We start from the raw sequence: 50,816 nt of genomic DNA, 5'->3' as shown, positions 1-50,816 counted from the left end.
AGGCGGGCGATCCTCCGCCTTGCGATGCACGGCACCAGACGCCGCGAGCCGCGCCCTTCGGGCGCCCGGCGCTACTTTCGAAACACGCCCTAGAACCGCCCCGGGGGGCGCCCGAAGGGGTCTTCGGCGGACCGGCGCGATCCGACGGAGACGGCCTAGAGTGCCGCCCATGGGGTGGAGAAAGATCTTGCGCGGGTGGGAACCCGGGCCGGGGCGGCTCGCGACGACGGCGGACCTGCGGTACAGGCGGATGGGGAAGGTCGCCGTGGTCCTGGCGCAGCGGCGCCGGCCGCCGCAGGAGCTGTGGGACCGGGTCGTCCTCTCGTTGGAGGACCAGGTCATGGTCGCCTGCGCGGCCGGGCACCTGCTCGCGCAGTGCGGGCCGAGCGTGCTGGACGGGCACGCCGACCGGCTCGCGGCCTTCCTGCGTCACCACCGGTCGACCGACGCCTACTCGTTCGAACTCGTCGACCACGTCCTGGCCGCCCTGGCCGGGCTCGACGACCGGCGCGCCCTCCCGCTGCTGACGGCGCGCGTCGCCGACCCCTCCCGCTCCCTGCTCCGCCCGGCGTACGCCCCGACGCTGGCCCGGCTGCCGGAGCTGCTGCCCTCGGTCCTGACCCGCATGCGCGCCGCCCCCGGCGACCACTACATCGAGAGCTCCCTCGCCCTGCTGGGCCAGTGGGGCGCCCGGGCCGGAGCCGCCGTGCCGCTGCTGGCGCCGCTGCTCGGGGGCCCGTACGCGCGCGTCGCCTGCGAGGTCCTCGGCCGGATCGGGCCCGCCGGGGCGGCCACCGCGGACGTCCTGGCCGACCTCGCCCGGGCCCGTACGCGCCCCGCGCGGCAGGGCTGGCCCGACACCGCGAACCCCTGGCACGGCCGGCAGAGCGCGGCCTGGGCCCACTGGCGGGTCACCGGGGACCCCGGGACGGCCCTGGAGGTGTGCGGGAGCTTCGCCCGCGCGGGGCTCGGCGGGCCCGTCCTGCGGTACCTCGGCGACCTCGGCCCGGCCGCCGCCGCGCACGTGGACGACGTACGGACGCTGCTCGACGCGCCCGGTGCGTGGACCCGGGTGGAGGCGGCGAGCGCGTTCTGGCGGATCACCGGTGACCCGGAACCGGCGGTGGCGGTCCTGCGGCGGGAGCTGGCCCCGCTGCGGGACGCCCGCCTGACGGAGGCGGCCGGGGCCGCCGTGCGACACCTGGGCGCGATCGGCGCTCCGGCCGCAGCCGCCGCGGCGCTCCTGCGGGAGGCCCTCGCCGACGACCGTCGCGTCGACCAGGGGATGCTCGCCGACGAACGGCTCTGCCGGTCCCTGGAGACGGCACTGGACGCCATCGAGGGGAACATCTGATCCATCGGACAGTCGACCGGGTGGTGCGCCGGAGGCTGTTTCCGGCCACCCGGGACGCACCGTCACCCTGCGGCACCGGCGAAACGATCCTGTCGGTCCCGCCACCAGGAAGTCCGGCGTCCGAGGCCACCGGAAGGCTCCTTCGAGCGCACGCGCGGTAGCGGAACCCGCCACGCGCCCGGCCGGAAATCGATCGTTGCGACCCCCGCCGCACGCTCCCTACAGTCCCCTCTGCATTCATCTCATCACACAGGGTCACTTCCCATGGGGGCAGCAGTGTCACGCTCACGCACCATCACACGCCGCGTCGGCCGGGTCCTGGCGGGCTCGGCCCTCGGCGCACTCGTGGCACTGGGCCTGGCGCTGGGACCGGGCGCGGCCACCGCGACCGCCGCCGCCACCGCCGCCACCGGCGACTGCGGCGCCTCGAACCGGCTGCCGCGCCCGCAGGACCAGCGGTTCTACGTGCAGTGCGCGAACGGCGTCGCCACCGTGCTGCCCTGCCCCGGCGGCCAGGTCTTCGACCTCGGGCAGCAGGCGTGCGACCTGCCCGAGCGGGTCCGCCCGGCCGTGGCCACCGAGACCACCGCCGGGCCCGCGAAGCTGAACGGGCTGCTCTTCGGCGTGCGCAACCTCAGCACCACCATCCGCATGGCCGACGGCCCCGCCGGGCTGGACGGGGTCCCGGTCACCTTCACCACCGCGGGCGGCAGGACCCTCTGCACGGCCGTCACCGACCAGTACGGCGCGGCCCGCTGCGACTCACCGGCCCGACTGAACGTCCCGCTCGACGAGATCCTGCGCGGCTACCGGGCGACCTACGGCGGGATCGACGGCATCTACCGGCCCTCCACGGCGACCGGAACCGTCTCCCTCCTCTGACCGGCGGGAGCCGGGCCGCACCGGACCGGCGGGCGCGGGGTCAGGCCCCGGTGGCGCGCACCGCCGCGTACAGCTCGGCGGCCACGTCCGCCAGTTCGGCCGCGTCCCGCACGCTCGCCTGGAGGTCCAGGAGCACGTCGGTCAGCGGTACGGCCGCCGCGTGCGCGGCGACGTCCTCGGCGATCTGCTCGACGCTCCCCTGGAAGGGCCGCCGGTCCGCCCCTTCGAAGGGCTGCTGCGTGTAGAGCGCGTTCGCCCGCGCGCACACCTCGATCGGCCGGGTCCGTCCGCGCTCGGCGGCCAGGTCCGTCAGCCGCTCCCAGGCTCCGGCCAGCACCTGCGGACCGGTGGCCACCGGCATCCAGCCGTCCGCCCGGTCCACCAGGCGGCGGGCGGCGCGCGGGCTCGTGGCGGGCAGGTGGACGGGGATCGGACGGGCGGGCTTGGGGCCGATCCCGGCGGGCGCGATGACCGTCGACCCGCCCTTGTAGGCGACCGGGTCGGGACCCCAGACCGCCGCGCACACGTCGAGCAGCTCGTCCAGCACCGCGCCGCGCCGCTCGAAGGGCGCCACGCCCGCGGCCGCGAACTCGTCGCGCGACCAGCCGGTGCCCAGGCCCGCCAGCACCCGGCCGCCGCTCGCCGCGTCCAGGGAGGCGAGGGACCGGGCCAGTTGGACGGGTATGTGCAGAGGGGCGACGAGCACGCTGGTCCCCAGCAGGGTCCGCCCGGTCGCGGCGGCCGCGAGGGTCAGCGTGATCAACGGGTCGGCGACCGCGCGGTACTTCTCCATCCAGGGCAGGCCCGGGATCCCGTACATCCCCTCCAGCGGCTGCTCGGGGAAGAGGATCCGCTCGAAGACCCACAGGCTCCCGTACCCGGCCTCCTCCGCCGCGCGCGCCACCGCCGGGACGTCCCGGCCGATGTCGAAGTGCTTCATCTGGGGCAGGCCGAGGCCGAGCCGGATCGCCACGGTTCTTCTCCTTCGCCGGAGGGACGCGCGGCGCCTGCCGGTGAGGCGCCGTCAGTGCGTCAAACGGTCGTCTCCAGCGAAAGGTGCCAACGCCCCGCGGATCCGGCGAGGGTGAGCGTGGACAGCGGCCGGACGTCCACGTTCCAGTACGTCTGCGGCGGCGCCCGGAGCGCGAAGACCAGGGCGGCGCGCACCACGGACGGTTCGGCGACCGCCACGATCGCTCCCCCGTCGTCGGCGGGCCGGGTGTCCAGCCAGGCCCCGATCCGCGCGATGAAGGCGAGCAGCGACTCCCCGCCGTGCGGGGCCGCGCCCGGGTCGGACAGCCAGAGGTCCACCGCACCCGGCTCGCGCGCGGCCACCTCGGCCAGGGTGAGCCCCCGCCAACGGCCCATGTCGCAGTCGCGCAGGGCCGGCTGGGCGAGCGGTGCGTAGCCCAGGGCCCGACCGGTGGCGCGGCTGCGCGGCGTGGGCGAGCAGTAGCGCAGCTCGGCCGCGCCCAGGGGCACGAGTCCGTGTGCGGCCGTCTCCACCGCCCGCCAGCCGACGGTGTCGAGCGGGCGGTCGTCGTCGAAGCGCTCGGCGAGCAGCGAGGAACTACGGGCTGCGGTGACGAGCGAGACCCGAACATGCATAGCGGCGATGGTGCGGCGAGCCCCGCCCGAGGTCAAGCCTGCGTACCGACCCCGCAGCGCAGCTTGCCGACGGCCGCCGCCAGTTCCCCGGCGGACGCGACCCCGGCGAGGCTCATGCGGACGTACGGACCCGGCGGTTCCGCGCAGAAGTACGGGCGGCCCGGGGTGACGGCCACCCCGGCGCGCAGTGCGCCCGACACGAAGGCGGACTCGTCCGCGCCGTCGGGCAGTCGCACCCACAACTGGTATCCGCCGACGGGCAGGTGGGGCAGCGTCAGGCCGGGCAGCTCGCGCCGCAGGGCGCCGACGAGCACCTCCCGCCGGTGGCGCAGCTCGGCGCCGACGGCCCGCAGGTGACGCGGCCAGGCGGGGGCGCCGACCAGCTCCAGCGTGGCCTCCTGGAACGGCCGGGGCACGAAGAAGCTGTCCACGACCTGGATGGCGCGCAGCCGCTCCAGGACCGGCCCGCGGGCCGCGAGCGCGCCGACCCGCAGGCTGGGCGAGGCCACCTTGGTGAGGGAGCGCACGTGCACCACCACCCCGTCGGGGTCCTCGGCGGCCAGCGGCGGAGGCAGCGGTCCGGCGTCCTCGTGGGCGAGCGAGCGCGCGTAGTCGTCCTCGACGACGAAGGCCCCGGCGGCCCGCGCGATCCGGCGCACCTCGGCCCGCCGCGCGTCGGCCAGCACCGATCCGCTCGGGTTCTGGAAGAGCGGCTGGCATACGAACACCCGCGCGCCGGTGGCTTCGAAGGCCGCGGCGAGCAGGTCCGTACGCACCCCGTCCGCATCGCAGGGCACCGGCACCGGCCGGCACCCGGCGGCGCGGGCGATCGCCAACAGGCCGGGGTAGGTCGGGGACTCGACCAGGATGGGCGCGCCCGGCGGGGCCAGCGCCCGCAGGGCGGTGGTGAGCGCGCTCTGGCCGCCCGCGGTGACCAGCACGTCGGCGGCGGTGAGCGGGCCGCCGATCTCCCGGGCGAACCAGTCGCGCAGCTCGGTCAGCCCCTCGACGGGCGGCCGGGACCAGGCCCCGGGCCGCCGGCCGGCACGGGCCAGGGCCGCGGCGAGGGCCCGTTCGGGCTGGAGGGAGGAGTGCAGGTAGCCGCCGTTCAGCTCGATCACCCCGGGCGGCGGGGCCGCGAGGGAGACCAGCACGCCGGAGGCGTCCACCGAGCGCGGCACGATCTCCCCGCCCTCCTCCGCGCTGAGGGCCACCTCCTGCCAGGAGGTGTCCGTGGCGGCCGGGGCCGCCTCGCGCGGCGCGCAGCGGAACGCCCCGGCACCGGGCCTGGTCACCACGAGTCCTTCGGCAGCGAGCTGGGCCAGGGCCCGGGACACCGTCACCGGACTCACCCGGAACCGCTCGACCAAGGAGCGGCTCGACGGCAGCTTTCCACCCACCGAGTAGCGGTTCAACTCGGATCTGAGGGATTCCGCCAGTTCAGCCACACTGCTACGCTCGTACATGAGAGCCAAGAATAGCGCTACCCGCCCTGCCACGATAGCGGTTGAGCGCGAGACGGACTCGGGAACCGGTCCGGGCACCCCGGCCGGCGCCACCTCCGCCACCACTTCCGGCGCCACCTCCGGCACGCTGCTCGCCGCCCTCGGCGTCGTCACCTTCTCGCTCACCTTCCCGGCCACCGTCTGGGGCATGGAGAGCTTCGGCCCCTGGTCCTTCGTCGCGCTGCGCAGCGTCCTCGCCGCCGCGATCGCGGGCGTCTTCCTCCTCGCCCTGCGCGTCCCGCTGCCCGGCCGCGCGCACTGGGCGGGTCTCGCCGTGGTCGCCGCCGGGGTGGTCGTCGGCTTCCCGATGCTGACCACGCTGGCCCTGCGCACCTCCACCACCTCGCACTCCGCCGTGGTGGTCGGCCTGTTGCCGCTGACCACCGCCGTGCTCGCCGCGCTGCGCACCGGCGTCCGGCCCTCGCGCACCTTCTGGGCCGCCGCCGTCGCGGGGGCCGCGGTGGTGCTCGGCTTCACCCTCGCGCAGAGCGGCGGCGCCCTCTCCGCGGGCGACGCCTACCTCTTCGCCTCCCTGCTGGTGTGCGCGGCCGGGTACACCGAAGGCGCCCGGCTGGCCAAGGCGATGCCCGGCTGGCAGGTCATCGGCTGGGCGCTGGTCCTGTGCCTGCCGCTGACCGTGACCGGGTCGGTGCTGGGCCTGGCCGCCGAGCCCGTGCACCTGACCGGGCACGGGATCGCCGGGCTGGTGTGGGCGGCGGCCGGCTCCAGCTTCCTCGGGCTGTACGTCTGGTACCGCGGGATGGCCGAGATCGGACCCGCCCGCGCCAGCCAGCTCCAGCTCGCCCAGCCGCTGCTCACGCTGGTGTGGGCGGTGGCCCTGCTGGGCGAGCGCCTGACCCCGGCCGCGCCGGTGGCGGCGGCCGCGGTGCTCGTCTGCATCGCCCTGACCCAACGGGTCAAATAGGTCTGGAACGCCGTAAACTGCTGTCACCGACCGGACCGGCCCGAGGGAGGTCAGCATGCACGCGACCGAGGGTGACCAGCTGGTGCAGCACGGCAGGATCGTCGGCCAGAACGACAAGGTCGGCGAGATCCTCCAGGTCCTGGGGGACAACGGAACCCCGCCCTACCGGGTGCGGTTCCAGGACGGCCACGAGGCGCTGATGGCCCCCGGGCCGGACTGCGTCGTACGGCACCCGGACACGCACCACCAGTGAACCCGGCGAACCCGACAACGACGGCAGCGCCGACAGCGACAACGGCGACGGCGGGCGGTCAGCGCGGCGGCACCCGCGTCGGATAGTGGTCCGCGACCACCCGCGCCATCGCTCCGCTCCGGTCCGCGACCACCTGCTTCGCGGAGAAGTAGAGGTGGCCGCGGACCTGCGGGTGGCGGGCGGCGACCGTCAGGTGCCGGGACAGCTCGGCCGGGTCCCGCCAGGCGGGCGTGGGGCTGTCGGGATCGCAGCGGTAGAGCGCCTCGCCGATCAGCAGCTCCACCGAGGTCCCCCGGACCGTCCGCGACCACCAGTCGACGAGCGTCTCGTAGTCGCACTGCGGGTGCCCGATCTGCCAGTAGAGCTGCGGCGCGATGTAGTCGAGCCAGCCCTCCCGCACCCAGCGGCGGGTGTCGGCGTAGAGGTCGTCGTAGGTGCCCAGGCCCGCCCGGGTCGCCGAGCCGAGCGGGTCGACGTCGTCGCCCCGCCAGACGGCGAAGGGGCTGACGCCGAAGCGGACGCCCGGCCGCGTCGCCTTGATCGCGGCGGCCATCTCCCGCACCAGGGCGTCGATGTTGTGCCGCCGCCAGTCGGCGCGCGCGTCGAAGTCGGCGCCGTGCGCTTCGAAGGCCTCGTCGTCGTCGAAGTACTGCCCCTCCACGGGATAGGGGTAGAAGTAGTCGTCCCAGTGCACCGCGTCCAGGGGGTAGCGCCGGACCGCGTCGAGCATCGCCTCCTGCACGAACGCCCGGACCTCCGGCAGCCCGGGGTTGTAGTAGAGCTTGCCGCCGTAGGGGACCACCCAGTCGGGATGCAGGAGCGCCGGGTGCTCGGGGACCAGCAGGGACGCGTTCGTGTGGGTGGCCACCCGGTAGGGGTTGAACCAGGCGTGCAGCTCCAGCCCGCGCTCGTGCGCCCGGGCCACGGCCGTGCCCAGCGGGTCCCAGCCCGGGTCCCCGCCCTGGCGCCCGGTCAACCACTGCGACCAGGGCTCCAGCGCCGAGGGCCACATCGCGTCGGCGGTCGGCCGCACCTGGAGGACCACCGCGTTCAACCGCCGCCGGACCGCGGTGTCGAGCAGGGCCACCAGTTCCGCCTCCTGCTCCGCGGCGCTCAGCCCCACCGCCGAGGGCCAGTCGACGTTCGCCACCGAGGCCACCCACATGCCGCGCAGGGCGGAGCCGGGGGCGGGCGCGCCCCCGGCCCCGGGCGCGGGGCCCGCGGCCGCTGCCGCCGCCGGGCCCGCCGCGGCCGTCGTCACCGTCCCGGCGGCCAGTGCCCCGGCCACCCCCGCCAGCAGTCCCCGTCGGCCGATGTGCGCCATGTGTCCGCTCCGTTCCGCACAGTGATATTGATCTCGGTGCGCCCAGCATGCCCGCCCCGGGCCGTCATCGGGCCCCAGGTCGGGAGTAACGTCGGGGGGCGTGGCGGGCGCCGGAATGCAGTTACCACTGTCAACGACGGGGGACCCGCGATGGATGAGCAGCGAAAGGCACGATGTGACGGACCTCTCTACCCTCCCGACCGACATCGCACGGGTCGGCGTAGTGGGCTGTGGCCAGATGGGCGCGGGCATCGCGGAGGTGTGCGCGCGCAGCGGTCTCGAGGTGAAGGTTGCCGAGACCACCGGCGAGGCCCTGGAGATCGGCCGTACCCGGCTGCACAACTCCCTGATGAAGGCCGCCGAACGCGGCAAGATCACGGAGGAGGAGCGGGACGCCACCCTGGCCCGACTGACCTTCACCACTGACCTCGGCGAGTTCGCCGACCGTGACCTGGTCATCGAGGCCGTCGTCGAGAACGAGCAGGTCAAGACCGAGATCTTCCAGGTGCTCGACCAGGTGGTGACCCGCCCGGACGCGATCCTCGCCTCGAACACCTCCTCCATTCCGCTGGTGAAGCTGGCCGTCGCCACCTCGCGACCGGACCAGGTCATCGGCATCCACTTCTTCAACCCCGCCCCGGTGCAGCAGCTCGTCGAGCTGATCCCGGCGCTGACCACGGGCGAAGAGACGGTCAAGCGGGCCGAGGCCCTGGTCCGGGACGTGCTCGGCAAGCACGCGATCCGCGCCCAGGACCGCTCGGGCTTCGTGGTCAACGCGCTGCTGATCCCGTACCTGCTGTCCGCGATCCGGATGTTCGAGTCGGGCATCGCGAGCCGCGAGGACATCGACAACGGCATGGAGCTGGGCTGCGCCCACCCGATGGGCCCGCTGAAGCTGGCGGACCTGATCGGCCTGGACACCGTGGCCTCGGTGGCGGACTCGATGTACTACGAGTTCAAGGAGCCCCTGTACGCCGCTCCCCCGCTGCTCCAGCGCATGGTGGACGCGGGCCGCCTGGGCCGCAAGACGGGCTCGGGCTTCTACCCGTACGGCTAGCCCAGGCGCAGGTGGTGCAGCAGCAGGAGCCCGGCCGCCATGTTGGCGGCCGGGACCTCGCCGCGCGCGATCATGTCCGGGACCAGCTTGAGCGGCACCCACGCGCGGTGCGAGGACTCGAAGTCGTCCTCGGGATGGCCGGTGTACGTCGCCCCCTCGGCCCAGTAGAGGTGGTGGCGGGCGTCGGTCAGCCCGTTGGAGGGCTCGACGGTCATCAGGTGGTGGAGGGGGCCCGGGCGCCAGCCCGACTCCTCCTCCATCTCGCGGGCCGCCGCGGCGGCGATGTCCTCGCCGTCCTCGACCACGCCGGCCGGCAGCTCCCAGCCCCAGCTGTCGGTGATGAAGCGGTGGCGCCACAACAGCAGCACCTCGTTGGCCTCGTTGACCGCCGTGGCCACGGCGACCGGGCGCAGCCGGATCACGAAGTGGTCCAGGTGCCGGCCGTCGGGGAGTTCGACGTCCGCGAGGTTCACGTCGAACCAACGGTTCTTGTACACGGTCTGCTCGCTCAGGTTCATCCACTGCACGGTTGTGCCACCTTTCGATCGAGTAGGTGGCAACATGGCAGCAGTTCCGAGCATCACAGCGGAACGCGCAGCGCCCCGTCGATGAGGTGCGCCGTCTCCCGCGCCCCCGCACATCCGCTGGTCAGCAGCTGTTCGCGGACCGCGCGCAGCCGGTCGCGCAGCCGCAGGGATTCCATCCCCCTGGCCCGTTCGGCCATTTCGGTCGCGGCCGCCACCGCCCCGTCGGCCTCCCCCTGGCTCAGCTGGATCGTGCACAGTATGGCCAGCCGGTGCACCCGTCCCCGGTCGTGCGCCGGGGTGTCCACGGCGGCCGTCGCCTGCTCGTAGGCGGCATCGAGTTCGCCCAGCCCGAGCAGCGCCTCGGCCACCTGCACGTTGACCAGACCGGGCTGTACGTACCCGGTCTCGTCCGGTTCGCTGCCCGGCCGGATCCGCTCGGCGGCCGCCTCCGCGCGCCGGATGCACTCCAACGCCGCTCTCCCGTCGCCGAGTTGGGCGTAGGCCTTGGCCTGCATCGCGTACAGGTCGGCCGAGAGCGCCGGGGTGATGTGCCGCCCCGCGGCGCGCAGCGCGGCCTCCGCGAAGGCGACCGCCCGGCGGAACTCCCCCAGGTGCAGGGACTGGTTGACGAGCAGCGCGATCACGTAGGCCCCCAGGCCCCGGTCCCCGCTCGCCTTCGCGAGCCGCAGGGCCTGGTGGAAGTAGCGCTGGGCGAGCCCGTGGGCGTCCGAGTCGTACGCGCAGATCCCGGCCACCGCCACCAACGACCCGGTGGCCCGGTAGAGCCCCCGGCCGAGCGCGTCGGGGTAGCTCCCGCGCAGCAGCGGCGCGGTCTCGCTGCCCAGGAACCGGACGACCCGCTCCCGGGTCGCCACGCCGCCCGCCCGCCGGTACATCAGCTCGTAGTGCACGCGGGCCGCCCGCAGGATCTCGATGTGCTCGGGGCCGACGGGGGTGGGCCCCGAGCGCGAGACGTCCGCGTCCTCGGGCGGATTCTCCCACTCCCAGACCGGGATGACGGCCGGGGTCCCGCACACCGCCCCGGCGGCCAGCAGCTGCGGGCGGGCCTGGCCGTCGGCGCGCCACAGGGCGGTGGCCCGGTCGACGAACCCGCCCAGCGGGGTGCCGGGCGGCGATCCCTGACCGGCGTCGCCCTCGACGCCACCGGCGCCGGGCGAACCGGGCAGGCCGAGCCCGATGTCGTCCAGCGACAACGGGCGGCGCAGGCGGCTGCCGAGCACCTCGCAGAGCAGGTCGGGCACTTGGCCGCGGGGCCGCTGGCCCTTGAGCCAGCGGGCGACGGCGGTGTGTTCGTAGCGCAGGGCCAATCCGCGGCTGCGGCCGGCCTGGTTGACGTGTGCGGCGAATCCGGCGTGGGACATGCCCGCCTCGGCAAGGAGGGCATCGAGCAGTGCGTTGGGCTGCATGGGCCGCTCCCGGGGCTCGTCGCTCTCAGGTTAGTGGGTGCTCGCTTCACACGGGGTGTGAACCGGATGCGCGCATAAATGCGCCGCGCACCCTGCCGCAGGAGTACCCGGCAGCGCTTCACTGAAGAGCCTCGCCAAAGAGGTAGCCCGGGTCGTCGGCTCCCCCTCGAACAGTGCGACGACCCGTACTGGCGCCGCCCGTTCTGCTGTCTGCCCGACACTCCATGGCAGGCGGGCGGCGCACCCCGACACCCCGGTCGGGCCCGCGCTCAGGCCGGGCCGAACCGGTCGTTGCGCAGCACCAGCAGGGCCACGTCGTCGGCGAGCCGCCCGCTGGTGTGCCGCAGCAGCGCCGCGTGCACGCCCGCGACCAGCCGCGCGGGCGTGAGCGCGGCGGCCGCGGCCGCTTCGGTGACGGCGCCGGCCAGCGGGAAGAAGCGGCCCGCGCGGTCACGGGCGTCCGCGACCCCGTCCGTGTGCAGGAAGAGCGCCTCGCCCGGGGCGAGCCGGCCGCACGGCCGCGCCGCCAGGTCACCGGGACCGGGCAGGGGCAGCACCCCGAGCGGCGGCAGCGTCTCGCCGCCGAGCGGCTCCAGCCCGACGCGCTCCCGGCGCGGGGATCCACCCGGCGTCCGGGGCAGCCGCGCGGGCGGGTGCGGGGCGCGCCCCCGGGAGCCCGCGCAGCACGGTTCGGGCACGGGAAGCCAGCGCAGCACGTACGGCCAGGGGTGGCCGCAGTTCAGGGCCAGCAGGGCGCCGTCGGGCGCGATCTGGAGCAGCAGCACCGTGACGAACTCCTCCGGCTCGCCCCCCACGTGCCGGATCAGCGCCCGCTCCATCCGCCGCAGCACCCCGCCCAGCGACGCCTCGTCGTACGCCGCTTCGCGGAAGGAACCCAGGACCGCGGAGGCCACCCCCAGCGCGGCCGGCCCGTGCCCGCGCACGTCACCGATGACCACCCTGACCCCGTAGGGCGTGGGCAGCGCCTCGTACAGGTCGCCGCCGACCGACAGTTGGGCCGCGGCCAGCGCCAGCCCGTCGATCCGGGCCGGGAGCGGCCGCAGCAGGGCCCGCTGCACCGCGCCCGAGATCTCCTGGCTGCGCCGCAGCTCCGCCAGCAGCCGCGTACGGATGTGCAGCGCGCACCCGGTGGCCAGCAGCAGGAAGGCGGCGCAGCTGGCCAGGCTCGGGCCGAGCGGTCCGGGCGAGGACAGCTCCCAGGACACCGCTGCCCCGCCCCAGGCAAGGACGCACACCCGGCGCACGTGGGGCACCCGCCCGCGCGTGATCATCCTCTGTGCCTCCCCTCGGCCGGAACGATTGTGTCCACGACCCGGTGCGCCGGACACGGGTCGCCGAGGTTCTCACCCGAATGAGTGAGGGGCACCTCCGGTGATCCGGATGTGCCCCTCACAGACCTGCCATCAGGTGCTACGCACCGCGCAGGACCGCTCCGGTGCGCTCGGTGGCCAGGGCCACCGCCGCGTCACGGGCGGCCGTGGACTCCTCCGCCGTCAGGGTGCGGTCCGCCGCGCGGAAGCGCAGCGCGTAGGCGAGGGACTTCTTCCCCTCGCCGACCTGCTCGCCGGTGAAGACGTCGAACAGCCGCAGCGATTCGAGCAGTTCACCCGCGCCCTTGCGCAGCGCGGTCTCGACCTCGGCGGCCGGGACGGCCGCGTCGACGATCAGCGCGACGTCCTGGGTCGCCACCGGGAAGGTGGAGATCCGGGGCGCCCGGAGGGCCTCGCCACCGGCCGCCGCGAGGCGGTCGAGGTCGATCTCCATCGCGCTGGTGCGGGCGGGCAGGCCGAGCGCCTTGACGACGCGCGGGTGCAGCTCACCGGCATGGCCGATGACCTGCTCCACCCCGTCGAGGGTGACCACGAGCTCGGCGCAGCGGCCCGGGTGCCAGGGACCGTACTGGCCCTGGCGCACGACCAGCTCCGCACCGGCCTCGACGGCCAGCGAGCGGGCGGCCTCGACCGCGTCCGCCCAGTCGGCCGGGCGGCCCTTGCCCCACCAGCCGGCCTGCTCGCGCGCACCGGCCAGCACGACCGCGGCGTACCGCGGCTGCGCGGGCAGGGCCGCGTTCAGGGTCGCGATCTCCTCGGCCGTCGGACGGCGGTCGACGGGCAGCCGCACCGCGACACCGGCCTGCGGACCGGCCCGGAAGACCGAGCCCGTCTCGAAGAGCGCGAGGTCGTGGCTGCCGCGGCTGTCGTTGCGGCGCAGCGCGCCGAGCAGACCCGGCAGCAGCGTGCTGCGCAGGGCCGGCTCCTCGTCGGAGATCGGGTTGACGAGGGTGACGACCTGGCGGGTCGCGTCGTGCGCCGGCAGCTGGAGCTGGTCGAAGACCTGGGCTCCGAGGAAGGGGTAGTTCAGCGCCTCGACGTAACCGGCGCCGGCCAGCGCACGGCCGATCCGGCGGTGCAGCTGCTGGCGGGCGGTGAGCCCACGGCCCGAAGGGGGCTGCGGCAGCGTGGAGGGCAGGTTGGCGTAGCCCTCCAGCCGGATGACCTCTTCGGCGAGGTCGTTCGGCTCGGCGAGGTCGGGACGCCACGACGGCACGGTGACGACCAGCTCGTCCTGGCCGTAGACGTCGCAGCCGACCTCCTGGAGGCGGCGCACGACGGTCTCGCGACCGTAGTCCACGCCCGCCACCCGGTCCGGGTGGTCCGCGCGCATCGCGATGGTGCGCGGGGCGGAGGGGGCCGACAGCTCGGTGACGCCCGCCTCGGCGGTGCCGCCCGCGAGCAGCACCAGCAGGTCGACCGTGCGCTGCGCGGCGGCGGCCGCGGCCTGCGGGTCGACCCCGCGCTCGAAGCGCTTGGACGCCTCGGAGGCGAGCTTGTGGCGACGGGCGGTGCGCGAGATGGACAGCGCGTCGAAGTGCGCCGCCTCGATGACCACGTCGGTGGTGCCCGAGACCTGGAGGGTCTCCGGGTCCGTGACGGAGTCGGCGATCTCGGTGTTGGCGCCGCCCATGACACCGGCGAGGCCGATCGGCCCGCTGTTGTCGGTGATCACCAGGTCCTCGGCGTCCAGCGTGCGCGTGACGCCGTCGAGGGTGGTGAACTTCTCGCCCTGCTCCGCGCGCCGGACGCCGATCGGACCGTCCACGCGGGAGCGGTCGTAGGCGTGCAGCGGCTGGCCGAGTTCGAGCATCACGTAGTTGGTGACGTCGACCGCGAGCGAGATCGGCCGCATGCCGGCCTTCTGCAGGCGGCGGCTCAGCCAGATCGGCGAGCGGGCCTCGGGGTCGAGGCCGCCGACCGTACGGGCGGTGAAGCGGTCGCAGCCCTGCGGGTCCGAGATCTGCACCGGGTAGCCGTAGGAGTTCGGGCCGGGCACGTCGAGCAGCGCCGGGTCGCGCAGCGGCAGCCCGTAGGCCGTCGCCGTCTCGCGGGCCACGCCGCGCATCGACAGGCAGTAGCCGCGGTCCGGGGTGACGGCGATGTCGAGGACCTCGTCGATCAGCTCCAGGAGCTTGATCGCGTCGGTTCCGACCTCGTACTCCGGGGGGAGCACGATGATGCCGTGCGTACCGTCGTCGCCCATGCCCAGCTCGTCGCCCGAGCAGATCATGCCGTGCGAGGTGCGGCCGTAGGTCTTGCGCGAGGCGATCGCGAAGTCGCCCGGCAGCACCGCGCCGGGGAGCACCACGACGACCTTGTCGCCGACGGCGAAGTTCCGCGCGCCGCAGACGATCTCCTGGGGCTCGCCGGTGCCGTTGGCCTGGCCGACGTCGACCGTGCAGAAACGGATCGGCTTGCGGAAGCCCTCGAGCTCCTCGATGGTCAGGACCTGGCCGACGACCAGGGGACCCTGGAGACCGGTGCCGAGCTGCTCGACGCGCTCGACCTCCAGGCCGGCGTCGACGAGCCGCGCCTGTACGTCACGACCGGTCTCGCCCGCGGGCAGGTCGACGTACTCCCGCAGCCAAGAAAGCGGGACCCGCATCAGATCTCCATCCCGAACGGCCGGGTGAAACGAACGTCACCCTCGACCATGTCTCGCATGTCTTCGACGTTGTGGCGGAACATCAGCATCCGTTCGATGCCGAACCCGAAGGCGAATCCGCTGTACTTCTCGGGGTCCACGCCACAGGCGACGAGCACCTTGGGGTTGACCATGCCGCAGCCGCCCAGCTCGATCCAGCCCTCGCTGGAGCACGTGCGGCAGGGGCGGTCGGGGTTGCCCACCGATTCGCCGCGACACACGTAGCACTGCATGTCCATCTCGGCGGACGGCTCGGTGAACGGGAAGAAGTTCGGGCGCAGCCGGGTGGTCATGTCCTGGCCGAAGAGCGCCTGGACCATGTGGTCCAGGGTGCCCTTGAGGTCGGCCATGGTCAGGCCCTCGTCCACGGCGAGCAGCTCGACCTGGTGGAAGACCGGCGTGTGCGTCGCGTCCAGCTCGTCGGTGCGGAACACCCGGCCGGGGCAGACGACGTAGACGGGCGGCTCGCGGTCCAGCAGCGTGCGCGCCTGCACCGGGGAGGTGTGGGTGCGCAGGACGACACCGGACTCGTCGCCGACGGTGCCCTCGGGGCCCTGGACGAAGAAGGTGTCCTGCATCTGGCGCGCGGGGTGGTCGGGGGTGAAGTTGAGGGCGTCGAAGTTGAACCACTCCGCCTCCACCTCCGGGCCCTCGGCCACCTCGTAGCCCATGGCCACGAAGACGTCCGCGATGCGGTCCATCAGCGTGGTCAGGGGGTGGCGGGCGCCGGCCGGGACGCGGTCGTGGGGCAGCGTGACGTCCACGGCCTCCTCGACGAGCACGCGCTCGTCGCGCTCCGCCTCCAGCTCGACCGTGCGCGCGCCGAAGGCCTTGTTCACGGCGCCGCGGGCCTGGCCGACGCGCTTGCCGGCCTCGGCCTTCGCCTGCGGCGGCAGGGCGCCGATCTCGCGGTTGGCGAGCGCCAGGGGCGAGCGGTCGCCCATGTGCGCGGTCTTCGCCTCCCGCAGCGCGTCGAGGTCGCCGGCGGACGCGAAGGCGGCGAGCGCCTCGTCCCGCATGCGCTCGATCTCATCCGGTTTCAGTGCCTCGACCTCAACAGGGTCGTACGACTTGTTCGGTGCCGACATCTCTTCCCGTACTTCCGATGGCTGGCTGGTGGGTCCCCCGCGCGACACGCAGGGCGCGCTCGGCACAAGGACACAAAGGTGCCAAAGGACGAGTCTAAAGGTCGCCGGGGGCGAAGGAGCCCGTGGGCCGCCTGGCGAGACGCTCCGCAGGGTTACTGCGTGAGGTACGCCGGCGCGGCGACGGGCAGGATAAATCGGAATTCGGCGCCGCCGCCGGGGCCGCGGCCGACCGTGATGGTGCCGCCGTGGGCTTCCACGATGCCCTTGACGATGTACAGGCCCAGACCGGTGCCACCGCGCTTGCTGCCCCGCCAGAAGCGGGTGAAGACGCGGCGCATGGAGTCCTCGGGGATGCCGGGGCCTTCGTCGGTCACGGTGACGGCCGTACCCATCTCGTTGTCGTTCTTGGTCGCGGACGCACCGGCCGGAGCGGGTGCCACCTCGATGGTGACCGTTCCCTCACCGTGGCGCACGGCATTTTCGAGCAGGTTGCCGAGGATCTGGTCGATCTTGTCCGGATCGGCCCACAGATCGGGCAGGGGGCTCGCGACCCGGACGAGGAAGCGGTCCGGTGCCTGGCCGTTCGCGGTGAGCGCCTGGACGTGGCGCGCCACGGCGGTGGCGATGTCCACGGGCTGGCGGCGCACCTCCAGGCGCCCGGAGTCGATCCGGGAGATGTCGAGCAGCTCGGCGATCAACCGGGTGACCCGGTTGGCGTCGGCGTCGACCGTCTCCAGCATGAGCCGCTTCTGGTCGTCGGTGAACCGCTCCCACTTCGCCAGCAGGGTCGCGGTGAACCCCTTGACCGAGGTGAGCGGGGAGCGCAGCTCGTGCGCGACGGTGGCGATCAGCTCGGCGTGGCTGCGTTCGGTGCGGCGCCGGGCCTCGGTGCCGCGCAGGCTCACCACGAGGTGGCTGAGCGGCCCCGTGGGATGCGTACGGACGTAGCGGGCGCAGACCAGCACCTCGCGGCCGCCGGGGAGCAGCAGGTTGCGCTCGGGCTGGCCGCGCCGGGTGGCCAGGCCCCCGTAGGGGTCGGTCAGCGCCCACCAGCGGCGGCCTTCGAGGTCCTCCAGGGGCAGCGCCCGCTCGATCCGGTCGCCGAGGGCCTTGCCGGGGTCGACGGCGGTGATCCGCGCGGCGGCCCGGTTGAAGCAGATGATCCGGCCCGCGTGGTCGGCGACGACCAGCCCGTCGGGCAGGTCGTCGGGGTGCATGCCGAAGCCCGCTCCGAGCACGTCGCCCGCTGCGGGTGCGCCGCCGTCCAGCGGGGACGCGGCCACCGGCTCACCGGGCCCCGCGGACTGGGCCGCCCTCTGGGTGGCCTCCCGCGGGGAGCTGTTCGTACCGACGGTCATGTACCCGTACCCCACATCTCCGGTCGGGGTCGCCGCGACGGGCGCCCCCGGGGCGCCACATTACTAGCTGGGGGTCACGGAGCGGCACCCTCCGGGAGCCCGCTGTGCACGGGCGGAGGCGTAGAGGCACACGGCGGCGGCCGTGGCGAGGTTGAGGCTCTCGGCCTTGCCGTGGATCGGGACGCGCACGACGGCGTCCGCGAGTGCGCGGGTCTCCTCCGGCAGCCCCCAGGCCTCGTTGCCGAAGACCCATGCCGAGGGGCCGCCCATGGTGCCCGCGTCCAACTCGGCGTCGAGGTCGTCCTCGCCCGCGCCGTCGGCGGCCAGGATCCGCACGCCGGCCGCGCGCAGCCCCTCGACGGCCTGCTCGACGGGGACGCCCACGGCCACCGGCAGGTGGAAGAGGGAGCCCACGGAGGCCCGTACGGACTTGGGGTTGTAGAGGTCGACGGAGGCGTCCGTGAGGATCACCGCGTCCGCCCCCGCGGCGTCGGCGCAGCGCAGTACGGTGCCCGCGTTCCCGGGGTCGCGGACGTGCGCGAGGACGGCGACCAGCTTCGGTCCGGCCGCCAGGACGGACTCGAAGGAGGTGTCGAGGAAGTGGCAGACGCCGACCAGGCCCTGCGGGGTGACGGTCTGCGAGACCTCCGCGAGCACCTCGTCACCGGCGTAGTGCACGCGCGCACCGGCGGCCAGGGCCGCCTCGATGATGTCGGCGTAGCGCTCGGCGGCCTCGACGGTGGCGAACAGCTCGATCAGGGTCGCGCCCGCCTCGCCGCGGTGTTCGGCGGCCTCGCGGACGGCCTGCGGGCCCTCGGCGATGAAGCGCCGCTCCTTGGTGCGGAAGTTCCGGCGCGCGAGCCGTCGGGCGGCGGCCACCCGGGGGGATCGCGGTGAGATCAGCTCGGCGGGGGCGGGGGTACCCATGGCGGTCGGCTCGCTTCCGTGCGTACTGCGGGTCGAAACGGATCGAAACAGCTCGGACCAGCGGAGAACGGCTGGTCAAACGCGCCGGACCCGCAGGCACGAGGCCTGCGGGTCCGGGCTGTGGCCGCTGGGGGCCGGTGAGCCGGTGAGGGCTCGTGAAGGACGGACTGCTTAGGCAGCGGCCTTCGGGGCGTTGACGTCGGCCGGAAGCGCCTTCTGGGCGACCTCGACCAGCGCGGCGAACGCGTTGGCGTCGTTGACGGCCAGCTCGGCGAGGATCTTGCGGTCCACCTCGATGTTGGCGGCGTTCAGACCCTGGATGAGGCGGTTGTACGTCATGCCGTTCTGGCGGGCAGCGGCGTTGATGCGCTGGATCCAGAGCCGGCGGAAGTCGCCCTTGCGCTTCTTGCGGTCGTTGAAGTTGTAGGTCAGGGAGTGGGTGACCTGCTCCTTGGCCTTGCGGTACAGGCGCGAACGCTGACCGCGGTAACCCTTGGCGGCCTCGAGGATCGCCCGACGCTTCTTGTGAGCGTTTACTGCCCGCTTGACGCGTGCCACTTTGTACTCCTTGTAACAGGGCCGTGGATGTCTTCACACGGCCCGAATTCGATGGGGTCCCGGTCTTGACGTTCCGCTCCCGCCAACGGGGAGCGGAGGAACGTCACTTGCCGAGAAGCTTCTTGATCTTCGCGGCGTCGCCGGGGGCCATCTCCGCGGTGCCGGTCAGGCGGCGGGTGACACGGGACGACTTGTGCTCGAGCAGGTGGCGCTTGCCGGCGCGCTCACGGAGCACCTTGCCGGCACCGGTGATCTTGAAGCGCTTCTTGGAACCGCTGTGCGTCTTGTTCTTCGGCATAGCGCCGTTATCTCCTCGTCGGTGGCGCTCCCACCGGTCCGGAGGAACCAGGCTGGCGGGAGCGTCAATAGTTTCTGTCGAGTCCGGGGCGGGCTGCTCCGGACTCAGGCCTCGGCAGGAGCCTCGGTGGAGGCGTCCTCGGCCGGAGCGGCCTCGGCTGCGGGGACCTCGGCTTCGGGGGCCTCGTCGGCGAGGACCTCGTCGACTCCGGCCTCGTCCGCGAGGAACTCGCCCTCGTCCGTGGCGGAAAGGCCCTGACGCTCGGCCTTGCGGGCGGCCTGCGCCTCACGGGCCTCGGCCATCGCCTCGGTCTTCTTCTTGTGCGGGCCGAGAACCATGATCATGTTTCGGCCGTCCTGCTTCGGGTTCGACTCGATGAACCCGAGGTCCTCGACGTCCGAAGCCAGACGCTGGAGCAGTCGGTAGCCCAGTTCCGGACGGGACTGCTCGCGACCACGGAACATGATCGTGATCTTGACCTTGTCGCCCTGCTTGAGGAACCGGACGACGTGACCCTTCTTGGTGTCATAGTCGTGCGGGTCGATCTTCGGCCGGAGCTTCATCTCCTTGATGACCGTGTGCGCCTGGTTCTTGCGCGCCTCACGGGCCTTCATGGCCGACTCGTACTTGAACTTGCCGTAGTCCATGAGCTTGCAGACCGGCGGCCTGGCGGACGCCGCTACCTCGACCAGGTCGAGGTCGTACTCCTGCGCAAGCTCGAGCGCCTTCGCGAGCGGCACGATGCCGACCTGCTCGCCGCTCGGACCGACAAGTCGTACCTCGGGAACGCGAATCCGGTCGTTGATGCGGGGCTCGGTGCTGATGGATCCTCCTCGGTTGCACCACCACACGGCCGCCTGGCAGACAGCCGCGTAACGTCTCTGACGCGAGACCAACCGATCCGGAACACAAAAAATGCCCCGGACGGGACACAGGCGGGGCTCCTTGGAAATACCGGAACACCACCGCATCACAACATCGCGGGGCGCAGCATCAGGCGGCTTTCCATCGTCCGTACGGAACGATGGATACTGCCTTGACCGGTGACCTGCCATCCCGGAGGACGACTAGGTGGGAGTACGGAGCCTCCACTTGTGGGCCGGACGCATGCGCATCCAGCCGGTCTGGTGACCCCAATATAGCAAGGGGTCTTCCCGGACGCTAACCCGGCCGCGAACCGGCCACCCGCGGGGCCCGGACCCGGCGCCGCGGGGGCCCGGTCCCGACCCCCTCCGACACCGGCTTATCGTGAACGCATGACTGACGCGACGCCCCCCGAGACCACCGAAGCCGACCAGGCTCCCGACTACGACGCCATGACCCGCGACATCGCGGACGTGCCCGCGGTCGAGGTGATCACCACGGTGGCCGTGCACCTGCTGAGCGCCGCCGCGGTCAACCTGGGCCTGGACAAGCCCGACTCCGAGCACAAGGACCTCGACGAGGCCCGCAAGCTGATCACGGCCCTGGCCGGACTGGTCACGGCCAGCGCCACCGAGATCAGCTCCTTCCACGCGGCCCCGCTGCGCGACGGCTTGAAGTCGCTCCAGCTGGCCTTCCGCGAGGCCTCGCTGGTCCCGGACGAGCCGGGCCAGGGCCCGGGCGAGAAGTTCACGGGTCCGGTCTTCGGCTGATCCCTCCCGCACCACCCCGCTCGACCACGGTCCCGGCGGGTGCCCCGATCGCCCGGGGCACCCGCCGGGACCGTTCGCGTTCCGCTCGCGGGCGCGATCACGGACGCGATCACGGACCCGCTCGCGGGCGCGTCCGTTTCAGTCCCGGACGAAGAGGAGCTCTCCGGGAGCCGCCGCGTCCGGTGGCAGCAGGGCCAGGTCCAGTCCGCGCACCAGGCGGGCCCGCAGGGTCTCGTCGGCCGCCAGCGCCTCGGCGAGCTCCCGGGCGCTGCCCGCCGGGTCGGCGCCGTCGGCCAGCACCACGGCGAGGGTGCCGTCCGCGTCGGCGCCGGCCGGGCCGAGGTAGGACCGTACGACGCTCCGGGTCGCGACCACGGCCGCGCGCACGGCCGCGGTGACCGCCGGGTCGGCCAGCGGGTCGGCGTCGGTGCGGCCCTCGGCCGCCGCGAGCAGCGCCGAACCGGTCAGCTGGTAGGGCACCGGGCCCGCGAGGTCCAGGACGAGGGTGTCGGCCTTCTCGTGCGCGAGCGCCGCCAGGGCCTGGTGCAGCGGGACGGCCACGGGCCGGGCCGCCGGGTCCCACAGGGCCAGCGCAGCGATCGAGGTGAAGGCGGGCAGCGCCCGCCGGTCGCCCGCCTTGAGGGTGGGGACGGCCATGTCGCTGGTCTTCTCGCGCTTGAGGCCCGTCTCGGGGTCGGTCTCGACCTCGCCGAGCACGGCGACGACCGGGACGAGCAGGCGCGCGTCCTTGAGGGCCGCCAGCACCTGTGGCTCCTGCGATCTGTCCTGGGCCCACGCGGACAGGGCCGCGCTCAGCCGGGGATCGGCGGTGCCGTCGTCGTCGGAGAAACCGGGGTCTGGAATGTTCTTCTGGGCCACAGTTACCCGACCCTATATCGCGGTGCGGCGCTCTTCGTCCGGCCGCCGCCGCCGGACCAGTACGCCCGCCAGCACGAGCAGCGCCACCCCGGCGCCCGCCGCGACCGGCGCCGCGTACCGGCCGTGGCGCGCGGGGGGACGTACGGGCTCGGGTCCGGGGCCGAAGTAGCGGCTCGTGGCCGGGACCGGGGTCGGCGCGATGGAGTCCGCCCTGAGCCCGTCGGCGGCCTGGAGGGCGGCGACCGGGTCGACCAGTCCGTGCCCGCGGGCGTCGTCGCGACCGCCGCGCGGGGCGTCGGAGGCGGTGTCCTCCAGCAGCTTCTTGATCTGCGCCGGGGCCAGCTCCGGGTGGGCGGAGCGGACGAGCGCCACCACGCCCGAGACGGACGCCGCGGCCGCGCTGGTGCCCCAGCCCTCGTAGTAGCCGCGGTCCGGGTCGGCGATGACGATGTCGACCCCGGGGGCGCTGACGGTGGCGTACCAGTTGCGGGTGGAGAAGGGGGCCTTGGCGCCCTTGCGGTCCACGGCGGTGACGGCGATCACGCCGGGGTAGGCGGCCGGGTAGGAGGTGTGGTCCCCCTGTTCGCCGCCGTTGCCGGCCGAGGCGACCACGACCACGCCCTTGGCCAGGGCGTACTGCACGGCCTCGTCCTCGGCGGCCTCGTGGTGGGCGGACTGGCTGTCGTCGCCCAGCGACATGTTGATCACGTCGGCGCCGTGGTCGGCGGCCCAGCGGATCCCCTCGGCGAGGGCGCCGCCCTTGCTCTCGCGGGCCTTCGCCCGGCCCGGGTCGCCCTCCTCCAGGATCACCCGGACCGGCAGGATCTTGGCCTGCGGCGCGATGCCGAAGACGCCCTGCTGCCGGTTGGGGCCGTGGCCGTGCCCGGCGATCACCCCGGCCATGGCGGTGCCGTGCCGGGCCCAGGCGCGATCGCCGCGGGAGGCGCCCATGCCGACGAGGTCGGTGCCTTCGAGGACCTGTCCGGCCAGGTCGGGGTGGGTCGCGTCGACGCCGGTGTCCAGCACCGCGACGGTGATCCCGTTGCCCTGGGTGGTGCCCCAGGCCTCCTCCGCGCGCAGGGCGGTGAGGTTCCACTGACGGTCGCGGATGGCGTCGGCGGCGGCGGGCGGGGCGGCGAGGGCCGCGCAGGCGAGGGCGAGGGCGGCGCAGACCGCGGCGGAGCGGAGCGCGGGGAGGGGCGCGGGGAGGGGCCGGCGGGTCATCGGGACGGCTCCGGTTTCGCCGTGGGGGTGGGCGGGGCGGCCAGTGCGCGCAGGGCGCGCTCTATCCGGTCGGCGACGCCCTTGGCCTCGTAGCCGAGACCGGCCTGGGCGACGGCGCTGGTGTCGTCCTTCTTCACCGCGTCGGCGGCCGGGCGCGGCGCGGCGACCGGGCGGCCGTCCGCGAAGGCGGAGACGCAGTAGAGGACGACGGGCGCCTCGGGCGGGACCGACACCGTCCAGGCGCCGCGCTGTCCGTCGGCGAAGCCGTAGCCGGAGGGGACCGGCAGGCGGCCCTTGAGCGCCGCCATCGTGGGGGCGTCGGCCGTGGTGAAGACCATGCCGACGGAGATCAGGGAGCTGCGGGTGGCGTCGGTGTAGGTGGCGCGCAGCACGCGGGTGCAGCCGGTGGGCGCGAGGGGGGCCTGCCAGGCGGCGGGGAGCGCGGTGGCGCACGGCGCGTCGGGGGCGAGGGCGATCCGGGTCCAGGTCCGGTCGGAACCGCCGGGTCCGGCGCCGCGGCCGTCGAGGGTGGGCGGGAAGAGGGTGTCGATCGGGGTCTCGCGCCAGAGCGAGCCCGCCGTGCGGTGGGCGGCGGCGGGGGTGACGGGGCGCTGGCGTGCGTGGTGGTCGGACCAGACGCCGAAGGCGGCGCCGCCGATGAGGGCGAGACCGGCGGCGGTGGCGATCGCGGCGGCCGCGGTGCGGGCCGGGTGGGCCGGGGCTCGGGGTGCGGGGGCGTCGTCCGGGGCGCCCGGGTCCGCGGGCGGGGCGGTGTGTCGGTCAGACATGGTCATCCGGCGGCTCCGCCCCCGTTCCGTACCGTGCCGTGCCTGCGGGTGCCTGCCCGTACTCTACGACGCCCACCCCGCCCCACCCCCAACCCCCGTGCAGTCACCGCCCCCCGAGCCCCGGGCGCGCCCTCAATCGCCGGGCGGGCTGAAAGCGGCCCCACACCCCCCGGCGAGCCCTCAATCGCCGGGCAGGCTCCATTTCCCCCTCCAGCCCCATCGGCACATCCCAGCCCCGCCGGCGATTGAGGCGGATCGGTGGCCCGCGCCCGGGCCCGCGGCGGGTGAGGCGGGGCGAAGCAGGGCCTACCCACCGGTAGAGCGGCATGGCAAGCTGCGCCCATGACTTCCCCCGCCGCCGATCGGGCCCGTTACGACCGGGCCACCGCCCACCTCGACGCGCCGCTGGCCATCGTGGACCTCGACGCGTTCGACGCCAACGCCGACGACCTCGTGCGCCGGGCCGGCGGGAAGCCGATCCGGGTGGCGAGCAAGTCCGTCCGCTGCCGGACCCTGCTCGAACGGGTCCTGGCCCGGCCCGGGTTCGCCGGAATCATGTCCTACACCCTCGCGGAGTCCCTCTGGCTGGCCCGGTCCGGTTTCGAGGACGTCCTGCTCGCCTACCCCTCCGCCGACCGCACCGGCTTCGCCGAACTCGCCTCGGACCCCAAGCTCGCCCGGGCCGTCACCGTGATGGTGGACGATCCGGCGCAGCTGGAGCTGATCGACCACGCCCGCGACGGCGGGACCGAGGAGATCCGGGTCTGCCTCGAACTGGACACCGCGCTGCACCTGTTGGGCGGTCTCGTCCGGGTCGGCGCCCGCCGCTCCCCGATGCGCGAACCGGCCCAGCTGGCCGCGATGGCCCGCGCCGTCACCGCCCGGCCGGGCTTCCGGGTGGTCGGGCTGATGGGGTACGAGGGCCACGTGGCCGGTGTGGGCGACTCCCTGACGGGCCGTCCGTTGCGCTCCCGGGCGATCCGGCTGATGCAGGCGACGGCCCGCAAGGAGCTGGCGGTCCGGCGCGCGGAGACCGTACGGGCGGTGCGCGAGGTCGTCGGGGAGCTGGAGTTCGTCAACGGCGGCGGCACCGGCAGCGTGCAGCAGACGGCGGCCGAGCACGCGGTCACCGAGATCGCGGCCGGGTCGGGCCTGTACGTGCCGCGCCTGTTCGACAACTACACGTCGTTCCGGGGGCGTCCGGCGGCCCTCTTCGCCCAGCCGGTGGTCCGCCGTCCGGGCGTGGGCGTGATCACCGTGCTGGGCGGCGGCTATCCGGCCTCCGGCGCGGCGGGCGCCGACCGGCTGCCGCAGCCGTACCTGCCGCAGGGCCTGCGCTACGACCCGCAGGAGGGCGCCGGCGAGGTGCAGACCCCGCTGCTCGGCGCCCCCGCGGACGACCTGCGGATCGGTGACCGGGTGTGGTTCCGGCACGCGAAGGCCGGGGAGCTGTGCGAGCGCTTCGACGCGCTGCACCTGGTCGAGGGCGACCGGGTGACGGCCACCGCCCCGACGTACCGGGGCGAGGGCCGCACCTTCCTCTGAGCCGGGGACCGAAGACCCCTAGTAGACGGAGTCCCGCTGGTCCGGGATCACGCTGGCGTCGCCGCGCAGCACCGGGCCGGGCGTTCCGTCGCGTCCGGTGAAGCCGGTGGTCGCGCAGGGGTAGGGCGCGGCCTTCTGCTTCTTCGGCTCGATGAACATCGGGTTGACGATCCAGCGGCCGTCGCCGTTGTCGTACGCCCGGCACATCAGCTCGTTCTTGTTGCGGTTCAGGACGAGGCGCAGCGCGGTCGCGTCGCGCAGGAACGAGACGTCGGTGTCGGAGTCGCCGGCCGCGAAGACCTGGCGGCGGCCGACGGGCTGCACCTTCTCGGCGGCGGCGCCGCGCACGCCGAAGACCACCTTGTTGATCCAGCAGCGCTTGCCGTCGACGTACGTGATCATCGTGTCGGCGCCGTCGCGCACCGAGCCGCAGCCCTGGAGGTGCGCGGTGTTGGCGCCGTCGTAGGTGGTGGTGTTGCGGATGCCGATGACGTGGTCGGCGGCCACGCCGACGCCCTTGGCCCACACCTCGACGACCGGCTGCGGCGAGGCGGAGCTGATCCAGACGTCGAACCCGGCCTTCTGCAGGCCGCCGATCAGGTCCTTCTGCTGGTCGTAGTAGCGCACCCAGCCGGTGGCGGTGGCGCTGCCGACCTGCTGGGTGGCGCCGATCGGTGCGGCGAGGTTCTCGGTGCGGGCGGCGGCGGCGAAGGAGCGGACCTCGCGGGCGGTGTAGCCCTGGGTCAGCTGGGGCAGCCAGGCGTAGGCGGGCTCGATGGTCCGGCGGTCCCACCCGGCGAAGGCGGCGGCGCCGGCCTTGGTCGCGGCGGTGCCGTAGACGGCGTTGATCTCGTCGGCGCAGCGCGTGCCCGCGGGGGTGCCGTTGCCGGTGGGCAGCGGGGCGCCGGGCCGGGCGAGGGCGCCGCAGGCCTGCGCGAGGGCCTTGGTGGCGGCCGGGGTGAGGTAGCGGCTGGTGGTGCTCCAGTCGCCGCGGGCGGGCTGGCGGATCTTGCCGTTGCGCAGCAGCCAGAACATGGTGGCGTCGCCGACGTCGTTCTTGACGACCGTGTTGTCCCAGTCGAAGACGGCCACGGGCTTGTCGTGGCCGGGGCGGTGGGTGGCGCAGCGGCCGTACTGGTCGATCAGCTGCTGGAGGCGGGCGCGGTTGTCGCCGTACCAGCCGGCGCCGACCTGCGGGGTGGTGCAGTGGGCGCCGGGCCGGGCCGCCTGGGCGGCGGGGGCGGCGGCCACGAGGGCGCCCGCGGCTATCGCGAGGGCGGCGCCGGCGGCCTGGAGCCGTCGGGCGGTGCTGGGTCGGGTCACTGGGGTGAACGCTCCTGATTCCTACGAAGATCGTCGCGGACGATAGAGCACGACAGCCGGGCGTCGTGCGACGCCCGGCTGTCGGGGTGGTGCCGTCCGGGTGAACGCTCGGGGCGGACCCGGGACGCGGCCCTACAGGGGGGTGACGTACGCGCCCGCGATGCCGCCGTCGACCAGGAAGTCGGTGGCGTTGATGAAGGAGGAGTCGTCGCTGGCGAGGAAGGCGACGGCGGCGGCGATCTCGGTGGGCTCGGCGAAGCGGCCGACCGGGATGTGCACGAGGCGGCGCGCGGCGCGCTCGGGGTCCTTGGCGAACAGCTCCTGCAGGAGCGGGGTGTTGACGGGTCCCGGGCACAGGGCGTTGACGCGGATGCCCTCGCGGGCGAACTGGACGCCCAGCTCGCGGGACATGGCCAGGACGCCGCCCTTGGAGGCGGTGTAGGAGATCTGGGAGGTGGCGGCGCCCATGATCGCGACGAAGGAGGCGGTGTTGATGATGGAGCCGCGGCCCTGGCGCTGCATGTAGGGCAGGGCGGCCTTGCAGCACAGGTAGACGGAGGTCAGGTTGACGTCCTGGACCCGCTTCCACGCCTCCAGGCCGGTGGTGAGGATCGAGTCGTCGTCCGGGGGCGAGATGCCCGCGTTGTTGAAGGCGATGTCGACGGAGCCGTAGGTGTCGAAGGCGGTCTTGAAGAGGGCCTCGACCTCCTCGGGGTTGGTGACGTCGACCTTCACGAAGGTGCCGCCGACCTCTTCGGCCGCGGCCTTGCCGGCCGTTTCGTCGATGTCGCCGCAGACGACGTTCGCGCCCTCGGAGGCGAGGCGGCGGGCGGTGGCGAGGCCGATGCCGCTGCCGGCTCCGGTGATGACGGCGGTGCGGCCGACCAGGCGGCGGCAGACGATCTCTTCGGTGTTCCGGTCGGTGTTCTGGGCGGTCATGTGGCTCAGGCCTCCGTGCTGATGAAGACGTTCTTGGTCTCGGTGAATGCGGTGAGGGCGTCGGGTCCGAGTTCGCGGCCGAGGCCGGACTGCTTGTACCCGCCGAAGGGGGTCCAGTAGCGGACGCTGCTGTGGGAGTTGACGGAGAGGTTGCCCGCGGCGACGGCGCGCGAGACGCGCAGGGCGCGGCCCACGTCGCGGGTCCAGAGCGAGCCGGAGAGCCCGTACTCGGTGGCGTTGGCGAGGCGGACGGCGTCCTCCTCGTCCTCGAAGGGCAGGACGACGGCGACCGGCCCGAAGACCTCCTCGGCGGCGACGGGGGCGGTGGGGTCGGCCCCGGTGACGAGGGTGGGCGGGTACCAGAAGCCGGGTCCTTCGGGGGCGGTGCCGCGGACCGCGGTGAGGTCGTCGGTGACGTAGGACCGTACGCGCTCCAGCTGGGCCCGCGAGATCAGCGGACCCATCTGGGTCTTCTCGTCGGCCGGGTCGCCGACGACCACGCCCTCGATCCCGGGGGTGATCAGGTCGAGGAAGCGGTCGTACACGGAGCGCTGGACCAGGATGCGGGTGCGGGCGCAGCAGTCCTGGCCGGTGTTGTCGAGGAAGGCCATGGGGGCGGCGGCCGCGGCGGCTTCGAGGTCGGCGTCGGCGAAGACGATGTTGGGGCTCTTGCCGCCGAGTTCGAGGGTGACCCGCTTCACCCGTTCGGCGCACTTGGCCATGATCTGCTTGCCGACGCCGGTGGAGCCGGTGAAGACGATCTTCGCGACTCCGGGGTGTTCCACGAGGGCGTTGCCCGCGACCGGTCCGCGACCGGGCAGCACCTGGAAGAGGTGCTCGGGCAGGCCCGCTTCCAGGGCGAGGGAGGCCAGCCGCAGCGCGGTGAGGGGGGTGGTCTCGGCGGGCTTGAGGATGACGGCGTTGCCCGCGGCGAGGGCGGGTGCCAGGCCCCAGGCGGCGATCGGCATGGGGAAGTTCCAGGGGGCGATCACGCCGATGACGCCGAGGGGTTCGAGGAAGGTGACGTCGAGGCCGCCGGCCACCGGGATCTGCCGGCCCGCGAGCCGTTCCACTCCCCCGGCGGCGAATTCGAGGAGGTCGCGCACGTTGCCCGCTTCCCAGCGGGCGTTGCCGATGGTGTGGCCGGCCTCGCGCACCTCCAGCCAGGCCAGTTCCTCGCGGTGCTCGTCGACCGCGGCGGCGAAGCGGCGCAGCAGCCGGGCGCGGTCGGCGGGTGCGGCGGCGGCCCAGCCGCGCTGGGCCGCGGCGGCCCGTACGACGGCGGCGTCGACGTCGTCCCGTGTGGCGGCCGGGACGGTGGCGACGACCTCCTCGGTGGCCGGGTTCAGTACGTCCAGCGCATCGGATGACACGTGGTGCCTCTCAGTCGTTCGCTCGGTGGGTGGTTCGCCCGGGCGGTGGCCGGCCCGGGTGGTGCGGTTACAGGCGCTCGAAGGAGCGGCGCAGCTCCCAGTCGGTCACGGCGGAGTCGTAGGCGTCGAGTTCGACCCGGGCCATGTTCCGGTAGTGGGCGACGACTTCGGGGCCGAAGGCGGCCTTGGCGATCTCGCTGTTCTCCCACAGCTCGGCGGCCTCGCGCAGGGTGGTGGGGACGTGCGCGTAGTCGCCGGTGTAGGCGTTGCCCGCGCAGGCCTCGGGCAGTTCCAGCCGGTTCTCGATGCCGTAGAGGCCGGCCGCGACCAGGCCCGCGACGGCCAGGTACTGGTTGACGTCGCCGCCCGGGAGGCGGTTCTCGAAGCGCATGGAGCGGCCGTGGCCGACCACGCGCAGGGCGCAGGTCCGGTTGTCCACGCCCCACGCGACGGCGGTCGGCGCGAAGGATCCCGGCCGGAAACGCTTGTACGAGTTGATGTTGGGGGCGTAGAGAAGGGAGAAGTCGCGCAGCGCGGCCAGCTGGCCGGCCAGGAAGTGACGCATCACCGGTGACATACCGCCGTGTGCGCCGCCCTCCTCGCCCGCTTCGCCCGCCATCACGTTGCGCCCGTCGGCGTCGTTGAGCGAGAGGTGGATGTGACAGGAGTTGCCCTCGCGCTCGTCGTACTTGGCCATGAAGGTGAGCGAGACGCCCTCCTGGGAGGCGATCTCCTTCGCCCCGGTCTTGTACACCGCGTGCTGGTCGCAGGTGACCACGGCCTCGTCGTAGCGGAAGGCGATCTCGTGCTGCCCGAGGTTGCACTCGCCCTTGGCCGACTCGACGACCAGGCCCGCGGCCTGCATCTCGTTGCGGATGCGGCGCAGCAGCGGCTCGATCCGGCCGGTGCCGAGGACGGAGTAGTCGATGTTGTACTGGTTGGCCGGGGTCAGGCCGCGGTAGTTGGCGTCCCAGGCCTGCTCGTAGGTGTCCTGGAAGACCATGAACTCCAGCTCGGTGCCCACCATCGCGGTGTACCCGAGCCCGGCGAGGCGCTCCAGCTGGCGCCGCAGGATCTGGCGGGGCGCGGCGACGACGGGCGAGCCGTCGTTCCAGGCGAGGTCCGCGAGGACCAGCGCGCTGCCCGGGTTCCAGGGGATGCGGCGCAGGGTGGACAGGTCCGGGTGCATGGCGAAGTCGCCGTAGCCCCGGTCCCAGGAGGACATCTCGTAGCCGTCGACCGTGTTCATGTCGGTGTCGACGGCGAGCAGGTAGTTGCAGCCCTCGGTGCCGTGGGACATGACCTCGTCGAGGAAGAACTGCGCGGCGAACCGCTTGCCCTGGAGTCGCCCCTGCATATCGGGGAAGGCCAGGACCACTGTGTCGATCTCGCCGTCGGCGACGAGGGAGCGGAGCTCCTCGGGCGCGAGCGGCGGCATGCGGTCTACCACGGGAATCTCTCCTTCGGTGAGCCGAGGAGGCCTAAGGTATTGAACAGAACCATTGCTTGGGAAGGGGAGGGGCCGATATGACGAACAAGGCGGCGGGCGGCGCGGGCGAAGGTGGCGCGATCGCGCGGCTGAATCCCGTACTGCGCCAGGTGCGGGCGGGCAACGGTTTCGAGGAGGCCCTGGAGCAGATCCTCCAGGTGGTCCGCCTCGGCCTGGTGCCGGGCGGCGAACGGTTGCCGCCGGAGCGCGAGTTGGCCGAGCGGATGGGGATCAGCCGGGTCACCCTGCGTGAGGTGCTGAAGGTCCTGCAGGACCAGGGGCTGGTGGAGGCGCGGCGCGGGCGGTACGGCGGCACCTTCGTGCTGCACCGCCGCGACACCCCCGTCGGCGGCACCGAGGAGGAGCTGCGCCGGCGCGTCGCGGGCGTGGACATCGAGGACGCGCTGCGCTTCCGCGAGGTGCTGGAGACCGGCGCGGCCGGGCTGTGCGCCGCGCAGGGGCTGGACGAGATACGGGCGGACCGGCTGCGCGGGGCGCTCGCCGCGACCCACGACGCCCCGCTCGCGGACTACCGGCGCCAGGACACCCTCTTCCACCTCACCCTGTGCGAACTGGCCGGCTCCGCCACCCTGACGGCCCAGTACGCGGCCGTCAGGGCCACCGTCAACGACCTGCTGGACTGCATCCCGCTGCTGGTCCGCAACCTGGAGCACTCGCAGCAGCAGCACACCGCCCTGGTGGAGTCGGTCCTGGAAGGGGACGCGGAGGCGGCGCGCGAGGTGATGCGGGAGCACTGCGCGGGGACGGCGGCGCTGCTGCGCGGGTTCCTGGCGTGAGCGGGGCCGGATCCGGGCCCGAGGAGGTTTTCGTAACCACCGTTTAACGCAGGGGTCTTGCGCCCGCCACTCCCGAACGGCAAAGGTACGCCCCACAACCATTGCCCTAGGCAGGAGCGCGCACATGGCCGACGACATCGAGGCCCGGCTGACGAAAGCCGTGCCCGGACCCACCCCGTCCGCCGAGGGCGGACCCGAGGGCGGACCCGACGCTCGATCCGCCGCTCGATCCGACGGCGGGAACGACTACCTGGAGCGCCGCACCCTGCGCCGCGGCAGCGCCGGCTGGCTGCTGCTGACCGGTCTCGGCGTCGCCTACGTCGTCTCCGGCGACTTCTCCGGATGGAACGCCGGTCTGGGCAAGGGCGGCTTCGGCGGCCTCGCCATCGCGACCGTGCTCATGGGCGCCATGTACGCCTGCCTGGTCTTCTCCCTCGCCGAGCTCTCCGCCATCCTGCCCACCGCGGGCGGCGGCTACGGCTTCGCCCGGCGGGCGCTGGGCCCCTGGGGCGGCTTCCTCACCGGCACGGCCATCCTCATCGAGTACATCCTGGCGCCGGCCGCGATCGTCATCTTCATCGGCAACTACGTCGCCTCGCTCGGCCTCTTCGGCCTCACCTCCAGCTGGCCGGTCTACCTCGGCTGCTTCGTGATCTTCATCGGCGTCCACCTCTGGGGCGTGGGCGAGGCGCTGCGCTTCAGCCTCGTCGTCACCGCCATCGCCGTCGCCGCCCTGCTGATCTTCGCCTTCGGCGCCCTCGGCGACTTCTCCGTCAGCCACCTGAACGACATCCCCGTCGACGCGAGCGCGGCGGGCTCCGGCTCCTGGCTGCCCTTCGGCGTGCTGGGCATCTGGGCGGCGTTCCCCTTCGGGATGTGGTTCTTCCTCGGCGTCGAGGGCGTGCCGCTCGCGGCGGAGGAGGCCAAGGACCCCGTGCGCTCCATGCCGAAGGCGCTCGCCATCTCCATGGGCGTCCTGACCCTCCTGGCCCTGATCACCTTCCTCCTCGCGACGGGCGCGCAGGGCGCGGACGCGATCAAGGACCCCGACGCCGCCCCGCTGATCGTGGCCCTGGAGGGGACGGGCGGCCCGACCACCCTGAGCCGGATCGTCAACTACGCGGGACTGGCAGGCCTGGTGGCCTCCTTCTTCTCCCTCATCTACGCCGGTTCGCGCCAGCTCTTCGCCCTCTCCCGCGCGGGCTACCTGCCCCGCTTCCTCTCCCTGACCAGCCGCCGCAAGGCGCCCTACCTCGGCCTGGTCATCCCCGGCGCGATCGGCTTCACGCTCGCCGCGGCCACCGGCGACGGGGTGCGGATGCTCAACATCGCCGTCTTCGGCGCGACCATCTCCTACGCCCTGATGGCCCTGTCGCACATCGTGCTGCGCCGCCGGGAGCCGAACCTGGAGCGGCCGTACCGCACTCCGGGCGGGATCATCACCTCGACGGTGGCCTTCGTACTCGCCCTGTCGGCCCTGGTCGCCACCTTCCTGGTGGACAAGGACGCCGCATTCATCGCACTCGCCGTGTACGCCGTCGCCCTCGCCTACTTCGCGTTCTACAGTCGGCACCACCTGGTGGCCTCGGCGCCCGAGGAGGAGTTCGCGGCTCTGGCGGCGGCCGAGGCGGAACTGACCCGGGACTGACACGCTCGTCCCGTCCACCACCACCGCCCGTCGTTCCACCCGCTGGAGGTATGCACCGTGCCCAGGCCGCTCATCGGCATCACCACCTATGTGGAGGCGTCCACCCGCTACGGCGCGTGGGACCTCCCGACCGCCCTCGTGCCCACCGGCTACTACGAGTTGGTCCAGGCGTCCGGCGGCAGCGCGGTGCTGCTCCCGCCGGACGATCCCGGGCAGGCGGCCGAGGTCCTGGGCCGCCTGGACGGCCTGGTCGTGGCGGGCGGCCCGGACGTGGACCCGGTCCACTACGGCGCCCCCCGCGACCCCCGTACGGGCGCCCCCGCGACCGTGCGCGACGCCTGGGAGCTGGCCCTGATCCGGGCCGCCCTGGACGCGGGCACCCCGCTGCTGGGGATCTGCCGGGGCATGCAGGCGCTGAACGTGGCCCTGGGCGGCACGCTGGTCCAGCACATCGACGGGCACGCGGGGGTGCCGGGGCCGGTGGAATGGCACCCGGTGCGGCCGGTCGCGGGGACGCGCTACGCGTCGCTCGTGCCGGAGGTGGCGGAGGTACCGACCTACCACCACCAGTGCGTGGACCGGCTCGGGCGCGGCCTGATCGCCTCGGCGCACGCGCTGGACGGGACGGTGGAGGCCATCGAACTCCCGGCGGCCGACGCCGCCTGGGCCCTGGGCGTCCAGTGGCACCCCGAACGCGACAAGGACACCCGCGTGATGTCGGCCCTCATCACCGCCGCCACCCGCATCCCGGCCACCCTCCCGTAACCACCCCACCCTCCGGGTGCGCCTCAAACGCCGGCGGGGCTGGTTTATCCACCCCCGCCGGCGATCGAGACGCGCGGCGGCAATCCAGTCACCGCCCGGGGCCGAGACACCCGGCGGCCAACCCAGCCACCGCCCGGGGGCCGAGACGACCGGCGGCAATCCAGCCCCGCCGGCGTTTGAGGCGCCGCCGGAGGCCGAGACCACCGGCGGACGCCGACCCGCCACGGCCTCCTCAGGACGGCGCGGACCGCGTCAGCGACAGCAGGTCCCGGGCCGGCCCGGCGGGCCGGGTCCCCGCCGGCCAGACGGCCCGCAGCATCCGCTCCAACGACTCCCCCGCCACCGCCACCGCGACCAACCGCCGCCCGGCCAACTCGTCCCGCACCGCCAGCTCCGACAGCACGCACGGCCCCGCCCCACTGATCGCCGCGGCCTTCACCGCCGTCGTCGAGGCGAGTTCCAGCAGCGGCTGCGCCAACCCCCCGCACCCGGCCAGCGCCGCGTCCAGCACCTGCCGCGTCCCCGACCCGCGCTCCCGCAGGATCAGCGGGGTCGTGGCCAGCTCGGCGGGGGTCACCTCCCCCGACCGCCGCCGCGCCCACGGATGCACCGGCGCCACCGCCACCACCAGCCGGTCCTGCGCGATGACCACCGAGTCCAGCCCGTCCGGCACGCCCGGCCCCTCCACGAAGCCGAGGTCCGCCTCCCGCGCCAGGACCCGCTCCGCCACCAGCGCCGAGTTGTCCGCCTGGAGGGACACCGCCGTCCCCGGCCGCTCCGCGCGCAGCGCGATCAGCCAGCCCGGCATCAGGTACTCCGCGATCGTCATGCTGGCCGCCACCCGCAGCCGCGAGTCCCGCGCGCCCCGCAGCGCCTGGGCCCCCGCGTCGAAGGCCTCGGCCGCCTCCACGATCCGCCGCGCCCAGTCGGTGACCAGCGCCCCCTGCGCGGTCAGCGTGGAGCCGCGCGGCGTACGGTCCACCAGCGCCACCCCCAGCCGGGCCTCCATGGCCCGGATCCGGCTGCTCGCCGCGGGCTGGGTGATCCCCACCTCCCGCGCGGCGCCGCCGAGGCTGCCGACCCGCGCCACCGCGATCAGCAGTTCGAGCGCGCCCAGGTCGGGCACCCGGTGCGAGAGCGGAACCGCGTGTGCGGCAGGTCCGACGCCAGCTTCAGTCATAAGGTCAGTTTATGGCCTCATAGGAAGGCGGGTTCTGCCGACCGCCCCTCCCCGGGCGCACGCTGGATCCATGGCCACCACCGCGCACCACAGCCCCTCCGCCCGCCGGGCCCACGAAGCCCTGGGCACCCGGCCCTCCGCGACCGCCGCCTCCCGGCGCCCGTTCCCGGTCCTGCGCCACCTCGGCCCGAACTGGTACGCCTCGATCATGGGCACGGCGATCATCGCCAACGCCGGTGCGACCCTCCCGTACCAGCTCCCCGGCCAGCGCGTGGCCTGCCAGGCCGTCTGGGCACTGTCGGCGGTCCTCCTGCTCGCTCTGCTGACCGCCCGCGCCGGACACTGGCTGCACCACCGCGACCAGGCCCGCGCCCACCTGCTCGACCCCACGGTGGCCCCCTTCTACGGCTGCCTCTCGATGGCCCTGCTGGCCGTCGGCGGCGGCACCCTCATCGTCGGCAAGGACCTCATCGGAGTCACCGCCGCCGTGGCCGTGGACACGGTGCTGTTCACCGCGGGCACCGTGATCGGTCTGCTCGCCGCCGCCGGGATCCCCTACCTGATGGTGGTCCGCCACAAGGTCGAGGCCGAGCACGCCACCCCCGTCTGGCTGCTCCCCGTCGTCGCCCCCATGGTCTCCGCCGCGCTGGGCCCCCTCCTGATCCCCCACCTGGCCGCCGGACAGGCCCGCGAGGCCATGCTGCTCGCCTGCTACGCCATGTTCGGGATCAGCCTGCTGGGCACCCTGCTGATGCTCCCCCTGGTCTTCGGCCGGCTGATCGTGAGCGGCCCCCTGCCCCTGGCCCTGACCCCCACCCTCTTCCTGGTCCTCGGCCCCCTCGGCCAGTCCACCACCGCCGTGAACTCGCTCGCGGACATGGCCCCCCAGTCGATAGCCGCGCCCTACGCCGGTGGGTTCGGGGCCTTCGCCGTGGTCTACGGGGTTCCCGTGATGGGCTTCGCCCTGCTGTGGCTGGCCCTGGCCGCCGCGATGCTGGTGCGGGCCGCCCGGCGCGGCATGGGGTTCGCGATGACCTGGTGGGCGCTGACCTTCCCCGTCGGCACCTGCGTCACCGGAGCCGCCGGACTCGCCCGCCACACCGGCCTCACCGCCTTCGCCTGGCTGGCCACCGCCCTGTTCGTGGCCCTCGTCGTCGCCTGGCTGGCAGCCGCCGCGAACACCCTGCGCGGCCTGTACACCGGCCGCCTCCTGGCCGCGCCCCGCTAGGATCCCGCCGCCCGCAGGGCCGCCGCCAGCACCGCCGGGGCCTCGGCCAGCGAGGGCCCGTACCAGGTCAGGTGGCGGCCGCTGACGAGGGCGGCGGGCAGGTCGGGAAAGGCCTCCGGCCCGTCCCCGGCCGTGAAGCGGTACGGCTCGTCCGGGAACACGACGAGATCGCAGCCCGCCGCGGCCAGCTCGGCCGCCGGGATCCTCGGGTACCGCTCGGCGTGGTCGGCGTAGACGTTGCGCACCCCCAGCCGGGCCAGCAGATCGCCCGCGAAGGTGTCCCGGCCCAGCACCATCCAGGGCCGCCGCCACACCGGGACGAAGGCGCTCAGGGCGCCCAGCGGCTCCACCCGCGCCCACGCGGCCGCGGCGTCGGCCAGCCAGCCGGGCCGGGCCGTCCCCAGGGCGTCGACGAACAGCCCCTCCAGCTCCCGCAGCGCCTGCGGCAGGTCGCGGATCTCGGTGACCAGCACCCGCAGCCCGGCCGCGCGCAGGGCGTCGAGGTCCGGGAGCCGGTTCTCCTCCTCGTTGGCGATGACCAGGTCCGGGCGCAGCTCCACGACGGCCCGCACGTCCGGGTTCTTCGTACCGCCGATCCGCACCGCGGCGCCGAGGTCCGCCGGGTGCGTGCACCAGTCGGTGACCCCCACCAGCAGCCCCGGCGCGCTCACCGCGACCGCCTCGGTCAAGGAGGGCACCAGGGAGACGACCCGCGGCCCCCGCACGCCGGTCAGTGCTCCGGCGAGGGGGGCTCGGAGGTGGCGTGGATGTGGTCCCCGACGGCGACGACGAGGAGCTTGGTCTCCTCGGTCATGGCCCGCCAGCGGTGCCGCACCCCACCGGAGAGGAACAGCGCGTCGCCGCACTCCAGCCGGTAGGCCCGCCCCTCGGCCTCGACCTGGCAGGACCCGGAGACCACGTACATGAGCTCGTCGTTGCGGTGCTGGTACTCGCGGCCCGCGTCCCGGTCCCCGGTGAACTCCAGGGCGTGCAGCTGGTGGTGCCCGCGCACCAGGGGGCGTACGCCCGGAGCCGGGTCGAGGCCCTGCTCGTCGGCGGCGCTGACCAGGTCGACCGTGCGCGCCGTGTCGGACGCGGCCAGCAGTTCGACGGCCGTGGTCTCCAGCGCGTCCGCGACCCGTTCGAGGGAGCGCATGCTGGGCCGGGCCCGTTCGTTCTCTATCTGGCTCAGGAACGGCACCGAGAGTCCGCTGCGCGCCGAGACGGCGGCGAGGGTGAGTCGCAGCGCGCGGCGCCGCTTGCGCACGGCCACTCCCACCCGGAGCGGTTCCTTGGTGTCTCTTTCCTTTTCCTTGTCGTCCATGGCGGGGCTGCCCTCCCCTTGTCCGTCGCACATAGGTGTGCTGTAAGCACCTTACGCAGCATCGGCCCCCCGCACCGCTCGCACGACCCGACCGTATCGGGGCCCCGGCGAATTCCGAGCCGTATTCCAGTGACGGATGGTGGCGTTCCGGTCCTGCCCGGTCGCTGTTGGTGACACAGGTGCGGGAGGGTGTCGGTGGGGTACGGCATCATCGTCAAGGTGACCCGACGCCTGATGCTCCTCGACACCGCTTCCCTGTACTACCGCGCCTACTTCGGGGTTCCGGACTCCGTCCGGGCACCGGACGGGACCCCCGTCAACGCCGTGCGCGGGCTCCTCGACTTCATCGGGCGCCTCGTCCAGGACCACCGGCCGGACGATCTGGTGGCCTGCATGGACGCGGACTGGCGGCCGCACTGGCGGGTGGAGCTGATTCCCTCGTACAAGGCCCACCGCGTCGCCGTGGAGACGGAGACCGGTCCCGACGAGGAGGAGACCCCGGACACCCTGGCCCCGCAGGTCCCGATCATCGAGGCCGCGCTCGACGCCTTCGGCATCGCCCGCGTGGGCGTCGAGGGCTACGAGGCGGACGACGTGATCGGTACCCTCACCGCCCGGGCCACCGGTCCGGTGGACATCGTCACCGGCGACCGGGACCTCTACCAGCTGGTGGACGACGCCAAGGAGCGCCGCGTCCTGTACCCCCTCAAGGGGGTCGGCACCCTCCAGGTGACGGACGAGGCCTGGCTGCGGGAGAAGTATGGGGTGGACGGTCCCGGCTACGCCGACTTGGCATTGTTGCGCGGCGATCCGAGCGACGGCCTGCCGGGAGTGCCCGGAGTGGGCGAGAAGACGGCCGCGAAACTGCTCGACGCCTACGGTGACCTGGCCGGAATCCTCGCGGCGGTCGGCGACCCGGGCTCGAAATTGACCCCGACGCAGCGCAAGCGGCTCGACGAGGCCCGTCCTTACCTCGCCGTGGCCCCCAAGGTGGTCCAAGTGGCCCGTGACGTGCCGCTTCCCCCGTTCGATCCGGCCCTGCCGGGCGCCCCGGCGCACCCCGACGTGCTCGACGCGCTCGGTCACCGGTGGGGCCTGGGAGGCGCTGTCGCGCGTCTCACCAGTGCACTTCGACTCTGAGGTGGTAACTTAGGTAATCCTAAGTTTTCAGGGGAAGCAGCACGGGACATCGGGGAGACGCCGTGGCAGAAGGACGTGCACGCAGGATCGCCACCGCCGAGGTGGTCCGGACCGAGCGACTGAGCGCCCACATGGTGCGCGTCATCCTCGGCGGAGAAGGCCTGGCCGCCAGGTTCACGGTCGGGGACTTCACCGACCACTACGTGAAGCTGCTCTTCGCCCCCGAGGGCGTCGCCTACGCCGAACCCTGGGACCTCGAGGACATCAGAGCCGTCCACCCCCGCGAGCACTGGCCCCGACAGCGCGCCTACACGGTGCGCGCCTGGGACCCGGCGCACTCGGAGCTGACCATCGACTTCGTCGTCCACGGCGACGAAGGACTTGCGGGCCCGTGGGCGGCGCGCGTCCGGCCCGGCGAAACGGTCCGCTTCCTGGGTCCCGGCGGCGCCTACGGCCCCGACCCGACGGCCGACTGGCACCTGCTGGCCGGTGACGAGAGCGCACTGCCCGCGATCGGCACCACCATGGAGCACATGCCGGTGGGTGCCGAGGTGATCGCCCTGGTGGAGGTCGGCGGCCCGGAGGACGAGCAGAAGATCGCCACCCCGGACGGCATCGTCCCGATCTGGATCCACCGCGGCGACCGCCCGGTGGGCGAGGCCCTGGTCGAGGCCGTCACCTCGCTGCAGTTCCCGCCGGGCCGGGTACAGGCGTTCGTCCACGGCGAGGCGGGCTTCGTGAAGGAGCTGCGCCGCCACCTGAAGATCGAGCGCGGCATCCCGGCCAAGCAGCTGTCGATCTCGGGCTACTGGCGCCTGGGCGAAACGGACGAGGGCTGGCGCGCGATCAAGCGCGACTGGAACGCCCAGGTGGAAGCCGAGCAGGACTAACCCGCGCAGGACCCGGCACAGGCCTGGGGCAGGCCCATTCCAGCCCCGCCGGCGTTTGAGGCGCCCCCGGAGGGCACGACGACCCGCACCCGGCGTCGAAGCAGCCCCCCGGGGCCCCGCCCGACGCCCGGCCCCGGCCCCGGCCCGGGGGGGCGCCCAGCGGTCCGCGGGGCGCGGACGGGCGGTCCCACAGCCCCCGCGGGACAATGGCCCCATGCGCAGCTCACGCACCCGCGCCCGAACCCTCGGCGCCGCAGGAGCCGCCCTGCTCCTGGCCACGACCCTCACCGCGACCGCCGCCACCGCGACGGCGGCCCCGGCCGCCACCGGCCCCCCGCAGCCGAAGCCCTCGCTCACCGACGCCCAGGTCGACAAGGCCGTGGCCGGCCTCGACGCGAGCATCACCGCCCTGATGCGCCGCACCGGCGTCCCCGGGGTCTCCGTCGCCGTGGTCCGCCACGACAAGGTCGTCTACCTCAAGGGATTCGGCGTCCGCAAGGCCGGCGATCCCGCGAAGGTCGACCCCGACACCGTCTTCCAGATCGCCTCGGTCTCCAAGCCGGTCTCCTCGACGGTCGTCGCGGGCGCCCTCGCCGACCCGGCCGACTGGGACCGGCACGTGGAGCTGCCCGGCTTCGCCCTCAAGGACCCCTGGGTCACCGACCACGTCACCACCGCCGACCTCTTCTCCCACCGCAGCGGCCTGCCCGACCACGCCGGAGACCTCCTCGAAGACCTCGGCTACGACCAGTCCTACGTCCTCGGCCACCTCCGCGAGGAGCCCCTGGACCCCTTCCGGGCGAGCTACGCGTACACCAACTTCGGCCTGACGGCCGCGGCCGAGGCCGTCGCCCGCGCCAAGGGCGTCAGCTGGGAGAAGCTCAGCCAGGACACCCTCTTCAAACCGGCCGGGATGACCCGCACCTCGACCACCTTCAAGGCCTTCCAGGACGCCCCGGACCGCGCCGTGACGCACGTCAAGAACGCCGACGGCAGCTGGAGCCCGCGCTACGTCCGCGATCCCGACGCACAGGCCGCCGCCGGCGGGGTGAGTTCCACCGCCCGCGACCTGGGCCGCTGGTTGCGGCTCCAGCTCTCCGGCGGCACCCTCGACGGACACCGGATCGTCCCGGCCGCCACCCTGGCCCGGACCCACCTGCCCGAGATCGTCTCCTCGCCGCCCGCCACCCCCACCGGGCGCGCCGGCTTCTACGGGCTGGGCTGGAACGTGTCCTACGACGACGCGGGCCGGCTGCGCCTGAGCCACTCCGGCGCCTTCGCCCTCGGCGCCAACACCAACGTCACGATGCTGCCCCTGGAACAGCTGGCCATCGTCGTCCTCACCAACGGCGCGCCCGTGGGCATGGCGGACGCCGCCGCCTTCGACTTCTTCGACACCGCCGAGCACGGCAAGCCCACCACCGACTGGCTGGAGCTCTTCTCCTCGGTCTACGCCCGCTCGGAGGAGGCCCCGCGCTCCCCCACCGACTACGCCCACCCGCCCGCGGGGGCGAAGCCCGCCCGCGAGGACGGCGCGTACACCGGCACCTACGAGAGCCCCTACTACGGCAAGCTCACCGTGAGCGCCGAGGCGGGCGCCCCGACCGGCCGGGGTCTGACGCTCTCGCTCGGCCCGAAGCCGCTGCGCTTCCCGCTGACCCACTACGACGGCGACACCTTCAGCTTCGAGACCGCGGGCGAGAACGCGGTCGGCCGCACCGGGGTCACCTTCGCCGACGGCACGGTCCGCGTCGAGTACCTGGACGCCGGGCCCGGACACCTGGGGACCTTCACCCGCGCCGGGTGACGCCGCCGGGCCGCATACGCTGGTCCCGATGAGAAGCAGAGCCCAGCCCCCCGCCCCGCTGCCCCAGCTCGACGGCATCGACCCCGTCCGGCTCCTGATGCACCGGGACACCCCGCACCCCACCATCGGCGCCTTCCTCGAAGCCCACTACGCGGGCACGGCGGGCGCCGAGCCGATGGCGCGGCTGCTGCGCGCGGGCCGGGTGTACGGCTCCGACGGGCGGGCCCGCCGCGCGGAGGACCCGTACGAGCGGGACGCCTTCCTGTGGTTCCACCGCGACCTGCCCGCGGAGCACCCGGCGCCCGCGGTGCCCCGCGTCCTGTACCGGGACGCGCACCTGCTCGTCGTGGACAAGCCGCACTTCCTGGCCACCACCCCGCGCGGCAGCCACGTCACGCAGACCGCGCTCGCCCTGCTGCGCCACCGCCTGGAGCTGCCCTCGCTCAGTCCGGCGCACCGGTTGGACCGGCTGACGGCGGGGCTGCTCATGTTCAGCATCCGGCCCGAGGACCGCGGGGCCTACCAACTCCTCTTCCAGGACCGGCGCGTGCACAAGGAGTACGAGGCCGTCGCGGCCCACGACCCCGCGCTCGACCTGCCCCGCACCGTGCGCGACCGGATCGAGAAGACCCGCGGGACGATGGCCGCGGTCCAGATCCCGGACGGCGTGCCCAATGCCGAGACCCGGGTCGAGCTCATCGGGCACCGCGCCGCCCTGGGGCGCTACCGGCTGACCCCGCACACCGGGCGCACCCACCAGCTCCGCGTCCACATGAACGGCCTCGGCGTCCCGATCCTCGGCGATCCGGTCTACCCGGAGGTCGGCGACCCGGCCCCCGACGACTACCGCCACCCGCTGCAACTCCTGGCCCGCGTACTGGCGTTCACCGACCCGGTCACCGGGCTCGCGCACCGCTTCGAGAGCGCCCGCACGCTGGGGGCCTGGGAGGACTACGAGGCCTGGGCGGCCGGGGTCCCGGAGGAACCGGGGGCCTGAGGGCTGAGCGGCACGCCCGCGATGCGCAGCGCCGCGTCCGCCGTGGCCCTCGCGAAGGACTCGACGGGTCGGCCCGGATCGGAGCGGTGGATGAGCATCACGCCTTCTATCAGACCGAAGACCAGGTCGTTGCGCAGGGCCAACCCCGCGCTGTCGCGCGCCAGTTCGGCGCCCGCGTCCGTACCGCGCAGCAACACCCGGTAGGCCTCGCGCAGTTCGGCGCGCATCTGGCGGAAGCGGGCGAACCGCTCACCGCAGCCGACCTCGGGCAGCAGGTAGAGGGCACCCAGGTTGTGCGGCCCCGCGCACAGGAGCAGGACGTCGGAGCGGCACAGCTCCCACAGCCTGTGTTCGGCGCTCAGGTCGGCGGCGGCGAGCAGCCGCCGGGCCAGGACCAGCGAGGGAGCCACGGTGGACTCCAGGAGTTCGGCGAGGAGTTCTTCCTTCCCACCGAAGTAGTGGTACATCGTCGCCTGGCGCATACCGGCCAGTTCGGCCACCGCCCGCGTGGTGGTGGCCGCGTACCCGCGGACCGTGAACAGCTCCGCCGCCGCGCCGAGGAGCTCCTCGCGCGGCGGCCGTCCACTGTCCGGTCTTCGCTGATCGGCACGCGGCCGACCGACCCGTCTCGCTTCCCCGCCCACTGCCCCACTCATGCGCAGATCGTCGCACAGAGCAGGGAGAAAGGATCATGGCAAGAGATCAGATCGAGCCATGCCCACTTTCGGAGGAAGCCCCAAAAGCGGCTAGCCGACCGAGCTGTAGGCCACTACACCCCGCAACAGGGCGTCCACGGCCTTGCGGGCATTTCGCGCCACCGTGCTGGTCCCGCCACCGGAGTTGGCCGGGGCGGCCGCCGCGACCTGGCCGAGCACGTCGATGACCTGCTTGCACCAGCGCACGAAGTCCCCGGCGGGCATCCCGGCCTCGCGCAGCACCTCGTCGAGGCTCTTGTCGGAGGCCCACTGGTAGGCCGCCCACGCGAAGCCGAGGTCCGGCTCGCGCTGGCCCACGCCCTCCGCCTGGTTGATCCGGTGCTCCTCCTCCAGCGCGTCGAGCCTGCCCCAGATCCGCACCATCTCCCCCAGCGCGACCGTCGCCGCACCCGGCGGCACCTTCGGCGCCACCGCGTCGTCGGACTGCCGCGCCTCGAACACCAACGCCGAGACGCACGCGGCCAGTTCGGCAGGGCTCAGGCCCTCCCAGATCCCGGCCCGCAGGCACTCCGAGGCCAGCAGGTCCAACTCGCCGTACAGCCGGGCCAGGCGCCGGCCGTGCGCGGTGACCTCGTCCTCGCGCAGGTAGTCCAGGTCCGTCAGCAGCGCGTGGATGCGGTCGAAGGTGCGCGCGATGGTGTTCGTCCGCCCCTCGATCCGGCGCTCCAACTGCTGGGTGTCCCGCTTGAGCCGGTGGTAGCGCTCCGCCCAGCGCGCGTGGTCCTCGCGCTCGTCGCACCCGTGGCACGGGTGCGCGCGCAGCGCGGCGCGCAGCCGGGCGATCTCCCGGTCGTCCGCCGCCTCGGCCCGGCCCCGCCGGGACCGCTCCGGCGCGATGTGCCCGGCCTTGACGCGCAGTTGGGAAGCGAGGTCGCGGCGCGACTGCGGGGAGCGCGCGTTGAACGACTTGGGGATCCGCATCCGCTCGATGGGCTCCACCGGCACCGGGAAGTCGATCGCGGCGAGCCGCTTGACCTGCCGCTCCGCCGTGAGCACCAGCGGGCGCGGGCCCTCGGTGTACTCCTGGCCGCGGTGCCCGTTGGAGCGCCCCGCGGGCACACCGGGGTCCAGGACCAGCGCGAGTCCGGCGAACTTGCCGGTCGGCACGTGGATGATGTCGCCGGGCTTGAGCTTCTCCAGGGAACCGGCCGCCTGGGCCCGTCGCTGGGCCGCGCCCTGCTTGGCCAGGTCCGTCTCGCGGTCCTTGAGGTCGCGGCGCAGCTGCGCGTACTCCTCGAAGTTCCCGAGGTGGCAGGTCATGCCCTCGGTGTAGCCCTCCAGGCCCTCTTCGTTGCGCTGCACCTGCTTGGAGATGCCGACGACCGAGCGGTCCGCCTGGAACTGCGCGAAGGAGGTCTCCAGCAGTTCGCGCGAGCGGTGCCGCCCGAACATCTGGACCAGGTTCACGGCCATGTTGTACGAGGGCTTGAAGCTGGAGCGCAGCGGATACGTACGGGTACCGGCCAGGCCCGCGAGGGCCGCCGGGTCCATCGCGCGCTGCCACAGCACCACCGCGTGGCCCTCGACGTCGATGCCGCGGCGCCCGGCCCGGCCGGTGAGCTGGGTGTACTCGCCGGGGGTGATGTCGGCGTGCTGCTCGCCGTTCCACTTGACCAGCTTCTCCAGGATCACCGTGCGCGCGGGCATGTTGATGCCCAGCGCCAGGGTCTCCGTGGCGAAGACGGCCTTGACCAGGCCGCGTACGAAGAGTTCCTCCACGACCTCCTTGAAGGTCGGCAGCATGCCGGCGTGGTGCGCGGCGATGCCCCGCTCCAGGCCTTCGAGCCACTCGTAGTAGCCGAGGACGTGCAGGTCCTCGGTCGGGATCGAGGCGGTGCGCTCCTCGACGATCTCCCGGACCCGGGCGCGCTTGGCGTCGTCGTTCAGGCGCAGCCCGGCGTACAGGCACTGCTGGACGGCGGCCTCGCAGCCGGCCCGGCTGAAGATGAAGGTGATGGCCGGGAGCAGGCCCTCGTTGTCGAGGCGCTCGATGACCTCGGGGCGGCCCGGCGTCCAGATCCGGTTGCGGGAGCGCCGCTCGCGCTCGCGGTCGGCCTCGCGGACCATCTTGCCGCGCCGGCGGTCCTTCGGGTTGTACGAGCGGGTGTTCTCCTCCCGCGCCATGCGCAGCAGGTCGGGATTGACCTCGCGGCGCGTGCTGCCGCGGCCGCCGTGGTCGCTCTCCTCCTCGAAGAGGTCGTGGATCCGGCGCCCGGCCATGACGTGCTGCCACAGCGGGACGGGCCGCTCCTCGGAGACGATCACCTCGGTGTCACCGCGGACGGTGTCCAGCCAGTCGCCGAACTCCTCCGCGTTGGACACGGTCGCCGACAGTGACACGAGGGTGACGGACTCGGGGAGGTGGATGATCACTTCCTCCCAGACGGCTCCGCGGAACCGGTCGGAAAGGTAGTGCACCTCGTCCATGACGACGTAGCCGAGACCGGTCAATGCGGGGGACTTCGCATACAGCATGTTGCGCAGTACCTCGGTGGTCATCACGACCACCGGCGCATCGGCGTTGACGCTGTTGTCACCGGTCAGCAGCCCCACCTTGGCCGCGCCGTAGCGCTTGGCGAGGTCGGCGTACTTCTGGTTGGACAGGGCCTTGATCGGCGTGGTGTAGAAGCACTTCTTGCCCTGGAGCAGCGCCAGGTGGACGGCGAACTCGCCGACGATGGTCTTGCCCGAGCCCGTGGGGGCGGCCACGAGCACGCCCTTTCCGGCCTCCAGGGCCTTGCACGCCTCGATCTGGAAGGGATCCAGATCGAACTCGTACATCTCCCGGAAGGGGTGCAGGGCCGTGGCTTCTTCGGCGGCGCGGCGGCGGAACGCGGCGTACGCGTCGGCGGGGGAAAGTTCCTCGGTCATCTTGTCGTCGAGCCTACCCGCCCCCTCTGACAACAAGCGCGATCTTTATGACAGGAGCCGCAGCGCAGCGGGCACGCACTCGGCGGTGACGGGCAGCGGCCCCACCGGCTCCCCGTCCGCGTAGGCGGTGAGCCCGACGGCCTCCAGGGTGACCTTCGCGGCCCGGTGCACGCTCACCTTCGGGTGGCCGGTGTGCGTCCCCTTGTAGACCTGCGGGAAGACCTTCAGCAGGGTGGCCCGGGAGCAGTCCCCGACCACCGTGACGTCGAAGAGCCCGTCGTCGGGTCGGGCGTCCGGGCAGATGCGCATCCCGCCGCCGTAGGAGGACCCGTTGCCGACGGCGACCAGCGTGGCCTCGGTCTCGATGACCGGACCGTCGTCCAGGGTGATCCGGTAGGGGAAGGGCCGGAAGGCGGCCAGCTCGGCGAGGATCGCCAGGTCGTACTTGAAGCGCCCCACCGGCCAGCGCATCCGGTTGCCCCGGTCGTTGACCCGCGAGTCGAAGCCGGAGCAGAGCACGGTCCCGTACCAGCCGCCGGCCACCCGCCCGAGGTCGATCTCGCGGAACCGGCCCTCCTTGAGGACCCGCGCCGCCAGCCGTCCCGCCGCCGCCGGGTCCCGCACGGGCAGCCCCAGCGCCCGCGCGAAGTCGTTGCCGGTGCCCACCGCGACCACGCCGAGCGGTGTCAGCGTGCCCGCCACGGCCTGCAGGGCCAGCGAGACCATCCCGTCCCCGCCGACCGCGATCACCGCCCCGGTGCCCTCGCGGACGGCCGCGCGCAGCCGGACCAGCGCATCGGCGGCGTCCGTGCCGACGACCGTCCGCACGGAGAAACCTGCCTCCCGGAGCGCGGAAGCGGCCGGCTGCGCGGCGTGCGCGCCCCGGCCGCGTCCCGCGGTGGGATTGACGAAGAGGGTGATCTCAGCACTCACCCAGCGGAATGTACCTGTCAGGTGGCGTCGTCGTAACCGTTGATCCGCTGGCGTCCGCCGTCGGCCTGGCCGGGCAGCGCCGTGGGCGGCGCGACCTCGTCGATCGAGCCGACCGGCGCCGGGGTGAGGTCCAGCGCGGACGCCTCGTCGTCGTCGAGGTCGGCGTCGGGGTTCTTGCGCTTGCGCCGGCGGTCGTTCATGAGGCAGATGCCGAGCGCGATGAAGTAGAGCGCGATGATCGGCGACGCGAGCGACATCATCGTGAGCGGGTCGCCGGTGGGCGTCGCGAACGCCGCGAAGATCGTGATGCCGAGGACCATGATCCGCCACCAGCTCGCCAGCCGCTTGGCGGTCAGCACCCCCGTGACGTTCAGGAGGATCAGCAGCAGCGGCAGCTCGAAGGCCAGGCCGAAGACGACGACCATGCGCGTGACCAGGTCGAGGTAGTCGTCGACGGGCAGCAGGTTGCGCGCGTTGTCGGGGGTGAACTCCAACAGGATCTGCGCGGTCTGCGGCAGGATCTTGTACGCGAGCACCGCGCCCGCGCCGAAGAGCGGGGCGCCGACGGCCACGAAGCCGATCGCGTACCGCTTCTCGTGGTTGTGCAGGCCCGGCGCGATGAAGGCCCAGAGCTGGTACAGCCAGACCGGGGCGGAGAGCACGATGCCCGCGGTGAGCGAGACCTTCAAGGCGATCGAGAACGGCGCGATGAGACCGTTCACGGTCATGTCGGCACAGGGCCGGCCGTTGCGCTGCGAGACCACCCCGTTGGTGCAGCCCACGGAATCCAGCATCGGCTTCAGCATGAAGTCGATCAGATTCTTGTAGTAGAAGGCCGCCACGATGGTGATCACGAGGATCGCCACGACCGCCTTCAGCAGGCGGTTTCTCAGCTCACGCAGGTGCTCGATGAGAGGCATCCGCCCTTCGGCGTCCTTCTCCCGCTTCTCCTGCTTTCGGGCAGACTTGAGCAACCCAGGTCCCTTGGCTCGTTGCAGATGACTGGCGCGACCGGTGGGGGTCAGGCCTGGGTGGAGCGGTTCGGCTCGCTGACCGGACGCGCGCTCGTGACGTCACCGGGCGCGGCCTGGATGGTGCGCGGGGCCGCCTGCGGAGCCTGGTCGGCGGGAGCGGCGGGCGCGGCGGCGGCCGCCGCGGCGTCCTCGGCCTCGCCGTCCTTCTTCATCGCCTTGGCCTCGCTCTTGAGGATGCGCGCGGACTTGCCCAGCGAGCGGGCCATGTCCGGGAGCTTCTTGGCGCCGAACAGCAGGAAGATCACGGCGATGATCAGGAGGATCTCAAGAGGCTTCAGATTGCCGATCATGTCTGACTTCCTTCTCACCGAAGCGGCTGGTCGTAAGGACGCGGTGGTCCGGGACAGGAATCCGGAAACCGCTCTGACAAGGATCGTAACCCCCAGGGGTTAACGCCCGGCAATCCCCCGGGGCCCCCGTGATTGCGCGCGTCTAGTGCGCCCCGCGGCCCGCACGGGCCAGATCGACGGTCACCCGCTCCAGTTCGCCCGACGCCTCCGCGATCCTGCGGCTCGCCTCGGCGACCTGTCCGGAGAGCCTGCGGACCTCGACGAACACCCGCACGGCGAGGACGGCCAGGACGGCGACCCCGAGGAAACCCAGGACAATTGCGAGCATCGGCCACAGCATGCGCCGAGCCTAGCGCCTGCCCCGCCCACCACGACGGGCAGGGCGCGGCGCCCGGCCGGAAACGACGCGCCGTCCAGCGAGCGTCGAGCGGAACCCCTGCGCCCGCACCGCCCGCTACAGGCTGCGCAGCGTGCTCACACCGCCACCGGTCAACAGCTCGATGATCCGCTCCCCGGCGTGCTTGCGCACCGCCGCCCCGCACTCCGGGCAGGTGAAGGAGTAGAAGGTGGTGCGGCGGCTGCCCCCGATGGCCAGCCGCAGCGCCCCCGCGGTCAGCTCGAAGCGGCCCCGGCACTCGGGGCAGGCGGCCTTGAAGCTGACCGCCTCCCCGTCGGGCCCGCCGGATGCCGCGGGCGCTGCGGTACCGGGCGTGGAGATGACTGACATCGTGCGGCGGTCCCCCTCGGTCGCGGTCCTCAGACCTCTTCTCCGTACCCGGCCAGTGCCTCGCGCGCCGCCCGGCGCGCACTGTCCGACAGCTCGGTCGGCGACACGATCCGACCGTCCCCGCCCAGCCGTAGTGCCAGCCGCCGCAGCGACGCCGGATCCGGGGTGCGCAAAGCGATCCGCAGCCCGCCGTCCGCCAGCTCCTCGGCGCTGTCGTGCGGGTAGTACTCGGCGACCCAGCGGCCACCGGGCCCCACCTCGATCACGACCTCCGGGTCCCCCGCAGCCGGCTGTACCAGCCCCACCGACAGGTCGCGCGGTTCGATCGCCGGCGGCTCGGCCCGCTCGTCCAGCAAGCGGATCTCCGCGACCCGGTCGAGCCGGAAGGTGCGCCGCGCCTCGGAGAGGTGGCACCACCCCTCCATGTAGGTGTGCCCCACCGCGAACAACCGGATCGGGTCCACCGTGCGCTCGGTCAGCTCGTCGCGGGCCGGCGAGTAGTACCGCAGCCACACCCGGCGGCGCTCGGCGATCGCCCGGTCGACGTCGGCGAAGACCCCGCCCTCCGACTCGAAGGTCACCGACAGCCGCGAGCTCGCCCCGGCCGCCTCGCCCGCCGCGGCCTCCAGCTTCGCCGTCGCCCGCAGCAGCGCCTCGCGGTCGCTCTCGCGCAGCCCCGGCAGCGTGGCGACCGCCCGCGCGGCCACCAGCAGGGCCGTGGCCTCGTCGGCGGCCAGCCGCAGCGGCTCGGCCGTGGACTCCCCCGACGCGTCGGGGTTGCGCCACCAGATGCGCTCGCCGTCGGTGTCGATGTCCAGCAGGTCCCCGCCGCGGAAGCTCGTCCCGCACATGGGCAGCACGTCGAGGTCCGAGATCAGCTCGTCCTCCGTGATCCCGAAGGCGCGCGCGACGTCCGCCACGTGCGCCCCGGGGCGCTCGCGCAAGTACGTCACCAGCGACAACATCCGTCGGGTCTGGTCAATGGCATTGGCAGCCATGCCGCTACGTGTTCCCCTCAGCCTTTGGCCACGGCGCGCAGCCGGTCCACCACGTCGGCCCGCAGGTCCGCGGGCTCCACCACCACCACGTCCGGCCCGAACTCCACCAGCCAGGCGTCCAGTCCGTGACCGTACGGGATCTCCAGCTCGTCCCAGCCGTCGGCGCCCTCGCGCACCGCCGTCGCCCGGGCCCGCAGCGGGTACCCCGCCCCCGCCCGCAGCCGGATCAGCGCCGAACGGTCCGCCGTGTCCCCGGCCCAGCTCGCCACCGTCTCGCGCACGGTCACCACGTCCGGCACCGCGGCCGTGTACTGCCCGGCCCGCGAGCGCACCTTGCCGGTGATCCGGGAGAGCCGGAACACCCGCTCCGCGCCGCGGTCCCGGTCGAAACCGGCCAGGTACCAGTGGCCCCGCCAGCACTCCAGCGCCCACGGCTCGACCTGCCGGGTCGCCGGGTGCGCCGCATTGGACTTGCGGTAGTCGAAGACCACCGGCCGCCGGTCCCGGCACGCCAGCATCAACGGCTCGAAGGCCGCCTCGTGGACCGGGATGCGCGGCTCGATCGCACTGTGCTGACCGTCGTACGGGTCCCCCGCCTCCGGCATGCCCCCGGCCCGCAGCTTCTGCAGGGCGCCACTGGCCGCACCCGCCAGCCGCGCCTGCTGCCACACCTTGGCCGCCACGCCCAGCGCGGCCGCCTCCTCGGCGTCCAGCGAGACCGCGGGCAGCCGGTTGCTGTCCCGGCGGGCCATGTAGCCGATGTCCCCGTCGAGGCTCTCGACGGTCTCGATGACCAGCCCCAGCTCGCGCAGGTCGTCCTTGTCCCGCTCGAACATCCGGTTGAAGGATTCGTCGTTGCCGGCTTCCAGATAGGCCTCGATGGACCCGCGCAACTCCCGCTTGCTGAGCGGGCGGCGCGTCCCCAACAGACACAGCGCCAGGTTCATCAACCGCTCCGCCTTGGCAATCGCCATCGACGCCCTTCCCCCGATCTCCCACGACACACTCGTGACCGTTGACCGTACCGTCCTGCGCCCCGTCGGCAAAAGCGAACGTACGCGTGAGGGGCCCCCCCCCGCCCCCGGGGGGCCCCCCGCGGCCGGTGGCCCCGCGCGGCCCCCCCATCGCCGGGGCGCCCCCCCGGCCCCCCGGGGCGCCCGCCCGCCCCGGCATCGCCTGCCAGGACG

General features: G+C 73.5%; 48 protein-coding genes. 15 read left to right on the top strand and 33 right to left on the bottom strand.

Annotation, left to right across the window (positions count from 1 at the left end; genetic code table 11):
* The first annotated feature begins 169 nt into the window (after positions 1-169).
* Both ACFWAR_RS29220 and ACFWAR_RS29215 read left to right on the top strand, forming a co-directional pair.
* Complete coding sequence (locus tag ACFWAR_RS29220; RefSeq protein ID WP_385783331.1) at positions 170-1,354, top strand: hypothetical protein; 1,185 nt, start codon at positions 170-172, stop codon at positions 1,352-1,354.
* A gap of 276 nt (positions 1,355-1,630) precedes the next feature.
* Positions 1,631-2,236 carry a carbohydrate-binding module family 14 protein gene (locus tag ACFWAR_RS29215; RefSeq protein WP_385783328.1) on the top strand — a complete coding sequence of 202 codons (606 nt, stop codon included), beginning with the start codon at positions 1,631-1,633 and terminating at the stop codon, positions 2,234-2,236.
* A 40-nt stretch (positions 2,237-2,276) separates the two neighbouring features.
* On the opposite strand, the gene ACFWAR_RS29210 is transcribed toward ACFWAR_RS29215, so the two are convergent.
* From ACFWAR_RS29210 to ACFWAR_RS29200, 3 genes are read right to left on the bottom strand one after another with little or no spacing between them, the layout of a single operon-like run.
* Positions 2,277-3,209, bottom strand: coding sequence for a TIGR03619 family F420-dependent LLM class oxidoreductase (locus ACFWAR_RS29210; RefSeq protein ID WP_385783326.1), 933 nt, complete (start codon positions 3,207-3,209; stop codon positions 2,277-2,279).
* Between the two features lie 59 nt (positions 3,210-3,268).
* Complete coding sequence (locus tag ACFWAR_RS29205; RefSeq protein WP_385783323.1) at positions 3,269-3,844, bottom strand: histidine phosphatase family protein; 576 nt, start codon at positions 3,842-3,844, stop codon at positions 3,269-3,271.
* Positions 3,845-3,876: 32 nt separating this feature from the next.
* Positions 3,877-5,388, bottom strand: a complete 1,512-nt coding sequence (locus ACFWAR_RS29200) for a PLP-dependent aminotransferase family protein (protein ID WP_385783320.1) — start codon at positions 5,386-5,388, stop codon at positions 3,877-3,879.
* On the opposite strand from ACFWAR_RS29200, the gene ACFWAR_RS29195 reads away from it, so the two are divergent.
* A complete protein-coding gene (locus tag ACFWAR_RS29195) occupies positions 5,309-6,274 on the top strand; it encodes a DMT family transporter (RefSeq protein WP_385783317.1) in 966 nt (321 codons plus the stop codon). The genes ACFWAR_RS29200 and ACFWAR_RS29195 overlap by 80 nt on opposite strands.
* 55 nt (positions 6,275-6,329) lie before the next feature.
* The gene (locus tag ACFWAR_RS29190; protein WP_385783314.1) at positions 6,330-6,527 is read left to right on the top strand and encodes a DUF1918 domain-containing protein; all 198 of its coding nucleotides are present in this window, start codon (positions 6,330-6,332) and stop codon (positions 6,525-6,527) included.
* 58 nt (positions 6,528-6,585) lie between these two features.
* Here the strand turns inward: ACFWAR_RS29190 and ACFWAR_RS29185 are convergent, their stop codons facing one another.
* Entirely contained in the window at positions 6,586-7,851 is a 1,266-nt protein-coding gene (locus ACFWAR_RS29185; RefSeq protein WP_385783311.1) for a glycoside hydrolase family 10 protein, read from the bottom strand.
* Between the two features lie 154 nt (positions 7,852-8,005).
* Between ACFWAR_RS29185 and ACFWAR_RS29180 the strand changes: the two genes are divergently transcribed.
* Entirely contained in the window at positions 8,006-8,908 is a 903-nt protein-coding gene (locus ACFWAR_RS29180) for a 3-hydroxybutyryl-CoA dehydrogenase (RefSeq protein ID WP_330329539.1), read from the top strand.
* On the opposite strand, the gene ACFWAR_RS29175 is transcribed toward ACFWAR_RS29180, so the two are convergent.
* The 10 genes from ACFWAR_RS29175 to infC form a co-directional block, all read right to left on the bottom strand.
* The gene (locus ACFWAR_RS29175) at positions 8,905-9,426 is read right to left on the bottom strand and encodes an NUDIX hydrolase (RefSeq protein ID WP_385783336.1); all 522 of its coding nucleotides are present in this window, start codon (positions 9,424-9,426) and stop codon (positions 8,905-8,907) included. The genes ACFWAR_RS29180 and ACFWAR_RS29175 overlap by 4 nt on opposite strands.
* 62 nt (positions 9,427-9,488) lie before the next feature.
* Positions 9,489-10,862: a transcriptional regulator gene (locus ACFWAR_RS29170; RefSeq protein WP_385783308.1), complete on the bottom strand. Its 1,374-nt coding sequence runs from the start codon at positions 10,860-10,862 to the stop codon at positions 9,489-9,491.
* A 269-nt stretch (positions 10,863-11,131) separates the two neighbouring features.
* The gene (locus ACFWAR_RS29165; RefSeq protein ID WP_385783306.1) at positions 11,132-12,154 is read right to left on the bottom strand and encodes a PP2C family protein-serine/threonine phosphatase; all 1,023 of its coding nucleotides are present in this window, start codon (positions 12,152-12,154) and stop codon (positions 11,132-11,134) included.
* A 139-nt stretch (positions 12,155-12,293) separates the two neighbouring features.
* Complete coding sequence (gene pheT / locus ACFWAR_RS29160) at positions 12,294-14,822, bottom strand: phenylalanine--tRNA ligase subunit beta (RefSeq protein WP_385783303.1); 2,529 nt, start codon at positions 14,820-14,822, stop codon at positions 12,294-12,296.
* Positions 14,822-15,949 (bottom strand): phenylalanine--tRNA ligase subunit alpha, encoded by a 1,128-nt coding sequence (gene pheS / locus ACFWAR_RS29155; RefSeq protein WP_385783300.1) that lies wholly within the window; start codon positions 15,947-15,949, stop codon positions 14,822-14,824. The genes pheT and pheS overlap by 1 nt, the downstream gene beginning before the upstream one ends.
* Positions 15,950-16,101: 152 nt before the next feature.
* Complete coding sequence (locus ACFWAR_RS29150) at positions 16,102-17,307, bottom strand: ATP-binding protein (RefSeq protein WP_385783297.1); 1,206 nt, start codon at positions 17,305-17,307, stop codon at positions 16,102-16,104.
* A gap of 63 nt (positions 17,308-17,370) precedes the next feature.
* Positions 17,371-18,234 carry a TrmH family RNA methyltransferase gene (locus tag ACFWAR_RS29145; protein ID WP_385783294.1) on the bottom strand — a complete coding sequence of 288 codons (864 nt, stop codon included), beginning with the start codon at positions 18,232-18,234 and terminating at the stop codon, positions 17,371-17,373.
* 171 nt (positions 18,235-18,405) lie between these two features.
* A complete protein-coding gene (rplT, locus tag ACFWAR_RS29140) occupies positions 18,406-18,792 on the bottom strand; it encodes a 50S ribosomal protein L20 (protein ID WP_385783292.1) in 387 nt (128 codons plus the stop codon).
* 103 nt (positions 18,793-18,895) lie between these two features.
* The gene (gene rpmI, locus ACFWAR_RS29135; protein ID WP_351053231.1) at positions 18,896-19,090 is read right to left on the bottom strand and encodes a 50S ribosomal protein L35; all 195 of its coding nucleotides are present in this window, start codon (positions 19,088-19,090) and stop codon (positions 18,896-18,898) included.
* Positions 19,091-19,194: 104 nt separating this feature from the next.
* Complete coding sequence (gene infC / locus ACFWAR_RS29130) at positions 19,195-19,941, bottom strand: translation initiation factor IF-3 (protein ID WP_385783289.1); 747 nt, start codon at positions 19,939-19,941, stop codon at positions 19,195-19,197.
* A 405-nt stretch (positions 19,942-20,346) separates the two neighbouring features.
* Between infC and ACFWAR_RS29125 the strand changes: the two genes are divergently transcribed.
* Positions 20,347-20,724 carry a DUF1844 domain-containing protein gene (locus ACFWAR_RS29125; protein ID WP_354382649.1) on the top strand — a complete coding sequence of 126 codons (378 nt, stop codon included), beginning with the start codon at positions 20,347-20,349 and terminating at the stop codon, positions 20,722-20,724.
* A gap of 138 nt (positions 20,725-20,862) precedes the next feature.
* Here ACFWAR_RS29125 and ACFWAR_RS29120 read toward each other — a convergent pair whose 3' ends face one another.
* The 3 genes from ACFWAR_RS29120 to ACFWAR_RS29110 are packed head-to-tail and all read right to left on the bottom strand — an operon-like array spanning position 20,863 to position 23,615.
* On the bottom strand, positions 20,863-21,603 hold the full coding sequence (locus ACFWAR_RS29120; protein ID WP_385783284.1) for an SseB family protein: 741 nt from the start codon (positions 21,601-21,603) through the stop codon (positions 20,863-20,865).
* 12 nt (positions 21,604-21,615) lie between these two features.
* Positions 21,616-22,827 (bottom strand): type VII secretion-associated serine protease mycosin, encoded by a 1,212-nt coding sequence (gene mycP / locus ACFWAR_RS29115; RefSeq protein ID WP_385783282.1) that lies wholly within the window; start codon positions 22,825-22,827, stop codon positions 21,616-21,618.
* On the bottom strand, positions 22,824-23,615 hold the full coding sequence (locus tag ACFWAR_RS29110) for a hypothetical protein (RefSeq protein ID WP_385783279.1): 792 nt from the start codon (positions 23,613-23,615) through the stop codon (positions 22,824-22,826). The genes mycP and ACFWAR_RS29110 overlap by 4 nt, the downstream gene beginning before the upstream one ends.
* Positions 23,616-23,957: 342 nt before the next feature.
* On the opposite strand from ACFWAR_RS29110, the gene ACFWAR_RS29105 reads away from it, so the two are divergent.
* Complete coding sequence (locus ACFWAR_RS29105) at positions 23,958-25,160, top strand: amino acid deaminase/aldolase (protein ID WP_385783277.1); 1,203 nt, start codon at positions 23,958-23,960, stop codon at positions 25,158-25,160.
* Positions 25,161-25,178: 18 nt separating this feature from the next.
* Here ACFWAR_RS29105 and ACFWAR_RS29100 read toward each other — a convergent pair whose 3' ends face one another.
* The 4 genes from ACFWAR_RS29100 to ACFWAR_RS29085 all read right to left on the bottom strand — a co-directional run bounded on the left by ACFWAR_RS29100 (position 25,179) and on the right by ACFWAR_RS29085 (position 30,245).
* Complete coding sequence (locus ACFWAR_RS29100; RefSeq protein ID WP_385783274.1) at positions 25,179-26,483, bottom strand: haloacid dehalogenase-like hydrolase; 1,305 nt, start codon at positions 26,481-26,483, stop codon at positions 25,179-25,181.
* 132 nt (positions 26,484-26,615) lie between these two features.
* A complete protein-coding gene (locus ACFWAR_RS29095) occupies positions 26,616-27,422 on the bottom strand; it encodes a 3-oxoacyl-ACP reductase (RefSeq protein ID WP_385783271.1) in 807 nt (268 codons plus the stop codon).
* A 5-nt stretch (positions 27,423-27,427) separates the two neighbouring features.
* The gene (locus tag ACFWAR_RS29090; protein WP_385783269.1) at positions 27,428-28,795 is read right to left on the bottom strand and encodes an aldehyde dehydrogenase family protein; all 1,368 of its coding nucleotides are present in this window, start codon (positions 28,793-28,795) and stop codon (positions 27,428-27,430) included.
* Positions 28,796-28,862: 67 nt separating this feature from the next.
* Positions 28,863-30,245, bottom strand: coding sequence for a glutamine synthetase family protein (locus ACFWAR_RS29085; RefSeq protein WP_354382660.1), 1,383 nt, complete (start codon positions 30,243-30,245; stop codon positions 28,863-28,865).
* Positions 30,246-30,322: 77 nt separating this feature from the next.
* On the opposite strand from ACFWAR_RS29085, the gene ACFWAR_RS29080 reads away from it, so the two are divergent.
* The 3 genes from ACFWAR_RS29080 to ACFWAR_RS29070 all read left to right on the top strand — a co-directional run bounded on the left by ACFWAR_RS29080 (position 30,323) and on the right by ACFWAR_RS29070 (position 33,494).
* Positions 30,323-31,081 (top strand): FadR/GntR family transcriptional regulator, encoded by a 759-nt coding sequence (locus tag ACFWAR_RS29080; protein ID WP_385783265.1) that lies wholly within the window; start codon positions 30,323-30,325, stop codon positions 31,079-31,081.
* A gap of 124 nt (positions 31,082-31,205) precedes the next feature.
* Positions 31,206-32,729 (top strand): ethanolamine permease, encoded by a 1,524-nt coding sequence (eat, locus tag ACFWAR_RS29075; RefSeq protein ID WP_385783262.1) that lies wholly within the window; start codon positions 31,206-31,208, stop codon positions 32,727-32,729.
* A 57-nt stretch (positions 32,730-32,786) separates the two neighbouring features.
* The gene (locus tag ACFWAR_RS29070; protein WP_385783259.1) at positions 32,787-33,494 is read left to right on the top strand and encodes a gamma-glutamyl-gamma-aminobutyrate hydrolase family protein; all 708 of its coding nucleotides are present in this window, start codon (positions 32,787-32,789) and stop codon (positions 33,492-33,494) included.
* 232 nt (positions 33,495-33,726) lie between these two features.
* Here ACFWAR_RS29070 and ACFWAR_RS29065 read toward each other — a convergent pair whose 3' ends face one another.
* The gene (locus ACFWAR_RS29065) at positions 33,727-34,674 is read right to left on the bottom strand and encodes a LysR family transcriptional regulator (protein ID WP_385783256.1); all 948 of its coding nucleotides are present in this window, start codon (positions 34,672-34,674) and stop codon (positions 33,727-33,729) included.
* Positions 34,675-34,744: 70 nt separating this feature from the next.
* Here ACFWAR_RS29065 and ACFWAR_RS29060 point away from each other — a divergent pair, with 70 nt between their 5' ends.
* On the top strand, positions 34,745-35,902 hold the full coding sequence (locus tag ACFWAR_RS29060) for a TDT family transporter (RefSeq protein ID WP_385783253.1): 1,158 nt from the start codon (positions 34,745-34,747) through the stop codon (positions 35,900-35,902).
* Here ACFWAR_RS29060 and ACFWAR_RS29055 read toward each other — a convergent pair.
* Together ACFWAR_RS29055 and ACFWAR_RS29050 are read right to left on the bottom strand one after the other, a co-directional pair.
* Positions 35,899-36,627: a helical backbone metal receptor gene (locus ACFWAR_RS29055; protein ID WP_385783250.1), complete on the bottom strand. Its 729-nt coding sequence runs from the start codon at positions 36,625-36,627 to the stop codon at positions 35,899-35,901. The genes ACFWAR_RS29060 and ACFWAR_RS29055 overlap by 4 nt on opposite strands.
* 5 nt (positions 36,628-36,632) lie before the next feature.
* Positions 36,633-37,226, bottom strand: a complete 594-nt coding sequence (locus ACFWAR_RS29050; protein WP_385783247.1) for a helix-turn-helix domain-containing protein — start codon at positions 37,224-37,226, stop codon at positions 36,633-36,635.
* A gap of 234 nt (positions 37,227-37,460) precedes the next feature.
* Between ACFWAR_RS29050 and ACFWAR_RS29045 the strand changes: the two genes are divergently transcribed.
* The 4 genes from ACFWAR_RS29045 to ACFWAR_RS29030 all read left to right on the top strand — a co-directional run bounded on the left by ACFWAR_RS29045 (position 37,461) and on the right by ACFWAR_RS29030 (position 42,060).
* Positions 37,461-38,366: a 5'-3' exonuclease H3TH domain-containing protein gene (locus ACFWAR_RS29045; protein WP_385783333.1), complete on the top strand. Its 906-nt coding sequence runs from the start codon at positions 37,461-37,463 to the stop codon at positions 38,364-38,366.
* A 62-nt stretch (positions 38,367-38,428) separates the two neighbouring features.
* A complete protein-coding gene (locus ACFWAR_RS29040) occupies positions 38,429-39,256 on the top strand; it encodes a siderophore-interacting protein (RefSeq protein WP_385783244.1) in 828 nt (275 codons plus the stop codon).
* A 214-nt stretch (positions 39,257-39,470) separates the two neighbouring features.
* Positions 39,471-41,063, top strand: a complete 1,593-nt coding sequence (locus ACFWAR_RS29035) for a serine hydrolase (protein ID WP_385783241.1) — start codon at positions 39,471-39,473, stop codon at positions 41,061-41,063.
* Positions 41,064-41,091: 28 nt separating this feature from the next.
* Complete coding sequence (locus ACFWAR_RS29030) at positions 41,092-42,060, top strand: pseudouridine synthase (protein ID WP_385783238.1); 969 nt, start codon at positions 41,092-41,094, stop codon at positions 42,058-42,060.
* Here ACFWAR_RS29030 and ACFWAR_RS29025 read toward each other — a convergent pair.
* The 9 genes from ACFWAR_RS29025 to ACFWAR_RS28985 form a co-directional block, all read right to left on the bottom strand.
* Positions 42,015-42,716, bottom strand: a complete 702-nt coding sequence (locus tag ACFWAR_RS29025; protein WP_385783235.1) for a helix-turn-helix domain-containing protein — start codon at positions 42,714-42,716, stop codon at positions 42,015-42,017. The two genes, ACFWAR_RS29030 and ACFWAR_RS29025, sit on opposite strands and share 46 nt — an antisense overlap.
* A gap of 90 nt (positions 42,717-42,806) precedes the next feature.
* Positions 42,807-45,647: a DEAD/DEAH box helicase gene (locus tag ACFWAR_RS29020; protein WP_385783232.1), complete on the bottom strand. Its 2,841-nt coding sequence runs from the start codon at positions 45,645-45,647 to the stop codon at positions 42,807-42,809.
* Between the two features lie 45 nt (positions 45,648-45,692).
* Entirely contained in the window at positions 45,693-46,580 is an 888-nt protein-coding gene (locus ACFWAR_RS29015) for a diacylglycerol kinase (protein WP_385783229.1), read from the bottom strand.
* A gap of 17 nt (positions 46,581-46,597) precedes the next feature.
* The gene (gene tatC / locus ACFWAR_RS29010; protein WP_385783226.1) at positions 46,598-47,554 is read right to left on the bottom strand and encodes a twin-arginine translocase subunit TatC; all 957 of its coding nucleotides are present in this window, start codon (positions 47,552-47,554) and stop codon (positions 46,598-46,600) included.
* A gap of 47 nt (positions 47,555-47,601) precedes the next feature.
* Positions 47,602-47,904 carry a Sec-independent protein translocase subunit TatA gene (tatA, locus tag ACFWAR_RS29005; protein ID WP_385783223.1) on the bottom strand — a complete coding sequence of 101 codons (303 nt, stop codon included), beginning with the start codon at positions 47,902-47,904 and terminating at the stop codon, positions 47,602-47,604.
* Between the two features lie 142 nt (positions 47,905-48,046).
* On the bottom strand, positions 48,047-48,244 hold the full coding sequence (locus tag ACFWAR_RS29000) for a hypothetical protein (protein ID WP_385783220.1): 198 nt from the start codon (positions 48,242-48,244) through the stop codon (positions 48,047-48,049).
* Between the two features lie 114 nt (positions 48,245-48,358).
* Positions 48,359-48,631, bottom strand: coding sequence for a hypothetical protein (locus ACFWAR_RS28995; RefSeq protein ID WP_385783218.1), 273 nt, complete (start codon positions 48,629-48,631; stop codon positions 48,359-48,361).
* Between the two features lie 29 nt (positions 48,632-48,660).
* On the bottom strand, positions 48,661-49,629 hold the full coding sequence (locus ACFWAR_RS28990; protein WP_385783215.1) for a helix-turn-helix transcriptional regulator: 969 nt from the start codon (positions 49,627-49,629) through the stop codon (positions 48,661-48,663).
* 17 nt (positions 49,630-49,646) lie between these two features.
* Entirely contained in the window at positions 49,647-50,603 is a 957-nt protein-coding gene (locus tag ACFWAR_RS28985) for a helix-turn-helix transcriptional regulator (protein ID WP_385783213.1), read from the bottom strand.
* Positions 50,604-50,816: the final 213 nt, after the last annotated feature.

This window comes from Streptomyces sp. NPDC059917 (assembly GCF_042730635.1).
GTDB lineage: Bacteria > Actinomycetota > Actinomycetes > Streptomycetales > Streptomycetaceae > Streptomyces.
Note: the sequence above shows the minus strand (reverse complement) of the source record. Positions and strands in the feature narration are given on the sequence as shown.

Excerpts from the sequence above, each read along its gene's own strand:
- ACFWAR_RS29150 (WP_385783297.1), bottom strand. The coding sequence starts at position 17,307 with ATGACCGTCGGTACGAACAGCTCCCCGCGGGAGGCCACCCAGAGGGCG.
- ACFWAR_RS29025 (WP_385783235.1), bottom strand. The coding sequence starts at position 42,716 with ATGAGTGGGGCAGTGGGCGGGGAAGCGAGACGGGTCGGTCGGCCGCGT.
- ACFWAR_RS28985 (WP_385783213.1), bottom strand. The coding sequence starts at position 50,603 with ATGGCGATTGCCAAGGCGGAGCGGTTGATGAACCTGGCGCTGTGTCTG.
- ACFWAR_RS29035 (WP_385783241.1), top strand. The coding sequence starts at position 39,471 with ATGCGCAGCTCACGCACCCGCGCCCGAACCCTCGGCGCCGCAGGAGCC.
- ACFWAR_RS29045 (WP_385783333.1), top strand. The coding sequence starts at position 37,461 with ATGCTCCTCGACACCGCTTCCCTGTACTACCGCGCCTACTTCGGGGTT.
- ACFWAR_RS29125 (WP_354382649.1), top strand. The coding sequence starts at position 20,347 with ATGACTGACGCGACGCCCCCCGAGACCACCGAAGCCGACCAGGCTCCC.
- ACFWAR_RS28990 (WP_385783215.1), bottom strand. The coding sequence starts at position 49,629 with ATGGCTGCCAATGCCATTGACCAGACCCGACGGATGTTGTCGCTGGTG.
- ACFWAR_RS29170 (WP_385783308.1), bottom strand. The coding sequence starts at position 10,862 with ATGCAGCCCAACGCACTGCTCGATGCCCTCCTTGCCGAGGCGGGCATG.
- ACFWAR_RS29190 (WP_385783314.1), top strand. The coding sequence starts at position 6,330 with ATGCACGCGACCGAGGGTGACCAGCTGGTGCAGCACGGCAGGATCGTC.
- ACFWAR_RS28995 (WP_385783218.1), bottom strand. The coding sequence starts at position 48,631 with ATGTCAGTCATCTCCACGCCCGGTACCGCAGCGCCCGCGGCATCCGGC.
- ACFWAR_RS29220 (WP_385783331.1), top strand. The coding sequence starts at position 170 with ATGGGGTGGAGAAAGATCTTGCGCGGGTGGGAACCCGGGCCGGGGCGG.
- ACFWAR_RS29060 (WP_385783253.1), top strand. The coding sequence starts at position 34,745 with ATGGCCACCACCGCGCACCACAGCCCCTCCGCCCGCCGGGCCCACGAA.
- pheS (WP_385783300.1), bottom strand. The coding sequence starts at position 15,949 with ATGTCGGCACCGAACAAGTCGTACGACCCTGTTGAGGTCGAGGCACTG.
- mycP (WP_385783282.1), bottom strand. The coding sequence starts at position 22,827 with ATGACCCGCCGGCCCCTCCCCGCGCCCCTCCCCGCGCTCCGCTCCGCC.
- ACFWAR_RS29175 (WP_385783336.1), bottom strand. The coding sequence starts at position 9,426 with ATGAACCTGAGCGAGCAGACCGTGTACAAGAACCGTTGGTTCGACGTG.
- ACFWAR_RS29080 (WP_385783265.1), top strand. The coding sequence starts at position 30,323 with ATGACGAACAAGGCGGCGGGCGGCGCGGGCGAAGGTGGCGCGATCGCG.
- eat (WP_385783262.1), top strand. The coding sequence starts at position 31,206 with ATGGCCGACGACATCGAGGCCCGGCTGACGAAAGCCGTGCCCGGACCC.
- ACFWAR_RS29020 (WP_385783232.1), bottom strand. The coding sequence starts at position 45,647 with ATGACCGAGGAACTTTCCCCCGCCGACGCGTACGCCGCGTTCCGCCGC.
- ACFWAR_RS29145 (WP_385783294.1), bottom strand. The coding sequence starts at position 18,234 with ATGGGTACCCCCGCCCCCGCCGAGCTGATCTCACCGCGATCCCCCCGG.
- ACFWAR_RS29165 (WP_385783306.1), bottom strand. The coding sequence starts at position 12,154 with ATGATCACGCGCGGGCGGGTGCCCCACGTGCGCCGGGTGTGCGTCCTT.
- tatA (WP_385783223.1), bottom strand. The coding sequence starts at position 47,904 with ATGATCGGCAATCTGAAGCCTCTTGAGATCCTCCTGATCATCGCCGTG.
- ACFWAR_RS29205 (WP_385783323.1), bottom strand. The coding sequence starts at position 3,844 with ATGCATGTTCGGGTCTCGCTCGTCACCGCAGCCCGTAGTTCCTCGCTG.
- ACFWAR_RS29180 (WP_330329539.1), top strand. The coding sequence starts at position 8,006 with ATGAGCAGCGAAAGGCACGATGTGACGGACCTCTCTACCCTCCCGACC.
- rpmI (WP_351053231.1), bottom strand. The coding sequence starts at position 19,090 with ATGCCGAAGAACAAGACGCACAGCGGTTCCAAGAAGCGCTTCAAGATC.
- pheT (WP_385783303.1), bottom strand. The coding sequence starts at position 14,822 with ATGCGGGTCCCGCTTTCTTGGCTGCGGGAGTACGTCGACCTGCCCGCG.
- ACFWAR_RS29195 (WP_385783317.1), top strand. The coding sequence starts at position 5,309 with ATGAGAGCCAAGAATAGCGCTACCCGCCCTGCCACGATAGCGGTTGAG.
- ACFWAR_RS29105 (WP_385783277.1), top strand. The coding sequence starts at position 23,958 with ATGACTTCCCCCGCCGCCGATCGGGCCCGTTACGACCGGGCCACCGCC.
- ACFWAR_RS29110 (WP_385783279.1), bottom strand. The coding sequence starts at position 23,615 with ATGTCTGACCGACACACCGCCCCGCCCGCGGACCCGGGCGCCCCGGAC.
- ACFWAR_RS29185 (WP_385783311.1), bottom strand. The coding sequence starts at position 7,851 with ATGGCGCACATCGGCCGACGGGGACTGCTGGCGGGGGTGGCCGGGGCA.
- ACFWAR_RS29095 (WP_385783271.1), bottom strand. The coding sequence starts at position 27,422 with ATGACCGCCCAGAACACCGACCGGAACACCGAAGAGATCGTCTGCCGC.
- ACFWAR_RS29050 (WP_385783247.1), bottom strand. The coding sequence starts at position 37,226 with ATGGACGACAAGGAAAAGGAAAGAGACACCAAGGAACCGCTCCGGGTG.
- ACFWAR_RS29030 (WP_385783238.1), top strand. The coding sequence starts at position 41,092 with ATGAGAAGCAGAGCCCAGCCCCCCGCCCCGCTGCCCCAGCTCGACGGC.
- ACFWAR_RS29000 (WP_385783220.1), bottom strand. The coding sequence starts at position 48,244 with ATGCTGTGGCCGATGCTCGCAATTGTCCTGGGTTTCCTCGGGGTCGCC.
- ACFWAR_RS29065 (WP_385783256.1), bottom strand. The coding sequence starts at position 34,674 with ATGACTGAAGCTGGCGTCGGACCTGCCGCACACGCGGTTCCGCTCTCG.